We start from the raw sequence: 57,671 nt of genomic DNA on the forward strand, positions 1-57,671 counted from the left end.
AAAACTACCTGCGCGCGTGTTCCCCATGGGCCGGAATATTTTACGGTATGCCGCAGCAGCAGCCATTACCGGTATCATTGCCCTGGGAGGCTGGTACTACCAATCGAAAAACGGAAGCATAAACGGAGCCGATGCCGGCAGCCAGGAAAGCGTAACCCTTCAATTGGAAAAAGAGCTTAACCAGCTGAGCGACGATGCCTTTGCAGATTATTCATTTCTGCCACCAGCTGGCGAAATGCCACCGGCTGCACTGGCCAATAATGATGACGACCTGAACGCCAACGATATTCATTTCCTGCTGGAAGATATCAGCGACAAGTCGCTGCAGGAATTTCTTGCTGATCAGCCTGGTAAAATGGCCTCACCATCGAACAACTAACGCTTTGATATGAAAAGGATATTTACCCTGCTTTTTACCATCTTTTTTCTGATCACTGCTGCAACGGCACAGCAACCCCGGCCGGGTGAAAGGGTTGAAGCATTAAAAATCGCCTACCTTACGAAAAAGCTGAACCTCACTACAGATGAAGCACAGCGATTCTGGCCGGTATACAATGCTTACATGGCTGAATTGAAGAAAGTCAGGATTGAAGGACGCAGCATGGATGAACTGGAAAAAGACGAAAAGGTGCTGGCAGTCCGAAAAAAGTATTACAACGATTTCAGCAAGGCGCTCAACCCGGAAAAAGCCAATCAGTTCTTCCGGTACGAAAAAGAATTTTATGGCTTTGTTGCCAAGGAATTACAGGACCGAAAAGACAATCGCCAGCATAAGCAGCAGGATTAACCGAATACAGGTGTTTTGATATCGTGATAGAACAGGAATTTCCATCCTGCAGCCCGGCCTTCTTCCCACCACTGCTGACGCAATTCCATCGCCTTTTTTCCATCCGCATCATATTTAGCGACAAACTTGCTTTTCATCTGTTGCAGCTGCGGCGCATTGTCTCCACCAAAAAATACAGTTTCTCCTCCATCAACAATTCGAAAGACCTGGTGGTAAGGGCAGTGGCCGCCAACGAGTTCATATTTGATATAGCCGTCAATCACACCATCTCCGTCGAGCCAGTGCACATTGGCAGCATCTTTAAGACATTCGATCTCGTGTGGCATATAAGACGGGAACCCCTTCTCCATCGCAAATGCAAATTCCTGCCGCTGAACATAGTAGGTCGCATCAGGAAACGCCAGTTCATACTTCCGGGCTTGCGGATTCAACCGGCTGATACCGCCTGCATGATCCTTATGAAGGTGACTCATCAGGATTTTTGTAACCTTCCCGGGGTCTATGCCGGCTTCCCGGAGATTCTGAAACAACTGCAGTTCACCGTTCTTTTCGAATCCAAGGCCCGCATCCAGCAGCAACACATCTTCCGGAGTAATGATTACAAAGGGTTGAATCTCGACAAGTAAACTTCCTACCGGACGATCCTGGAGTTCATCTTTCGACGTATCGAAAGGAATAAACAATTTTGTTTTGTCGATGGTGAAAGACCCTTCTGAAAGTGGCAATATAGTCAAGTGAATCAATTATAGGTTGTTAACGTAATACCATCTGCCGGTCGGCGTCAAGCCTGATCATGATAAATAACAGTACGGTAAAGGTAAGCAACGCCGTTCCGCCGTAACTGATAAATGGCAGGGGAATGCCGATCACAGGAGCCAGGCCAACAGTCATACAGATATTGATGGCAATGTGAAAGAACATGACTGATGCAACGCCGTAGGCATAACACCGGCTGAACACACTGCGCTGTCTTTCCGCTATGGTAATGATTCGCATCAGTAACAGGAAATAAATCCCCATCAGCACTGTACTGCCGATAAAGCCGAAGCCCTCCCCTATTGTACAGAAAATAAAGTCAGTTCGTTGCTCGGGTACAAATTCATATCGTGTCTGGGTGCCTTTCAGCAAACCTTTCCCTGACAGGCCACCACTGCCGATGGCGATCTTACTTTGTTTCACGTTGTAATCACCGTCATCCTTCTTTTTGGTGCCGGATGTCTGTTCGATCTCAAGCGCTTCCCGGGCATCTTTTGGAATATAGTCCTTACCAATCGTATCGTAGATCCGTTTTACCTGGTATGGCTGCAATACATTGTCGAAGATGTATGGTACGGCAAAACGCTGGATGCCTACGCACACAAACCAGATACCCATGATGAGGAACAACAGTCTTCGCCTGCGTTTGATCTGCCGCCGCAGCAAATAAATAGCAAGCGCTGCAACGGCAGTCAGGATGATAGCAAGCGTGTTGGGCTCCATCAACAACGTCGCCACAACCAGTACTGCCAGCGAAAATCCGATAATCAAAACTCCGGCAGGAAGACCTTCCCGAAACATGACCAGGAAAAATGAAAAATAAACCAGCGCCAGTCCGGTTTCATGTTGCATGATGGAAATGACCGCCGGTGCCAGGGCGATTGCAGCTGCAATCAGCTGACTGCGCGTTTTGGAAAAATCTGTTTCAACCCTTGACAAATACTTGGCCAGTGCGAGGTTTACAAACACCTTACACAATTCGGCCGGTTGCAGTTGAAATGCCCCGAACCGGATAATGGATTGAGTGCCCTTTACCTGCGTATGAAAAGGGAAAACCAGCAGCAGCAGGATCATCCCGAAGGCATACCACAGGTTTGCAGTAGCGGTGAAGAACTTACTGTCCGTCAGCAGGATGAATACAGCGAGCACACCACCAATTCCGAAGAATAGAAGCTGACGGCTGTAATCTGTTTTAAAAGACAGAAAGGATTGCAGGATCGGATCTCCCTCCCGGTAAGTTGCAGCAAAAATGCTGAGGATGCCGATGGATACCAGGATGATGTACAACCAGACAACCAGCCAGTCGATCCCTTTTGATATTTCGGGTTTCTTTTGCGTCATGGTCAGGTACGGGAGTTTTTGATAGTTGGTCTTTCAGGGATAATGGCGTCCGTATTCAACTTTACAACCGCCGGAACTGGTTTGGCCGGCTTAGGTTTTGCCTTCTTCTCCGGCTCGGGAACATACCGTGGAACGGGGCGCTCCATTAATTTTTTGATGGCAGAACTATCGTTGGTAGACTTGAACCAGTTCCAGGCCCTGATAGAATCAGCCTTGTATTGCTCACGCACCAGCCATCCGGGCATCAGGTTCGCTCCCGATACTCTTTCCACTTCTTTCAGCCTTTCCGTGCGCAGGGTATCATTGAGGTACTTTTCCATGAGCAGCGCTGCGATAGGGCCGGCCCAGGTAGCGCCAAACCCAGCATTCTCCACCACCACGGCAATGGCGATCTTCGGATTTTCTCTCGGCGCAAAACAAACGAACATGGAGTTATCCTTCAGCTTAGTACGTCTGCCGTCAATCATCCGGTAGTTTTCTGCCGTACCTGTTTTGGCACAAACATTAATGCCTGGAATACGCGCAACTCTTGCTGTACCTACGTCTACCACATCCTGCATACCACTGATCACCGTTTCATAATCAGCATCAGAAATATGGGTCAGTACTTCATTCTTTCGGCGGTATTTATTCAGCAAAGTATCTTTTCCCGTTTCACCGTCAATTTTTTCCACGAAGTGAGGGGTATAGAAATAACCTTTATTGGCCACGATGCAAACGGCATTCGCCATCTGCAATGGCGTGGCGAGCAATTTATCCTGGCCAATGCCGATCGTCACCATAGTACAGGAATTCCATGAACCCCTGTATTCCTTGTCATATGCTGCCGTATCGGGAACATTGCCACCATCTTCACTCGGCAGATCGATACCGGTCCGGTGACCCAGATCAAAACGGGAAAGATAGTCATGCCAACGGGTCAGACCTTCTCTTGCATTGCCATACTTGTTGTTGTCGATCGTCAACCGGAAAGCGTTTGAGAAAAAAGAGTTACAGGACCATGCAATGGCCAGCCGCAGGTTGGCGGCATGTCCTGACCAGTGTTCCGTGCATTTTACCGGTCTCCGGCAGCCATAATAAGCGCCATTGCAGCCAATTCCACTCGCCGAAGTGATCACACCTTCATCCAGGGCAACCAGTGCACCTAAGGGCTTATAGGTAGAGCCGGGAGGATACTGCCCCTTAATGGCACGGTTCAATAGCGGGCTGCTGACGTCCAGGAACAGTTTATTGAAGTTCTTTTGCTTGTCCGGGCCGGTAAGCAGGTTGGGATCGAAATGCGGTCCGCTCGTCATGGCAATAATACCGCCTGTTTTCGGTTCGATGGCGACAACGGCACCTACTTTATTGGACATCAGCTTTTCCGCGAGTTGCTGCACTTCCACATCAATATAGGTACGCAAATTCCGACCGGCTATTGCAGCCGTATCGTAAATGCCATTCTCATATTTCCCTACCAGCCGGTTTTTATTGTCTTTGATCATGTATTCCACCCCCCTTTTGCCCATCAGTATCCTTTCATAGTTCTGCTCCAGTCCACTGCGGCCGACAAAGTCACCCAGCCGGTAGAAATTATTGGACCTCTTGATGATGTTGGAATCTGCTTCTCCGATATAGCCCATGATATGCGCTGCGGCCTGGAAGGGATAGGTACGTACCGGTCTTTCCACGAGACTGAATCCGGGGAACTTATAAATGTTCTCCTCCAGCCGGGCATGTACCAGCGGCGGGAGCAGATCTTCGAATATACTTGGACGGTAGCGGCCGTTTTTCAGGATGGATGTAACGATGCGCTTCTTGAACTCGGTGGTATCGATTTCCAGAAGCTGGCAGAGATAGGCTGTATCTACCCCCTTGATCTGGTTAGGCGTCACCTCCAGGTCATACATGATGGTATTATTCAGGATGGCTTTTCCTTTCCTGTCATAGATAATACCACGGTCGGGATATTTAACCTTGGGGTAGACGGCATTGTTCATCGCCAACTCCTTGTATTTGCCGGAAACCAGTTGCAGGTTGATCAGTTGGGCGATGATCACCAAAAATATTCCGGCCATAATCAGCCGGATAACGGTAGAACGGGATTGGTTGAAAACAGACAACGCAAAATGCAATTAGAAGTTAAAACTACACCTGGCAAGCACCGTTTTCAAGAGGGAAACCCCTTGGTTTGAGCCGGATTTTCGCTAAGTGAAAACAGCTACGCAAAAGTAAGGCTATATCCTTTGCCTACGCCGTATTCGTGCGATAACGTTCTTTCCGGTAGAACAGCAGTTCTGTTATCAGGATGAGTAATAAACTGATTGCAGTCATCACGCCGATTTTTCCGATAAAAAACCAGAAATCGTTCCCCAGGGTCAGCCATTCAAGGAAAACAAGATAGGTGTGGTGGAGTATGGTCAACACCAGTACCAGCAGGAAATAGGGCGCCCATCCCATACTATGGATCGAAGGTGAACCGTAACTCTGTTCTGCGCCTTCCTGGCGGATCAGCAGGTTTACCAAAAAAGGCCTTACATAGGCGATCAGCACGCAGGGCGCTGCATGCAGTCCGGGGAAACCCAGGAAGTAATCGAGTGTCAACCCGAAGAAAAAGGAGATGACCATCAGCCATCCCCTGCCAATGTTGAAAGGCAGCCAGATGATATAGAGAAAATAAAGATAGGGAACAACAAACCGGTGCAGCGGCGGGATCTTGTGCAGTACGTAGACCTGAACAAGAATGAACACCATGAATCGGATGATATTTTTTACCAGGTCACTCATTGGTCTTTTTTGTTGCCGACTCCAGTTGCAGTTGTTCTGCAGCCTGGCTGTTCTGCACTACGTACACATATTGCACCACGGAAAAGTTCGTAGCAGACTTCAACCGGAGCGTATAAAAGTTAGAGCTGGGGTCGTTCTGGAAGGTATCCACCACGCCCACCATGATATTCGCGGGGAAGATAGATGACAGCTCACTGGTCAATACACTGTCCCCCCGGGCAATCTTTACATTCTTGGGCACATTTCGCATCTGCACATACTGCGGGCTGATGCCATCCCAGCTGATAGTGCCCCGTTCACCGGAATTTTTAAGCTTTGCATCCACCTTGAACTGGCGGCTGAGCATGGTCATAACGGTGGAAAAATTGGCGCTTACGTTCACCACCCGGCCTACCACACCTGTCGGGCCGATAACGGCCATATCCACCTTTACCCCCTGATCTGCACCCCGGTGGATGGTCATGAAATTGTTCTGGGTTGTGAGGAAATTGCCCACAACCGCCGCATCCATATAATGATATTTCTGGTATTTGAAAAGAGAATCGACGCGGATGGAATCCACCACAATCGTGTGCAGGGTATCCGCAGGCTGGTAGTTACTCCGCAACTTTTCCCGCAGATCGACATTCTCCCGCACCAGTTCCGCATTAGCCTTCTTAAGCTTGAAATATTCGGTTACCGTCTGGTATCTTTCGTTGATCCTGCCCGTTATTTCGCTCGCTACACCCATAAAAGCCGCTTCGTGAAAGCGGTTATACCGGAAGAGAAAATAAAGCGACAATGCCTGCAATGCAAGGAAAAAAAGGAAATTGAAATAACGTCTGATGAACAGAAAGATATTACGCATGTTGTCCCTTTATCAGCGCATCACAAACGGATAGCGATCGTAATTTTTCAAAGCGATCCCTGTTCCGCGAACCACGCTCTTCAGCGGGTCATCCGCTACGTGAACCGGCAGTTTGATTTTCTGGCTGAGCCTTTTGTCAAGCCCTCTCAGCAACGCACCACCACCGGTGATATACAGGCCGCGGCGGTAAATATCCGCCGCAAGCTCCGGAGGCGTCGTTTCGAGCGCTTTAAGAATAGCTTCCTCTATTTTGAAAATACTTTTGTCAAGTGCTTCCGCAATTTCCTGGAAGCTGACCATGATCTGCTTGGGTATACCGGTTACCAGGTCACGTCCGTTTACCGGAATATCGTCAGGCGGGTTTTCGAGATCTTTCATGGCAGCACCAATCTGGATCTTGATCTGCTCCGCGGTCCTTTCACCGATCAGCAGGCTGTGATAGCGACGCAACGCTTCCATGATATCCGCCGTGAACTCATCACCGGCGATCCGGATACTCTGATCGCAGACGATACCGGCAAGTGCGATCACGGTGATACCGGTTGTACCACCGCCGATGTCGATGATCATATTACCGACAGGCTCTTCAACATCTATTCCGATCCCCAGGGCCGCTGCCATAGGTTCATGTATCAGGTAAACTTCCTTTGCTCCGGCTTGCTCTGCACTGTCTCTTACCGCACGTTTCTCTACCTCCGTAATGGAAGACGGGATACAGATCATCATCCGCCAGCTGGGTGGGAAAAGCGGTTTTTTGGGATAGATCATTTTAATCATCTCCCGTATCATCAGTTCAGCTGCGTTGAAGTCGGCAATAACGCCATCCTTCAGGGGTCTGACCGTCCTGATGCTTTCATGGGTCTTCTCATGCATCATCAATGCACGTTTTCCTACAGCCAGTACGTTCTTGGGGTTGTTCCGGTCAAGCGCCACAATCGAAGGCTCATTCACCACAATTTCATCGTTATGTATGATTAGGGTATTGGCAGTACCCAGGTCCATGGCGATTTCCTGGGTCAGAAAATTGAATAATCCCATTTTGTTTGAGGTCTGATTTTTGGTCAGGATATAATGTCAGCAAAATTGATGCAAATAATTCGATTTATCAAAGTACCCTACCTTGATTACCAGTAATTTTTCCACAATTCTCCAACCTTCGGATAACGGGCAAACAACCCTTTGTAGTATTACAAGCCCCCTTTTCCCCCATACAGGCTGATGGGACCATCCAGTTCCAGCGCCAGTACTGACATATAAGTATCTTTTACTGTTTCAGGAACAGATATAAACACCAGTCCTGGTACCGGACTCCAGGAGATCTTTCCCACAACTTTATGCGGGAGCGTTTGCGCAGTTCCGACAACCCTTACTTTTTTTACCGCATTCTTCAACCCCTTGATCATGATGTTCCCGTTAGGCTTTCCTGCAAGGAACAGGTAAAGCGTTGATGAATCCTTTGAATAGGTGGAAGGTCCATAGTAATGTCCGGGTTGCAAACCGCCCACTGTACCAAAGATTGCTTCGCTGTGCTTGCCGCTCCATTCACCCAGTGCTTTCAGCACGGCAACCTCCTGATCCGGAATGGTGCCGTCTTCTCTCGGTCCGATATCCAGCAACAGGTTACCGCCACTGGATATCGCATCTGCAAAAATGGATATGATCTCTGCCGGCGTCTTCCAGTTCTGGTCCTGCGGCTGAAAGCCCCAGTTGTCGTTAATGGTCATACACAGCTCCCACCACTTTCCTTTGGGTCGTACCACGGGTGTATTCTGCTCTGGTGTTTCATAGTCTCCGTAACCCTGCAGGCGCGAATTGATGATCGCCTGGGAATTGCGGGTCAGAATATTCTTGCGGATTCCAGCCGCATCCCATTCGTCAGCCGAGTGTTCCCAATCACCGTCAAACCAGAACAGGTCCGGGTTAAAACGGTCACTGATCTCTTTGATCTGCGCCTGGTTGAAATTGCTGAAACGTTTCCAACGGTTGGGGTCATCGGCCAGTTTATACCGGCTGCTGTCCTTCAGAAATCCCGGATAATCCGGGTAGGACCAGTCGATCAGGGAGAAATAGGCGCCTTTACGTATACCGTTTTTCTCCAATGCCTTAAAAAAAGGCGTCAGCAGGTCCCGCTTTGCAGGCGTGTTCCGGACCACATCGTAATGTTTTTGTGCGGTTGGCCATAAAGCCACACCGTCGTGGTGTTTCGTCGTAATGACGGCATACCGCGCACCCGAAGATTTTATCAGTTCAGCCCATTTTTCAGGATCATACTTTGAAGCTGTAAAGCCCTTCAACTGGGCCATATAGGCCGGCCAGGTAACTTTCTTATTGTGGAAACTCCAGCTTTCGTCAATGCCATTCACAGCATAGATACCATAATGGATGAATATGCCCAGCTTGGCATCTCCGAACCAGCCCATTTTTGCAGTGTCAGCACCTGGTTGCAGGGAGGCATCCCTGCCGGTAACACCGGTTTGGCCGGATACTGCCAGTACAACCAGCAAACAACACGTTAACGCTGCCAAAGGCAGCACATTTGATATTTTCCGCTTCATGATACGAATGTAGCGCCGGAGCATTCAGCTTACCTGTTCGATTTTCCGAAAGACAGCGCTATTATTAACCCAGCAGTATGCAGCCAGTCAGGTTAGATTCCGGAATCCGAGCATTTGTTCGGTTTCCCTGTTCAGCTGAGGAAGCCGGCTGCGTTCAAGGAGAAAACTGGTCAGCCTTGCAATCTCAGCGAAAATGGCATGTTTGTCCAGCGCTCCTTTCAGATAATCCCGGCCCGTACTGCCACCTGTTCCAACCCTGGAACCAATGATCCGGTGCACCATATTCATATGCCGGTACCTCCAGGTGCTGAGTTGTTCATCCACTTCAAGCAATGTATTCAGCAACTGAAATGGCAGCTGCAGCAAAGGGTATCCCCTGTACAACATAATAAAGAGTGCTGCCCGGCTGGCTCTCGGAGAAAGCTGCCGGTTTTCGTCCCCACCGGTTACAAACACGCTTTCCATAGCAACGAGGTTCGATAGCTCGTTTTCGGATAGGCTGGACCGGTAGGCATCGGTATATGTCGACCACCATTGTTCGTCGTTCTGCGGAAAAGGCATCCTTTCTAACCAGGTATTGAGCAACTGGATCAGCGTGGGGCTTGATTCCGCCTTCCTGATCAGTTCCACCTGTTCCAGCCGAAGCTGCGAGAGGTAATATTCCTGCCCGTGCCGTTGCTGATACAGCAGTCCCAGTCTGGCTTCCAGGGTTTTAAACTGCCAGCTTTGAAATCCCGAGGCCGGCCGCAACATATCTCTGAAGTCAAGGAAATCCATGGGGGTCATCGTCTCCATGATATCAATCTGCTGCACCAGCACCTTTAATATGGTAACGCAGCGTTGCAGCCGGTGGACGACTGTTTGCAATTCAGGCGAATTATCATTGAGCGCGGGCTGTTCCATGATGGCAATCACTGACTCCACTTCAAACAATACCTGTTTGAACCAGAGTTCATAGGCCTGGTGGATAATGATGAACAGCATCTCATCATGGGCAGGTTTCCCCAGGCGCTCGCTTTCAGGTTCCTGTGAACCCAGTATCCTGGACAACTGCAAATAATCGGAATAGTGTACAGCTGGCATAAGCAATGTTGTGATTATTCAAACTCGTAGCCTATATCACGGCGGTAATTCATGCCGTCGAAGGTTATCCCTTCAAGAACTTTCTTCGACTGAGAAACTGCTTCCGGGATGGAATTCCCGTATGAAGTAACGCAAAGCACCCGCCCACCGCTGGTAACAACCTTTTCCCCATCTTTCGAGGTACCGGCATGGAACAACAGGCTGCCGGCCGGCAATCTAAGGTCCAGTCCACTGATCGTTTTTCCTTTACTGTAATCGCCGGGATATCCGCCACTGACTGCCATAACAGTGCAGGCTACACGAGGATCGTGTTTGACCTGTTTTGAAGCCAGCGTCTGATTGCCGGTTGCCAGTAACAGGTCTACCAGGTCGCTCGCCAGGCGGGGCATCACCACTTCTGTTTCGGGATCACCCATACGGCAATTGTATTCTATCACATAGGGTTCGTTCTGCACCTTGATAAGGCCGACAAAGATGAACCCCTTATAATCGATATTTTCTTCCTGAATGCCCTTTACCGTGGGTTTTACTACCCGCTCCAGCACCTTGTTCATGAACTGGTCATCTGCAAATGGTACAGGACTTACAGCACCCATGCCACCGGTATTCAGTCCGGTATCGCCTTCGCCTATCCGCTTGTAGTCTTTTGCATCGGGAAGCAACAGGAAATCTTTTCCGTCGGTGAGAACGAAAACACTCATTTCGATGCCATCAAGGAATGCTTCGATCACCACCTTTTTACTGGCATCGCCGAATTTGCTCTGGCGGATCATCTGGGTGAACTCACCAATGGCTTCTTCCCGGTCGTTCAGGATCAGTACGCCCTTTCCGGCTGCAAGGCCATCTGCTTTTAACACGATCGGAAGGGGGTGCTGCCGGATATAGGCTAACCCCGCTTCAAAATTGTCTGCGTCAAATTCACGGTAAGCAGCTGTAGGAATGCCATGCCGCTCCATAAAAGCTTTGGCGAAAGCTTTTGAACCCTCCAGTTGCGCACCATATTGAGAGGGACCAATAACGGGCATGCCGTCAACCGGGTTCGCGTGAAAATAATCGACAATTCCCCTGACCAGCGGCTCCTCCGGTCCAACGACCAACAACCTGATATCCAGATCCAGGCAAGCCTTCCGGATCGCCGGAAAGTCATTCTGTGACAGGGCGAGATTGATGCCAACCTGGGCAGTTCCTGCATTTCCGGGAGCAATATAAACCTGTGAGCAAAGGGGACTTTGTGACATTTTCCAGGCCAGCGCATGTTCCCGGCCCCCGGAACCTAAAAGCAGGATATTCATAATGATTGTTTCAGATATGTTTGATGGCAATCAGCCCGATCAGGACGCGAAAATAGAGAAATGCCGGCAAAGCACGCCCGGACAGCGTCCTTATCGATTTTATCCATTATTTTGCCGATTTCGTGTAAACACCACAACTATGACGAACGCCACTGCCCCTGTTGCGCCGGCTATTCCCGCCCACAAAGGCCACCCGAAAGGCCTGTATGTTTTATTCTTTACTGAAATGTGGGAACGATTCAGCTATTATGGCATGCGGGCAATTCTTCTACTGTTCCTGCTGGATAAAGTAAAAGGCGGAATGGGTTATGCGGAAGGAGAAGCCGGTGCCATCTATGGTCTGTATACTTTCTCCGTTTACCTGCTTTCATTGCCCGGAGGATGGCTGGCAGATAACGTTATCGGTCAGCGCAAGGCTGTCTGGTACGGTGGTATCCTCATCATGATCGGCCACATCATTCTCGCCATTCCCGGCAGTCATATGGTCTTCTTCAGCGGCCTGGCATTCGTTGCACTGGGAACGGGAATGCTGAAACCCAATATCAGTTCGGTTGTCAGTGAGTTGTATCCGGAAGGCGGCGCACGCCGGGATGCTGCCTTTTCCATTTTTTATGTGGGTATAAACCTTGGCGGATTCCTGGGCATGCTGATCGTCGGCTACCTGGGTCAGAAAGTAGGCTGGCACTATGGATTCGGTGCTGCGGCGGTTGCAATGTTTCTTGGATTGATCGGATACCGGTTCCTGGCACCCCGATACCTTGGCGACAAGGGTATGACGCCCAAGGCGAAACTGGATACACACCATGTCAAAACACCACTTTCACCCCTGAGCTGGGCATTGGGTGGCTTGTTGCTTGCTTTCCTGATCGTGATGCAATTAACCGGGAAATTTTCATGGGTAAGCAAACAGAGTACCGCTACTTCAATGGGACTGATCTGCGTGGCTGTGGTAGTGATCTATTTCGCCAATCTACTTTTCGCTTCAAACCTGGACAATGGAGAGCGGAAAAGGGTGGGTATCCTGTTCATCTTATTCTGGGGGGCGGTATTGTTCTGGGCCGGCTTTGAACAACAGGGCTCGTCGTTTCAGATCTTCGCTGACCGTTATTCACAGATGCCTGCCTGGATGCCTTCCAGCTGGTTCCAGACCTTTAATAATATTTATATCCTGATTTTTGCCCCGATCCTGGGAATGTTGTGGATCTACCTGGAAAAAAGGAAACTTAATCCTCCGACCCTCACCAAATTTGCCATCGCGCTTTTCCTCCTGGCGATCGGCTATTACATCATGGTCATTGGTGCAAAAACTGCTGTTACCGGCGTAAAGGCGCCATTCTGGATCCTGACCTGCACGTATTTCTTTCATACACTCGGCGAACTTTGTCTCAGCCCAGTGGGCCTCAGCTCCTTTACCAAACTCGCACCACCAAGATTTCTCAGTCAGCTGATGGGAATCTGGTTCGTCGCTACAGCCCTGGGGAACCTGTTCGCGGGACTGTTTGCCGGTGGATTTAACGAAGAAAACCTACAGCAGATGCCACAGATGTTCATGAGCATCGTCTGGTTCTGCCTGATCGTTGGCGGCGTAATCTTCCTGCTGCAGAAACCTACGCAGAAATGGTTTGGCGGGATAAAATAAAATCGGAAAACATTAATTGTTCTTAAACGGAACAATCATTTCAAAGGCGGGAATATCGACATCGAAAAATCTTTTGGTGTCGATATTTTCCATTTGATAGGACCCTGACATGCGACCCATTTCGGACCGGAGGTTACATCCACTGACATACTGGTAACGGTCACCGGGCTGCAAAACTGGCTGAACGCCTACCACGCCTTCTCCTTCCACCTCGCGGTATTCACCGTTTGAATCAAAAATGTGCCAGTGACGACGATGCAGTTTTACAGAAAAATTATTGTGGTTGTCGATCGTGATCCGGTAGGCGAACATGAACTCACCTGACAACGGATTCGAATAATCGGGCTGGTAATAGGTTTCCACGCTCACCTCAACCCCCTGGGTGGTTGTACTGCTCATTCAGTGGAATTTGTTTAAAGGTATAAAAAAAATGCGACCCTCCACGTACCTTTGCAGCGCTTATCGCATAACACCACCTATCAAGCAAAATTAATACACATGAAAATCGCTGTAGCTAAAGGAGATGGTATCGGCCCCGAGATTATGGATGCAGTATTGTCCATTTTTGATGCCGCTAAAGTGCCCCTTGAATATGAATTTGTTGACATGGGTAAATGGGTATTTGATAAAGGATTTAACAATGGCATGACTCCTGAGGCCAAGGCAACTATTGAGAAACTGGGCATCCTTTTTAAAGGCCCTATGGAAACGCCCAAGGGAAAAGGTGTAAAGAGCATTAACGTTACTGCACGTAAAACGTGGAATACTTATGCCAACAAAAGAACATTTCAAACACTGTACGGCGTTGATACGGTATTCTCAAAGGCAGGGATTCCGATCGACATTACGATTGTCAGAGAGAATATTGAAGACACCTACGGCGGTGTGGAACATCTGCTTACTCACGATGTGGCACTCAGCCGCCGTTTTATCACCCGCCCGGGCTCTCTTCAGGTGATCCGTTACGCCTTTGAAATGGCTAAAAAGAAGCAGGCGAGAAGAATCACCTGTGGCCATAAGGCGAATATCATGAAATTGACCGACGGGCTTTTCCTGGAATGCTTCTATGAAGTAGCAAAAGAATATCCCGAACTGAAAGCGGACGATGTGATCGTAGACGACCTCTGTATGAAGCTCGTTACACGCCCCGACAATTTTGATGTGGTGGTACTGACCAACCTGCAGGGCGATATTGTCAGTGACCTTTGTGCCGGCCTGGTAGGTGGTCTCGGATTCGCACCATCTGCCAACATCGGAGATCACATCTGCATCTTTGAAGCGGTACATGGGACTGCACCGGATATTGCAGGAAAAAATATCGCCAACCCCACTGCCCTCTTGTTAAGCGGATTTGCGCTGCTGCAACATGTGGGACTGCTGGATACGGCTTCCATGATTGAAAATGCTTTGCTATATACCCTTGAAAGTGGTGTTCATACCGGGGACTTCGGTAGCAAAGAAACGCCATCGCTTAACACTACCGCTTTTGCTCAGGCGATCATTTCCAATTTTGGAAAGAAACCGGCGCATAATCCCAAGCCAGCAATGGTGGACATGCCCACTACCTGCACAGTCATCAACCTGGACAAGAACCCGATGCTGGAAAGCGCTGAAGGTGCACAGGAAAGGATCGTTGGAGTGGATTTCTTCCTGGAAAGCAATCTCCAGCCTGAAGAAATAGCTCAGAAAAGCCTGCGTCACGGTGGAGTTAAATTCAAGCTGGTAAATATCAGTAACCGCGGCACCCAGGTCTGGCCCACTGGTTCAAAGTTCACCAACCTGGTGAACCAGTATAACGTAAGGTTTGAAGGCATCGACGAAACGCCACTGAACCAGCAGGACATTATCGGGTTGTATGTAAGCATGACCGGTAACTTCAAAATCGCATCCCTGGAACTGTTGAACCAGTGGGGTGAAAAGAAGGGATTCAGCCAGGCGCAGGGACAGTAATGATTGTTTGGAAGTTTGGAAGTTTATTAGTTTAATTGTTAGCTGCCCCTGCCTCGCAGGGGCACTTTTGTTTGTACAGGCTTACCCTGCTTTTTTCGCCTGGGTATATCCTTTTTTCTGCAACCAGAGCAGTACCTTGTCCCGCTGGTCACCCTGAATGATGATCTCACCATCCTTTACTGCACCGCCGGTTCCGCAAAATTGTTTAACAGCTTTACCCAATGCTTCAAGGTCGGCACCTGTACCTGTAAAATTGGTGATCAGGGTAACCGCCTTCCCTGCACGCTGTTTTTTATCCAGCATCACGCGGAGATTTTGTTTTGCCGGAGGCAGGGTTTCCGCCTCCTCCTGTGCATCCGGTTCATACCTGAAATCGGGATCTGTAGAATAGACAAATCCATGTTTATCGCCGGGTTTCTTTTTCATAAGTCACTTTTTCAAGCTGTTTTCTAACTGAAGCATTATGCTTTCACTGCTTTCAGGCTGAGGTCCAGACTTCTCGCCTGGTGAATCAGGGCGCCTACACTTACATAGTCAACACCTGTATTTGCATAGTCAAGCAGGTTCTGCAGGTTAATGCCGCCGCTGGCTTCTGTTTCAAAGTCGCGGCCGATCAATGGAAGCGCCGTTTCTATTTGAGGAATGGTAAAATTATCGAGCATGATGCGAAAGACTTTTCCTTTACCAATTGCCACCAGTTCTTTGACGTCTTCCAAAGTGCGTGTCTCCACTTCAATTTTCATCCCCGGCTTTTTCGTCTGCACATAGTGCCATGCTTTTTCAACGGCTTTTGTAATACCCCCGCAATAATCAATATGATTGTCTTTCAGCATGATCATATCGTAGAGGGCAAAACGGTGGTTAACGCCGCCACCGATAGCGACCGCCCATTTCTCCAGCAGCCGGAAATTCGGTGTTGTTTTCCGGGTGTCCAGGATCCTGGTGTGATGGCCATTCAGAACCTGCGCATACTGGTGCGTGAGGGTAGCGATCCCGCTCATGCGTTGCATGCAGTTCAAAACAAGGCGTTCTGCCTGGAGGATGGTGTGTACATCTGCTGAAACGATAAAAGCAGTTTCGCCCGGAACCATTGCTTCACCGTCCTGTTTGTGCCGTTCGAATTTGCAGGCAGGTTCCAGGTAACGGAAGATGCGCCCGGCGGCTTCAACACCAGCCAGGATACCGGCCTCCTTTATTTTCAGAACGGCTGTCCCTTTCTCTCCCGGAGGAATTACGCTTAACGTGGAATGATCACCATCGCCTATGTCTTCTGCCAGACCATTTGCGATCAGTTGGTTAAGTTGCTGGTCAAAATCCATCATGGAACAAATCTAGGAAATAAAAAACCCGGCACTGCTGCCAGGTTCTCAGATTCACGGGGAAATGTTGTTGTCTTATTCCTGCTGGAATCGCATTTCCTGAAGTAATTGTTTTTCTCCTTTCTGCTTCATGAACAAAGTGGTGCGGTAACGGCCATTGTTGGTCATTAACAGACCGATCACGAAATTTGCGCCATTGTTCTCACCCCGGTGCTTCAATTCAAAATTCTTTACGCCTCCGTTATTGCTGAAGAAGTCTTTCAGAATCATTTCAGCCTGGCTGCGGCTGTAGTTATCGCTTTTTTCGGGAAGGGCGATATCGATACGGTTGTCAAAGTAGCGGGAAAGCTGGTTGGCATTTCCCGATTTTAACGCAACTACCACTGAATCCATTTCAGCAGCTTCTTTGTTGGCAAACCCCGTCAGCATCACCCCCACGCTCAATAGGATAATTGTTATTAATGCTTTCATACGTCGATGTTTATCGGTTTTTCAGGCGTTTTCAGGGGAATTCGGAATCGGGTAGGTAACCAATTGCTACCCAAAAGTGTGCCAAGTCGCAATTTTTCCCTTACACACGCCCCGCCCTCCCGGATTTTAGCCTAGATTTACGCTCCGGAAATACCATACCGGCAGATTAAGAAGCAACGGAAAAATGAAAAAAGCAATCCTGATCATCATGGACGGATGGGGACTGGGCAAGGTAGCCGCCAGTGACGCCATTCAGCATTCGAATGTTCCCTTTGTAAGCAGTCTCTATCAAAAATACCCACATACCACATTGATAACCTGTGGGGAAGCGGTCGGTCTGCCGGAAGGCCAGATGGGCAATAGTGAAGTGGGCCACCTTAATCTTGGCGCCGGCAGGATCGTTTACCAGGAACTCCAGCGGATCAATGTAGCCATTCGGGACGGAGAATTTCAACAGAATCCGGTTTTGCTCAGGGCTATCCGCCTTGCCAAACAATCCGGCAAAGCACTGCACCTGCTTGGCCTTGTTTCCGATGGCGGGGTCCATTCCCATACCACCCACCTGAAGGCAATCACCAGTGTGTGCAGGCAGGAAGGGCTTTCCAATGTATTTATTCATGCGTTTACCGATGGCCGTGACACAGATCCGAAGAGCGGCCTCGCCTTTCTTACATCTCTTGAAGCACACCTTGATCAGACAACGGGTAAAATAGCGACTGTTAGTGGCCGTTATTACGCGATGGATCGCGACAAGCGCTGGGAAAGGGTAAAACTTGCCTACGATGCCCTGGTGAAAGGCATTGGTGAAAAATCTGACAATGCACTGTCTGCCATTAAGGATTCGTACGACAAGAACATTACAGACGAATTCATCCTGCCAACAGTTATCACCCAGGCAAACGGGAACCCGGTCGCTACTATCCAGAATGGTGATGTTGTGCTCTGTTTCAATTTCCGTACCGACCGCTGCCGTGAAATTACTGAAGTGCTGAGCCAGCAGGATTTTCCTGATTTCGGTATGAAGCACCTGCAACTGGACTATACAACCATGACAGAATATGACAAGACCTTCAGGGGAGTTTCAGTCATATTTGAAAACGACAACCTCAACAACACACTTGGTGAAGTATTGGCTGCCCAGGGAAAAAAACAGATCAGGATCGCCGAAACCGAGAAATACCCCCACGTGACTTTCTTTTTCAGTGGCGGGCGCGAGGTGCCTTTTGAAGGCGAAACCCGGATCCTGAAACCTTCTCCCAAGGTGGCAACCTATGACCTGCAGCCGGAAATGAGTGCTTATGACCTCACCGATGCACTGGTTCCTGAGATCGAAAAGGAATCGGCAGATTTTATCTGTCTGAACTATGCCAATACCGACATGGTGGGCCATACCGGCGTTTTCTCCGCAGCGATCAAGGCTGCAGAAACCGTAGACAAATGCGTGGAAAGGGTGGTAACGGCAGCACTTGCCCATGGTTATACCATCTTTCTGACCGCAGACCATGGCAACGCAGATTACATGATCAATGAGGATGGAAGTCCTAATACCGCCCACACGCTGAACCCCGTTCCGCTTTTCGTTATTGACAACGAATGGAAAGGTGTACTGCACCCCGGAAAACTTGGCGATATCGCCCCTACCATTCTCACATTTATGGGATTACCTATTCCAGCTGAAATGACCGGAAAAATCCTGATTTGATTATGATGCGCAAAATCCTGACCGCCGCTCTTGCCTTATTTGTCATCATTCAGTTCCTGCGTCCAGCCAGGGACAATAATGATGCAAGTGCCCAGGCATCCAACATCAACAACTTTCTTGCTGTGCCGGCTGACATAGATCAGACCCTCAAGACCAGTTGTTATGATTGCCACAGCAATCGCACCAATTACCCCTGGTATTCTGCCGTGCAGCCTTTCGGATGGTGGCTCGATCACCATGTTTACGAAGGAAAGAAAGAACTTAATTTCGATGCCTTTGGCGGATACAGCCTTCGTCGCCAGTTCCACAAACTGGAAGAAGTAGAGGAAATGATCGAAGAAGATGAAATGCCCCTGTCGTCCTATACACTGATCCACAGAGGATCGAAACTCAGTCCCGAACAGAAACGCCAGCTGATTACCTGGTCTGAGAAAGCCCGTGCAGAAATGTCAGCGAAATATCCGGCAGACAGCCTGAAGGCGAAGAAGTAAATTAGTTTAAGGGTTTAGTAGTTTAACGGTTTAGTAGTTCGCTTTACTGTGTGAAATTGTCGCAGGCGCTATTTTCCTGATATTCCTCGTTGGCTACTATTCATATGACCATCAATCACTTACAAACTATCGTTGCGTTTGGATTACTTTTTGCCAGATTACCATAAAACAGGTATGTTTTATCCCGGGCCAGAGAATGCTTAGGGTCTGCTTAGGGTCACCTTAGGGTCACCTTAGGGTCCTTTACTTCAGTCATAAATCCCCGTGCTCGCATGGGCGAACAAAGGTTAAAGCACATCAGGAGCAGCAACAACAAACAAAACCATTTACCACTAACCTCCAGGAAAACTTCCCTTGAAACCCTCCTTTCGTACTTCGTTACAGGCAATCTGTCGTTTCTTCAGCATGCGGAAAGTCAATTTAGATTTGGATGTAAAAAAATCTTAAATTACAAATGCATAAAGTTCTGTATGACAGAAGAAGCGCTGCTCCAGGGATGTCTTCAAAATGATCCGATCGCTCAGAAAGCACTGTACCAACGGTACAGTTCACGCATGCTTTCCGTTTGCTATCGGTTCGCGCACAACCGCGAGGATGCCGAAGACATGTTACAGGAGGGCTTTATCAAGGTTTTTTCACAAATCCACACATTCCGTTCACAGGGCGCATTTGAAGGCTGGGTACGCCGGATAATGGTCCACACCTGCATTAACCATCTCAAGCGCAACAAGAAATTTAATGAGAGTGTAGACATTATTCATGCGTCGGGGCTGCAAACACGCGAGGAGACGATTCCGTCAATTGTTCAGGCCAAGCAGATTGTGGAATGTATCCGGCTGCTGCCTATTGGGTACCGGACGGTGCTGAACCTTTATGCCATTGAAGGCTATTCGCACAAGGAAATTGCTGCCGTGCTGGATATAGAAGAAAGCACGAGCAGGTCTCAATATACCCGAGCCCGGCAGATGCTGGAGGAAATCCTGGTTAAACGAAAAATCATGCAAAAACCCCAGGAGAAATTGCCATTGTTAGCAGCGTTTGGCCGCTAACAGTGCTCTTAGGAATGGGCCTGGATATAGGATTTATATATCCCGAACCGCAAGAAGATGGAGCAACATTATTTTGAGGACGAATTTGAACAGTTTTTAAAAGACCACGCCGATCAACATAGAATGTACCCTTCAGACGGAGTGTGGACGAATATTTATCGTCAATTTCATTCCGGACGGAGGAGAGTCGCTCTTGGCGTGATGCTTTTACTGGTTGCCGGCAGCCTATTCTGGTTGACGCAAACAAGTCCGGATGCTCCCAAATATTCATTTAACGATTCCCCGCAACATACAGGAAAAGGCTATCCGGCTGCCCCGGCTAAACCTGCGGTGACCGTTGACGATATTATTGCCAAATTAAGGGCAAAATCTCTCATGCCACCGCTCAGGATCGATGCACCCGTCAAACTTGCTCCCCTCGCTATGGCCAAGACTTACTTCTCCAGCCTGGCTGATGCAATGCCCGTACTTTATCCTGAGTTACCAGCAGATGTCGATCGTAAAGCTGCTATAGCTGCAGCTAAAACAAATGGCCAGGAACCATTTTATACCTCCAAGGCGATTGGATCTTTCCAGCAACTGCAACAGGCACCAAGGCCTGCTTTGACAGCTCACGTGGATCCCCCCGCCACGGCACTCGAAGAGCCTGATCAGCAACTGGAAACCAGCAGTATTGTCAAGCTGTCACCAACCCGCCGCAAGCGCTGGTCGGTGATGATGTCTTTCGCGCCGGCGATTGGCTACCGGAAATTGTATGATGGTAACCAGAAAAGCAATTTCGGTAACTCACCCGTATTGGTACAGCGGCTGAATGTAAACGAATTTGTAGACCATCAGCCAGCAATCGGCTTTGAATTCGGGGGCGCTTTCCGATATGAAGCAAGCCGTTCCCTTGTACTCAAGACCGGCCTCCAGCTTAATCTGACCCGGTATACCATTGAAGCTTTTGCCCACACACCGGAAAAAGCCACATTAACACTGAATACCGCATATGGCTACCAGAACGATACGCTCGTCGCTACTTCCAACATGCGTAATTTCTCCGGTATCCATCCCGAAAGACTGCAAAACCAGTATTTGCAGATCGCCCTGCCGATCGGTGCCGAACTCAAACTTTTCGGTTACAGCAAATTCCAGGTTAACCTGGCAGGCAGCCTGCAACCCAGTTACCTGCTGAATGCCAACCAATACCTGCTGAGCAGCGATTTCACCAACTATGTTAAAGAACCATCCCTGATCCGTCGCTGGAATGTCGCTACCAGTATCGAAGCATTCTTCTCCTACCAATCAGGAGACCTGCGCTGGCAATTGGGGCCACAGTTCCGGTATAACCTGCTCTCTACCTACAAAAAAGAATATCCCATCAAAGAGAACCTGATGGAATACGGCGTAAAAGTAGGCATCAGCAAAACCATCCGTTAATTAGCACGCTTCAGTACATTTGGGAATGTTTAAAAGCATTTCGAATCGCACCTGGCTGTTGACCATCAGTGCATCATTTTCCGTGATCCTTTACGCCTGCGGCCAGGGCAAATCCTCCCAACCGGCTCCCGACGTTGAATTCGTGCCGATAACTGCCTATATCAGGGAAGAGCTGAAATCAATCGACTCCCTGAAATTACCAACCACCCTTTATTACCAGGACAAAGACCGGAAGGATACATCAGCCATCCCGTTTGCCACCTGTGACAGCCTGGCCCGGGCTGGTTTTCTTGCCGAAGATATTACCCGCGAGCCGCTTAAATCCAGTTATAAGGAGTCCAGCTTTGCCGATCAGTCCATTCCCAATGTCACATTCACTTACCTTACGTCAGATAGCACATTGCCCCTCAAAAGAGCTGATGTGATCCTGAAGCCTGATCCTGCCGGACTGGACAAAGTCAATACTATTTACCTGGAAAAGCTGTATCAATCCGGCGATACCCTGATTCAGGATAAACTTTTCTGGAAGGCCAATCATTATTATCAGATACTTCGTAGCCGCCAGATCGGACAGGGTGAAGCAACAGTCACCCAGTGGAAGGTGGTTTGGGATCCTGTTGAATAACGACTATGACGCCTGAGAATTTTCAGCAAATCGCGCACACAATTCCATTATCACCGGGCATCTATAAATACTTCGATGCCGGCGACCGGCTGCTTTATGTCGGGAAGGCCAAAAGCCTGCGCAAACGGGTAAGCTCCTATTTCAACAAAACTTTCACCAGTTACAAAACACATGAACTGGTTCAGCGGATCCACCGTATCGAGTTTACCCTGGTGGATTCTGAACAGGATGCCTTTCTGCTGGAAAACGCCCTGATCAAACAATATCAGCCTTTTTACAATATCAACCTGAAGGATGACAAGACCTATCCGTACCTGGTAATCAAAAAAGAACCCTTCCCAAGGGTTTTTCTGACCCGTCGCAGGATTAACGACGGATCAGAGTACCTGGGACCATTTACCTCGGTAGGGAAAGTGCGTGAACTCCTTGATTTTATCCGGCAGAACATCGCCCTCCGCACCTGCAAGCTGAACCTGACGGAAGCCAATATCCGCAAGGGAAAATTCAAAGTCTGCCTGGAGTATCATCTCGGCAATTGCAAAGGCCCGTGTGAGGGATTGCAAACAGCAGAAGATTATCACCAGGACCTGATGCAACTGAAGAACCTGATGAAAGGTAACCTGCAGCCCGTCATCAGCCAGTTCCGTCAGGAAATGCAGGAGAAAGCGCAGGCCATGCAGTTTGAAAAGGCGGAGCTGATCAGGAAAAAAATTGAGCACCTGGAACAGTACAGGAGCCGCTCTGTAATCGTCAGCAGCCACCTCACCCACCTTGACGTTTTTTCCATTCTTAAAGACGGAGATATTGCCTACGTCAATTACCTGATGGTACAGCACGGCACGATCGTGCAAACCCACACCATTCAGCTGGAAACCCACCTGGATGAGGAGCCTGACGAAGTATTGTCCTTTGCCGTCGGGCAGATCCGGGAAACTTTTAACAGCCAGGCTGACGAAGTAGTTGTTCCATTTGAGTTGCCGGAGCTACCCGAAGGCATCCAGGTGACTGTACCCAAAGGGGGCGACAAGCGGAAACTACTCGAGTTATCCCAGAAGAATGTGAATTACTTCAAGGAGGAAATCCGGCGGAAAAAGACCCTCAACCTTGAGGGTCGCTCAGCAGAAGAAAAATCAGCAGTATTGCAACAATTACAGGAAGACCTTCACCTTCAGGAACTGCCTGTACATATTGAATGCTTTGACAACTCCAACTTCCAGGGGGCATTCCCGGTTTCCGCCATGGTGGTATTCAGGGATGGCGTTTCCAGCAAGAAAGACTACCGGCATTATAATGTGAAGACCGTAACCGGCATTAACGACTTTGCCACCATGAAAGAAGTTGTTTTCCGGCGCTACAGGCGGCTAAGGGAGGAAGGCGCTGCATTGCCCCAGCTGGTCATTATAGACGGCGGAAAAGGGCAGCTTGGTGCCGCAATGGAAAGCATACGGGAACTGGGTCTCACAGGCAAAATGACTCTGGTGGGACTAGCCAAAAATGAAGAAGAAATTTTCTTTACCGGAGATACCGCTTCCGTTAAACTGCCCTATAACAGCGCTTCGTTAAAACTGATCCGCCAGGTGCGGGACGAAGTGCACCGTTTCGGTATCACATTTCACCGGAACCAACGCAGCAGGGGAACTTTCAAAAACGAACTGGAACAGATCGCCGGCATTGGCAAGGCCACAGCCGACCTGTTACTGAAGACTTTCCGCAGTGTGAAAAATGTACGGGAAAGAAATAGGGAAGAATTGACTGCCGTTGTAGGAAGCAAGAAAGCGGAATTGGTGTTCAGACATTTTCAACCGGAGGATACCGGGGAATAAAAAAGGGGCCAGGATAGACATCCAGCCCCGTTTTTAAAATCCAATATCCTATGAAAAACCGATGTAAAGATACGATGATTTATTGATCCTGCAATACCCCTATCCGGGTATTTTCGGCTATTCGTTAACGTTGCGGAAACTGCTTTATCAGATTGATTTATAATGAAAAACCCCGCCGGTCGGCGGGGTTTTTATGTTGAAACAGGCTGGCTTAGTAAGACCAGAGGTCCTGTTCGTAGTTGAAAATTTTGTCCTTGATATTTTCACCTTCCAGGAGACGCAGGATCGGATCCTTGATGTAGGTCATGATAAATGCATCACTGGGGTTATCAATCGTAGACTTGATGATCCGGCTGGAGAACATTCTGCTTTCGAACAGCTCTTCCCAGCTCATACGGGCACCGAAGTTTTTGCCATTATAAGCTTCATAACGAGCCAGCAGGGGGCGCATGTCGGGATAATAAACCCAGAACAGTGGCGTCACGTCCCTTAAGCTTCCATCAGCATTCTTGATGGTTTTCAGGGGAGCAATACCGAGGATGCGCACGTGCAGACGGGAAGACTCCTTATCGAAAACAACTTCTTCCTTGATCCAGTATTTTTCAATATTCTCAGGGTTGAACTCGTTCACGATAATACTGTCCTTCATGATGCCTTTGGAACCATCCGGGTCTTGTATCCAGTCAGGGATCTGAATGGTCTGGGGTTCACCCACGAGTTGTTTTGCAATCTCACCAATGGTGATGGGAGTGGTAAAACGGTCGTCGATCGGGTTAAAGGCAGTCAGTTCGCCGGACTTCAATGAATTCAGCAGGATGTTGATGAAACGCTGGTTACCATTATCATCGTCTGCCTTGTACATGAAGGGAAGGTTCATCTTTTCGTGGATGTCGATCTCCCTCCACAGACGCTGGCGGTAAACCGCATCGTCCTCACGGATATGTTCATACGTCAACGGAATCCTTTCTTTCACCAGGTTGCGTTCGATCGCATTGTCGTTACGAAGCGATTTACGTACCGGACCGAGGTCGAAAGTTGGTTCTGGCGCTACCAGCGGAACAGTGTCCTGAACAGCCGGGGCCTGTGTTAACGCAGCAGCATTGCCACTTTTGCTTTTATTCGTACTTGTCTTCTTGGCCGTCGTCCTTTTTTTGGCTGTCCGGCTTTTCTTCGCCTGCGCATCGGCAGTGCTGACAAACAGCCCCATAGCGGCGACCACAAGACAGAGTTGGATGATACGGTTTTTCATTTTATGCCAGTTTTATCAATGCTTATTTCAGGTTAAAGAAGATACCGGGCAGTTCGCGCACTTTGCCATCAGGACCTTTTACACGGATCTGATCGAAGAAGATGCTTGAACCGGGTGTAGCCATGCTAATGATCTGTGCTGCACTTCCTGTCCAACGGGCACCATCATTCGGAGCCTGACGGTAAACCTGGAACGCGCCACCATTTGCACCAACTACATAACTCAGTACATCATATTTTGCTTCAAATTCAGAATCAAGTAGTTTAGCCAATACACCACCCATCGCTTTGAATTGTGCAGCTCCCATTGAACCTCCACGGCTGTTTCCTACAGTTGCAGTCGGGTCAGGCAGGTTTTTACAACGCAGCGGGAAGGAGGTTGTTTTGCCGTCAACGGTTACTTTCAGTTCACCGGGGCCCATTTTAGAAGGCTTGATGATATAACGGTCGCCGCCAGCAGGGCTAATGGTACCGTTGGTAAAGGAAACATTCATTTTCTCTTTACCTGCAGAACCTGCAGACACCATTACCGGGTTATCCACTGCCATATACACCACGTTCATTTTCTCCAGGAAAACAGAGGCTCCGGAAGGAACACCTACAGTGTAGGTTACGTCTTTGGTAGTGGTTTTATCTTCACCGGTGTTCGGGTCTTTGTAAGCTACCACAACTTTTACAGTGTGCTCGCCGGCGCCATTTACAGTTGTCTTATAGATGGCAGAACCGTCGGGGTTGGTAGTTACTTTTGCACCATTCACGGTTACGGAAGGAAGCGCTTCAGTTGAGAACGCACCGATTCCGGAAGTGATCACCAGTTCCTGGCCAGGCATCAGGTATTGTGAGTTCTGGGAAGCGAAGGCCTCGAATTTATCGAGCTTGAACTTCACTTTACCGATCTGCTGGTAGAAATGATCTACCACGATCGCTTCAGAATTCTTCACATCATTCTGGAATTTGCTCAGGATGGTCAGGGCAGCAATGGTTGGAGTCATGTGGAAATAAGCAGACTTCCATTCTTTGCTGGTAGTAGAACCAGTCTGAGACTTGGGGATGGAAAGATCAAGCGGCAGTGATTTTTCAATCGCAGCCCTTTGGTCTTCCGGGATCACATTCAGAAGGTTTGTTTTGAAAGCCTTCAGCCTGTTTTCCAGCTCAACACCATCTTTACCTTCCACCAGCATCCGGGTAGCAGCGTCGAGATTGTCTTCGCTGAATTTTTCTTCCGGTGTACCGATGTTTTCGCCTTTAGCTTCTTTCTTCAGGCGGGTTTTCAGGTCGTTAATATAGTTAGAGAGATCATCAGACAGCTTCTGTGCTTCCTGGGCTTTTGGAAACCACTTGTTGGCATTTTCAGCGGTCTTGGGATCACTCAGCGCTTCTTTGAAAGCTTCAAAGATTGAAGCGTTTTTCTTATCAACTACCGCATTGGCGGTAGTGATGCTATTGTTTACGGTTTTGAAAGCGTTCAGGATTTCAGATGACACGTTCAATGCAAGTAGCGCGGTAAGCACCAAATACATCATGTTGATCATCTTCTGCCTGGGCTCTTTAGGTAAGGCCATGGATCTGGGATTTAAATGTTGTCAATCTGTTATTCAATGTTCGTCAAGGTTGGCTGGTAAAAGGTGCGGGATTAAGCGCGACCCTGCATTGCACTCAACATGTTGCCATAAACCTGGTTAAGGTTGCCGAGGTTCTTGGCCAGCAAAGTGATTTGCTCCTTGGTTTTGTTAGCATCTTCAACACTTCCCTGCATGGCCTGTGAAGCCTGGGCGAGGTTGCTGTAGAAGTTGTTCATTGCTTTCAGATGGTTATTCGTATCCTGCAGTTCCAGCTCATAGATAGTGTTCAGTGAACCCAGGTTTTTGGTCAGGGTCTGAACCTGAGAATGGAATTGCTTGGTAGACTCAGATGCATCATTGAAAGACTGCATGGTCGCAGCGCTCTTGGTATATGCGTCTTTCATCTGACCGAGTGCACCGGCAGCTTCTTTCGTTTTAGAAGCGTACTCGTTGGTAGCTGCTACAACGTCAGAAACGTCTTTCATTTGATTTACAGTAGTACCGAGTTTGTTGAAACCTTCGCTGAGTTTTTTCAGGTTGGTCGGAGTGATATCAGCTTCCTGCATCATTTTGTCCAGGCTCTGCAGGGCGGGGTTACCACTGGTACCGCCAGCCATTTTCGGAAGTGCTTCTGCCAGGGCAGCCATTTCCTGGCCGGGAGGCGGGAGCAATGCATAGATCAGGAAGATCGCCGCTTCGGTCAACAGACCAACGGTCAACATGATATCGGCAAACGATTTGTGCAGGATTTTAGCCCAGGCTCCGAAGATTACCACCGCGGCGCCAACGCACACTACAACGTTTACCAGTCTTTCAGTAGATTTAGATGTACCAGCCATAGTTTTAAAGTTTAGATTGCTTTTGTTAAAGGGTTTAGATAATAGTATACCGTTTTGATTATTTCAATCAATTAATTAAATAAGAGTTTGTCCTTTAGAAATTTGCTATAAGCTTATTTTTTGCCTTTGCCCTGCATGGGAGGAAGATCGATCACTGTACGGAAGCCGATGTAAGATTTGGCAGTATCCTGGTACTCATAAGAGCGTGTACCTGTCTGCAGGAAGTAGCCAACATCTTTCCAGCTGCCGCCGCGCAATACTTTACGCTTCATCCGGGGAGGATCTGAATCCTTCGCGTTGTAACGGATGTCGGGGTTCATGTCATGCTGAAAGTTGTAACCGCCTTCGTAGTAGAGTGAAGAAGTCCATTCTGCAACGTTACCTGCCATGTTATACAGACCGAAATCGTTAGGCCAGTAAGCATCGGCACGAACAGTGTAGAATCCGCCATCTTCGGGATAGTTACCACGGCCGGGTTTGAAGTTGGCCAGGAGACATCCTTTCTTATTACGGAGGTAATAGTTACCCCAGGGGAACATTGATTGTGAACGGCCGCCGCGGGCTGCATATTCCCACTCTGCTTCAGTTGGCAGGCGGAAATCGGATTCCTGAGCGCGCTTCTTGCTGGCCAGGAAAGCATTCAGATAATGTGTTCTCCACTCGCAGAAGGCAGTAGCCTGGTTCCAGTTTACACCTACAACAGGGTAGTTGCCAAACGCAGGGTGAGAGAAATAACGCTTCGTCATGGGCTCATTGTAAGAGTAGGCGAAGTCACGGATCCATACCAGGGTATCCGGATAGATACGTACATCTTTCTTTACGATGAACTGGGAACGGGGTTTACCCGCATTTTCCCTTCTGGCAGCATCTTTATTATCGAAAATCTCGGAATGATAGATAAGCTTGGAGGCATCGATCTCTTTCTTGCCGAAAATCCGGTTCTCAGGAGAGAGGATCAGCTGGTCGATTTTCTCAACAGTAGCTTTATCGCCCCATTTAATAGTATTCGCCTTATTCCAGTCCACATAATCAACTCCATCAGCATTCTTCACAAAACCCATCAGCTTTGCTGCTGTAGAATCACGTACCCAGTAAACAAACTGGCGGTATTCGTTGTTGGTGATTTCAGTTGCATCCATCCAGAATCCATTGATAGACACCTGCTTATTCCTTGCTGTAAAGGCAAAGTTGATGTCTTCATCGCTGGGACCCATGTGGAAGGTTCCAGGCGGTACGTAGACCATTCCGGGTGGCTTGGGCATGGAGTATTTGTTGCCGGCAGACACACCGTGCAACTGACCGTCTTGGGGAACTCCGTTTCCTTTGGAGCTCTTCCCCAACTTGCCGCAACTCACCACCAGCGTGGACAAAGCCGCCAATGTGAGTAGTGTGGACAGGTTTTTCATTTTCATAATATTAAAGGGTAGTGGGCAAATATAATATTTTGTCAACATCGACTTCCAAGTTTATAATTTAATGCCTATTCTATCAATCACTTGTGATCCACGTACAATTTTAACGGTTGTTTAGCGGGAATTATTGCGTTTCCCCCTAAAATTATGACTGCCTTACTATAACTGACGCAACATGGCTGTCACCGTCTCCACTGGCTGAAGACAGGAATAGTTCTGGCAAACATAGATCAAACTGGTAGCGGAAGGCTTGTTTCGCAAAAGCGGGTAAGCTAAATTTTCATGGGTGGCCGACTGGAAGATATGATTCGGAATAAAATTAGCTAATATTTCAATCCGCAAAGCATCCACCGCAGGTCCCACTGCAACAATTTCTGCACACCCTTCTACCTCCAACAGCCACCCCGAAGCCCAGGTTCCAAAAGAACCGGGATAACGGGTTACTGCCTTACCCAGACTGGCCACCATCCGGCTGGCATGGCTGATCCATTCCTGCCTGTCCAGAATTTTTCCCAGGTAACGCAGATTCCACTGCATGACCGCATTTCCCGAGGGAACTGCCGCATCATAAATCTCTCTCTTCCTTACTACAACGTCTTTTTGCCCCGCTGAAGTATAGAAAAAGAGATTATTTGTTTCATCCCCAAAATGTTGAAATACCCATTCTGTAAGTTGTCCTGCCTTTTCCAGATACGCCTGATTCCCCGTAATTTCCTGCAGGTAAATCAAAGCCTGTACCAAGTATGCAAAGTCATCCAGGAATCCGGGAAACTTAACGATTCCGCCCTTGTAGGTATGCCGTAATCCCCTTTCCGGGTCCTGAAATACCTGAAGCATCCAGTTCATATTCCTGGTGGCAAGTTCCCGGTAAGCCTCGTTACCCGTCGCAGCAAAAGCTTTGGAACAGGCCGTATTCATCAGTGCATTCCAGGACAGAATCTGCTTGTCATCCAGTGACGGCCTGATCCTGTGTGACCGCCGTTCCATCAGGCGACTACTGATTGTCAATAACTTATGTTCCCATTTTGCTGTCTCCATGCCGTGTTTACGGGCAAAATCATCCTTATCCTGTTTCCGGGTCAGAATGTTGATCCCTTCCCAGTTACCCTCACTGGTTACGCCAAACCAGTCAGCTGCCAGTGCTGCGTCAGCTCCCAGCACTTCCTCCAGTTCCCCCAGTTCCCACACATAATATTTCCCTTCTTCCCCCTCCGAATCTGCATCCAGTGCAGCATAAAACCCTCCCTCAGGTGACAATAGCTCCCGGGTTACAAATTCCATAGTGTGGTCAATGGTTTCCCGGTATAAACTGTGGTGACTTACCTGGCTGGCATCCGCAAGCACCCCAATGAATAAGGCCTGATCATATAACATTTTTTCAAAATGCGGAATCAGCCACTCATTGTCCGTTGCATACCTCGCCAATCCACCGCCCAGCTGATCATAAATGCCGCCCCTGATCATTTTGTCAAGACTAAGAAATGCATGGTCGCGAACAGCAGGAGTCGGATGGAAATAATCGTATTGTAGCAAAAACGCGATGCTCTGTGTCTGCGGAAACTTTGGCGCCCTTCCGAAACCACCATCGGTTCTGTCTGCCGTCTGCATCAGCGCAGCCGACATGTCATGGACCGAAGCCGTGGTAAACATCCCCTCTTCCTGGTTCGTCTGACCAAACAAACTCGACTGTTCCAGGTGCCGGGTCAGGTTTTCCGCCTGGTGCCCGATTTCTTCCCGGCGATTCTCCCAGGCTTCACTGACGCCATTCAAAACATCCGTCCAGCTCGGTCGGTTAAATGCGGCACGGGGTGGGAAATAAGTACCCCCATAAAAAGGCTTTCCTTCCGGTGTCAGAAAAACATTCAGCGGCCAGCCTCCGGATCCTGTCATGGACTGCACTGCATCCATATAAATGTGATCCAGGTCCGGCCTTTCTTCCCGGTCTATCTTGATGTTCACAAAGGATTTATTCATGAGCACAGCCACTTCGCGATCCTCAAAACTTTCCCTTTCCATTACATGACACCAGTGGCAGGCTGCATATCCGATGCTTACCAGTATTGGTTTTTGCTGGTCACGGGCAAGCGCAAGCGCTTCTTCACTCCAGGGATACCAGTCCACCGGATTGTGTACGTGCTGCAGCAGGTAGGGGCTGTTTTCGCCCGAAAGATGATTCATAACTTTTCAGCATTCAACTGCTAAAATAGAAAAAGCATAAAGGTGAACAGAAATTGAAGTTATACGAGGGACGGATTCTGGTTGGTTAGGGAAGATTGCCGGTACATGAAAATGACAACAATCTTGATTTGTTGGGTGACAACCTTTGGTTGTATTTCCGTTGCGCGGGTGCATTTGCCGGAAAACAGTCCAATTTCAGGGTAAACCTACAGCCGACCCCCAGCAAAACAACATCCGTCCCTATGCAAACCCACCCTTTCGCTGTAGGATCGGTGCAGGTCGGCTGTTGGTCGGCTGTTGGTCGGCAGCCAGCCGACCCAATGAAAGAAACCTCTCTGCCACAGGAAAAGCCAACATTTTTGTTTTATCGGGCAACAATCTTAAATTTCTGAACAATGAAGTTAATTACAGCAATCTTGCTCCTGCCCGCACTCGCCTTTGGTCAGCAATTCACCGGCAAAATTGTAACTGTGGATCCGGCCTTTGAGAAACTGGTTCCCGCTACTGCAAAGGTTGAAATTCTCTCCACCGGGTTTCAGTGGTCAGAAGGCCCCGTTTGGGTAAAGGACAGTGGTTACCTGTTGTTCTCTGATGTGAAGCGGAATACGATCTTTCAGTGGAGAGGCGGATCAGGTCTGAGTGAATTCCTCATGCCCTCCGGATATACAGGCAGGCTGCCGTACAGTTCCGAGCCCGGCAGCAACGGCCTGCTGATCAACCAGGCCGGCGAACTGGTCACCTGTGAACATGGCGACCGCCGTATTGCTGCGATGCCATTGTCCGGCGGTGGCAAAAGGACATTGGCAGACAATTACCAGGGAAAAAGACTCAATAGCCCCAATGATATCGTACAGGGGAAAAACGGAGACTATTACTTCACGGATCCTGCTTATGGAATGCCCCCGGGTACAGCACATCAGCCAATGGGATTGTACCGCCTCTCTACGGAAGGCAAGGTTTATCTTATTGATGAGTATTTAGCACCAAACGGTGTTGCCATGTCTCCGGATGGAAAGACACTTTACCTGGCACAATCGCATGATGAAAAGCCCTTTATCATGGCTTATCCGGTTCAACCCGACGGCAGTGTGGGCAAAGCAAAATTATTCTATGATGCTACGCCATTGCTGAAGGCGGGTCTTAAAGGAGCGCCGGATGGGTTGAAAACCGATTTGAAGGGCAACGTATTCAGCTCCGGGCCGGGTGGCATTATCGTTATTTCCCCGGATGGAAAATTATTGGGAAGGATCGAGACCGGACAGCCCACAGCAAATTGTGCCTGGGGTGATGACGGTTCCAGCCTGTTCATCACTGCAAACATGTTGCTGCTGCGCGTACGCACTACTACAAAGGGATTTTAGGTTCCGTTGAAGATCCTGATCTGACCGCGGATGAGTGCGTACTCAGCACTTACCGGATCAGGTGCGGCCATCCCGATGAATTCCATGGCAGCCCTGTACAGTGGTTCCATAATACTCCCCCCCACCAGGGTGATCCGGTCAAACTGGTCATTCCTGATAGCCTTCAGTTCCTCACCGATCAGTAAACCACTTAACCACCAGTAATTGTCCTTTTTATTTTTGCGCTTAAGCACATCATTTGCACGAATCTCAAATGCGAGCGACAATAAGGAATACTCCTGAACGCGCAGGACGGCTTCTTTAAAACTGTCGAGATGATCAAGCAAATCAGTGTCCGCATCAATACTCGCAGCAAGAATGCCGTGTGACTGCAACAGCGAAAAGAATTCTCCCGTCAGGAAAGTCTGGAAACCGGTAAGCACGGAACCTTCAGCAACTGCATGTTTGGAATGCGTGCCAGGAAGGATGAATAACTCCCTCCCTGCTGATAATGTTGCGGCCCCAATGATCTTTGTTTCCTCTCCACGCATGATATCGCTTCCCGTAGTGAGCCCCGACACCAGTAGCACAGTATGCCTGAACGCATCACTCTCTGGATACCGCAAAGTCACGAGATGGGGATGCTCGAGGGAGAATGGCAAAGCGGTATAAGCAAGCTCCTGTATTCCAATAGGTGACGAAGCCATGCCGGAAACGACCAGGGGTAAGCCGGTCAAAGAAAATCCAACTTCAGTTTCAAGTGATTTTATGGCATGCAGCAGGTGATTCCTGTATACCTCGGGCATAAGTCCGTATGGTGCTGAATTAACCGGGGATGGCTGATGTATTAACCTGATGCCGGTGTTGGAAGTGTAGGTCGCCAGGATGGCCTGGTCCGTCCTGTCTGCCAGGTACAACCTGAAATTCGTATTGCCCCAATCACAGCAGAGTATTTTTGTTGTCATGTTCAGGACGTAGGTGTCGTAGCAGGTTCGCGGCATTTTCGGTTACCCTTTGCAGATCCAGGGGGCCTTTTCCAAGCAGGGAAGATCCGATTCCGAATGCCACTGCCCCTGCGTCACTGTATTGCCTTATATTGGAAGCGTCAATGCCGCCGGTTGGCATCAGCGGGATTTTGTCTAATGGCGCCCTGATATCTTTCAGGTATGCCAGTCCGCCTGCTGCCGGAAATAATTTGATGATCTCACCGCCATTTCGGTATGCTGCCACCACTTCAGTGGGCGTGAATGCACCGGGAATGCTCACTGCACCCAGTTCCCTTGATTTTTGAATGATGGAGAGATCAGTGTGGGGGGAGATGATAAATTTCGCTCCGGCCTGAACTGCAGTGGTTACATCTACTGCGTCAAGCACCGTCCCTGCACCTACAAGCAAAGTATCCGGATCAAAATGATCACTGAGCATACTGATGCCCTCGAGGGCCCTTGGGGTATTCAGCGTAATTTCCATGATCCTGACACCGCCTGCTGATAGTGCTTTGGCAACAGGCAGAAAGTCTTCATATGCAAGTCCGCGGACGATCGCAATTACCTGGTGCTGCAGAATATGGGAAAGTGCTGTCACTTCTTCAGTTCGGCTGCGAGGAATTGCTCAAGCGCTGCTACCATAGAAGGTGTTTGTGGTTGCGGGGCCTTGATATCCAACCGAAGGCCTGCTTCTTCAACCGCCCTGGAAGTATTGGAGCCAAATGCCCCGATCCGTGTTCCGTTCTGCTTGTAGCCAGGATAGTTTTCCATCAGACTCTTTACACCGCTGGGCGTAAAAAAACAGATAATATCATATTCATGTTCGCCCAGTATCGTCTTTACATCATTGGAAATAGTGCGGTACATGAATGGTGTGGCAAATTCACACTTGTGCGACTTTAGCCAGTTCACGATATCATTATCCTGCTGATTTTCCGAACACGGATAAAGAAAACGTTCGTTTTCCTTGTGCTTGTTGATAACATCAAACATGCTCTTGTTGGTACCGTCGGCACCATAGAACACTTTGCGTTTACGGTAGAGAATGAATTTCTGGAGATAGAGCGCAACTGCTTCGGTAACGCAGAAATATTTAGTGTCCTGGGATACACTCACCTTCATCTCTTCACAGATCCGGAAAAAATGATCAATCGCATTCCGGCTGGTGAAGATCACTGCTGTGTAAAGGCTGATATCAATTTTCTGCTTACGGAAATCCTTTGCAGGAATTCCCTCCAGGCGGATGAATGGGTGAAAATCGAGTGCCAGGCCATACTTTTTGCCAAGCTCAAAGTATGGTGACTTGTCGCTTTCAGGCCTCGGCTGGGTAATCAGGATCTTTTTGATAGAAGGGGCTACTGAACCCTTCTTAGCCTCGTTCTTTAGCATTTGTCTGAGCTAAAATTTCTTAAAGTTAATTAACTTCTACACGAATTTCAATAACACCTTATAAATCAACAGTAAGGGTGCTACTTCGAAGGCACAAAGGTACAAAAAAAAGTGGAAACGACTCGTCCTGACTTCCCTATTAATATAACCGTAAGAACTAATATATCGGTAAAGAAAGACTCCAATCACCAGTACATAAGAAATTGTCATCGCTATAGTGACCAAGCCCGGTGAGGCGAACGCTGCGACTAAAAGCAAAGGTAATAAAAAGATAGCCAGTACTTTATTACATAAAAAAACAATGAATATGTAGGTATCCGTTGTTTGTTCCATCCGCAGTGTCCAACCCAGCATTTTTAACAAAAAGAATTTTCCCACATATAAAGCTGCAACGGCTGCAACGCTATAGCCATAGAGTAACCAGAAATTAAATTGTCCGGACCGGGTCTCCATACGGTGGTGAAGGATAAATGCGGCATACAGTCCGGCAGTTGCGACAAACAATAAATTCAACAGCAGGGAAGCCAGCGGTGTCTGCAACAGTTGCTCCCTGATCTGCTTTTGTTTCATGGATGCCCGGAAAAAAACTGCAAAAAGGTTCTGGAAATACCTGGCGAAACTGGCACGCACCAACGCCAGAAGCAGGAAAAGTGCCGCAAGGGTGTAGAAGATGCCTTCCTTTTTCGACGCCTGATGTATTTCCACAGTACGAAGCACTGGCTTGCCGTTGAAATTAAACCAGGGATTGCTCCTGATCGCTTTGGTATAAGGAAGACTGTCGTAAACAATGGGAATCCAGGTGTTCGTCAAAGGCAGAGCCGCTTTTGCTGTATCACGCGATTGCCCTGCCGCGGATGGCTGCTGCTTTACCGAATCTGCTGATGATTTTTTCCCCAACGACTGCTGCGCCTGGTGTACGGCAGGAGTAAGAAGAAAGCAGCAGATCAGGAGAATGAATCGGTTCATGAGTCGCTGCAATTTAGAAATAATTCACGTAGCCAAGGTGGATCTTGGTTTGTTTCAGATCAAAGCTGTTCGAATCTGTTTTTCCTGCCGCCAGGGAAAGGTTGAAAAAACCCGCTGTCGTCTCAAATGCCATCCCCACTCCAAGCCCCCAATAGCGACTTTTAATGTCTCCCATTGAACTTTTATTGGCGATAAAGCCAAGGTCACTGAACACAAAGAAATAAGAATTCATATTGACGAGATAACGATACTCGAGTGTATTGACAACATACCCGGATGCATAAATGCTTTCTTCATTGAATCCTCTCAATAATTTATAGCCTCCGATCTGGAATAATTCGTTGCGGTAAAGCGACGGACTTTGCACCCAGCCGCCCGCTAATTTCACCAGGGCAGTGGATTGCCTTCCAAACGGGAAAAACCGGGATACATTGCCTCTGAGCCGGAATTGATAACCGTTTAGTTTCACCGTATCATACAAGCTTGCATAGTCGAATGCGGGATCCTTGATGTCAACAATCAGGTTATTGCGCCGGATGGTTCGTGTGCCTGCTGTAACAAACCCATAAAATTCCCATCCTTTACGGGGGTTCCGACGGTAGTTGGTAGTGATCAGTTCATAATCCACACCGAGGTTAAAAATACTCATGTCCATGTCCGCCGGAAGCTGGTGGGTTATTTTGATTTCTGAAGTGTCTACCGTGAGCAGATTGGTCCTGAACAGCTGCAAAAACACTTTCCCCGTCTGCCTGGCTGAGACCGCGTACTGAAGACCGATAATACCGTTCAGGTTAAGAAAACTGCTATCCTTTTTAAAAAGATCGAACTGGGTAGAAATTCCAAAAGCTGATCCGAAAAGGTATGGTTGCTGGTACAACAAGTTCAGCCGGGGAGATTTGGGCTGCAGTTGTTGCCAGTTGACGCCAATGGTTTCGCCCGCACCCAGGGCATTCTTCAGATTCAGCACAGCCTCTCCCGTCAGTTGGAATTTCGACTTTCCTGTCAGGGGGTCGGTCCCGGGAAGCAGGCCCACCAGCACATTGATCTGGCTGCTTTTCTGTGGTTCGAGATAGAGATCCACAATCGCACCGTTTCCGCCGAACCGGATATCCCATGGCTTTACTTCGCGGAGAAAGGTCAGCTCCCGTAACCGTGGCGATATATTTTGAAATGCTTTAAAGCTGTACTTGCTGCCCTGGGGAATATCCAGGTAACGATGAAGGAAGCGGTCTGAAATCCGGGCAGTCCCTTCCACCCTGATACTATCCACCGTATAGTACATTCCCCGGTCAACCACCAGCTGGCCACCCAGTTTTCCGTCTTTCCATTCCACACTATCAAACTGCACCTGGGCAAACGGATATCCGTTATCAGACAACCATGTAAGTAGTTGGTTTTGAATTTGCTGTAACTGCCTGGCGTGGAAGGGGTCTTTTCCTGGCCGCGGGAGAGAAAGACCGGTTTGCAGCCACTCCTGGCGCGTCATCCCTTCCAGTTTAAAATCGCCCCAGTATAATGAAGTGCCGAGATAAAGTAAAATACTGCCGGAAGCAGAATCCAGTTGAACGGAGTCAACGGAGGCATTAACGAGGCCTTTTTGGGAAAGGTAACCAGGAAGATCGTTCACATACTGGGCGCATGCCTGGCGGTTGGGAAACGCTGTTTTCAGCTGCAGTGAGGCCAGGCTTGTACTATCCCCATCTACCAGCTTGACCTGCAGGGGGTACTGAGCAAAAACCACTTTTCCGGATAGCAGGAAAATGACCAGTGAAAGCCATATCGCAGCGTGGCGTATTTTTGCAGGGTGGCCGGACTCTACCTTCATATTCCCTTCTGCAGAAAAGCTTGTCATTACTGCAATTTCCATTTTTCTACCCGATTGCAAAACAAGAACGTAGTAGTAAACGCTTTATTGACCGAACTGAGCCAGGCTGCCAGAAACTGGGACTTACAACAATTTGAAACAATTTATTATGGCGGCGGAACGCCCTCTTTGCTAAGTGAAGAAGAACTGCAGCGCTTGCAGGCGGCCATTGCAAAAAACTACCGGCTGTCCCCATCCCCGGAGATCACCCTTGAAGCTAACCCTGATGACATCAATCCCGAATCTTTGCAATTCTGGAAAAATGCCGGGATTAACCGGCTCAGCATCGGCGTTCAATCCTTCCGGGAGGAGGATCTGCACTGGATGAACCGCGCGCATACGGCCTCCGAGGCGCTTTCCGCAGTCAGCAAGGCGCGTGACGCTGGTTTTGAGCACTTCAATATCGACCTGATTTATGGCACTCCCGGGCTTTCCCATGATGCCTGGAGGCAAAACATAGAGACTGCCCTGCAGCTGGGAATCACCCACCTTTCCGCCTATGCCCTGACAGTGGAATCCAAAACAGCACTGGATAGCATGATTCGCCGTCACCAGGCCGTGGCGCCGGACCCGGAGCAACAGGCTGAGCAATTCCTGCTATTGTCCGACCGGATGACTGAAGCGGGCTGGGAGCATTATGAGATCTCAAATTTTGCAGTTCCGGGGCATCGAAGCCGGCACAACAGCGCATATTGGAGCGGTGCTCCCTATCTCGGCATTGGCCCGGGCGCGCATTCCTTCAACGGTAAAGAACGCTGGTGGAACATAGCCAATAATGCATTGTACGTAACAGGTATGGAATCCGGAAAACCGGTTACTGAATCCGAGCTGCTGACCACTGAAAATCACTTTAACGAATACCTGATGACTTCTCTCCGCCAGCTGGAAGGCTGTTCGCTGGAGGTTATCCGGTCACGGTTCAATCATTCCTGGTCAGATGAACTGACAAAAGACGCAGCGACTTTTATAGAACGCGGACAGATGGAGTTATTGAAAGACAGGCTGGTTCTGACAAGGGAAGGAAGATTATATGCAGATGGCATAGCGGCAGCGCTTTTCCGGCAATAGGAAATAAAAGTTTGACTGTTTGATAGTTTGGACGTTAGTCTTTCTTGCGCCAGGAATTCTAAGTGATGGGGGGCCAACAATTACTGTTTCCGCTCAGAAGAACTGTGCTGAATGATCCAGTTAACGCAATAAACGATAACCAGGCCGATCAGGCTGGCAACGCCGTATATGGAAAGACTAAGAGGCATAAATGATCGTCGTGGTTACAAGATACGATTCCGGCACTTATTCAGCCACAAAACTGTTGTTAAATCAGGGTTTCTTCAATGTAACGGAAACCTTTTGCCGGTGAAAGGTGCTGCCAGAGTATCCGGAAAATGGTTTCTGCTATTGGCATCTCCGCCTTAACCTCCTGGTTGATCGCATTGATACAGCGACTGGCATTGTATCCTTCAGCCACCATATTCATTTCCAGTTGTGCCGACATCACGGAGTATCCTTTTCCAATCATGTTGCCGAATGTCCGGTTGCGGCTGAACAGTGAATAACAGGTTACCAGCAGGTCACCCAGGTATACAGAAGCGGCATAATTGGCGGCTTTCTGATGGGTTACCGGATGAACGTCCGCATGCACGCCGACTTCCACATGCTGAATGCCTACTTTCTGAAGAAAACCCGCCATTTCATCTGCACAATTGGCGATAAGCACACTCTGGAAATTGTCACCGTATTCCAGGCCATGCGCAATGCCCGCACCCAGCGCATAGATATTCTTCAGCACAGCCGCATATTGCACTCCTATCACATCGCTGTTTACGATGGTATTGATATAGTAAGTTTTAAAACACGCTGCCAGACGCGCCGTCCGCTCGGCATCCAGCCCCGAAAAGGTGAGGTAAGACAATTTTTCGTTGGCTACTTCTTCGGCATGGCAGGGTCCCATGACGGTGAAGTAATCTGACAGGGACACTTTGTACCGGGAAAGCAGCCATTCATTCAGCAGGATATTCTGCTCAGGAAGCATTCCTTTAACAGCAGAAACGACTGACTTGCCCGTAAAAGCATCGGCAGGTATGCCGGCAAATGTCTCTTCGAGATAGGCAGAAGGGACTGCAATGACCAGCATATCACTGGCAGCAATCACACTTTGCAGGTCAGTGGACAGTGTGATCCGCGAAGTATCAAAACTGGCGGAAGACAGGTACTGCGGATTGTGTTTTCGTTGCGAAAGGTGCTGCAGTATGTTGTCACTCCTCACCCACCAATGGATACCATGACCATTGTCCGTAACAATTTTAGCCAGTGCCGTAGCCCAGCTTCCACTACCGATGATTCCCAACCCCATGGTTATTTCTTTTTAGCCTCGAATAGTTCTTCCTTCTTAACCACTTTTACCTTGTCGTTGTTCTTCAGCGATTTTGAAATCAGCGAATAGGGTCCGGTAACTACTTCTTCTCCGGGTTTCAAACCGCCGAGAATTTCGATATAGTTGATATCCTGGATGCCTGTGCGAACTTTTACACGTTTGATGGTCGTTTTGTCCGCCTGCAATACAAATACCACTTCATCAAGGTCGGAACTAAGGGATTTTTTACCTTCTTCTTCTGTATTGTTGTTGTCATCAGCAGGGATAGAGCCCTTGGTTTCGGCAACTGACTTGTCGCTGTCCTTCTCGCGGGTGGTCACTGCATTGATCGGAGCAGCAAGCACATTCTCCCGGCGGCGGGTCTGGATATCGGCTGCTGCACTCATCCCCGGACGGAACGGAAATGCCTTTGGCCTTTTGTCTTTCAGAAGATCTGCATATGATTCCGGCAACAGGCGGATATGCACTTTATAATTGGTGACGTCATTGGTATTGGTAGCTGTCGTCGTTCCCAGGGAGTTGCTGCTGGAAGCAATCTGCGTCACGATCCCCTTGAATTTCCTGCCGTTATAGGCGTCTATTTCAATCAGCGCTGAATCACCCAGGTGTACTTTGGGGATATCATTTTCGCCTACGTCTACCCGCACTTCGATCTTTTTCATGTCGGCGATCCGCATCATTTCCGTACCTGTCATCTGTGCAGTACCAACCACCCTTTCTCCTTTTTTAACCGCAAGCAAAGAAATAATACCATCCATGGGTGCTACGATCGTAGTACGGCCAAGATCCTTGTTCGCCCGCTGGAGGTTGGCCTGCGCACTTTGTACAGCAGCCTGGTTTCCCCTGATACCCTGCAACCCTGCATTATAATTTGCTTTAGCGGTATTGTAGGCGTTCTCGGCAATCTCGAATTCTGAACGGGAGATGACTTTCTCCTCCATCAGCTGCTTCTGCCGGTTGTATTGTGCTTCAGACTGCGTCATTGCTGACTTAAGGGCATCCAGAGATGCCTTGCTATTCTCAGTGATGGCTTCCTGCTGGCGAACCGCCGCTGCTACCTGGTCCCGCTGCGTCAGGTACAGGTCGGCAAAGATCTTTGCTACCACCTGTCCCTTCCTGACGCTATCACCTTCCTCCACATTGAGTTCAATGATCTCACCCGAAATATCCGAGCTGACTTTCACTTCGATCTCAGGATATACACTGCCGCTCGCATTCACAGTTTCGATGATCGTGCGGTTTTCCAGTTTTTCCGTTGTTACCTTAATGCCTTCTTCTTTGCCGATAATACCGGCTTTTTTCATTCCGAACAGGGCGCCAACCAAAACCAGAACGCCGACAAGGATCCAAACTAATTTCTTATTCATATACAGGGGTGATTGCAGTTTATAATTTGATGCCCATTCCTTTGTAAAATTCCAGCACTTTCATACGGAAGACGTAGTCGAACTGGGCGTTGGCCACGTCAATTTTTGCCCTTGTCAGGTTACTCTGGCTGGTGATCAGCTCAAGTGTGGAAAGTAACCCGAGCTCATACCGCCTGCTGGCAAAGTCATAAGAACGCTGGGCAGCGCTCATGCTGGCCTTGCTGGCATTGTATTTCTGCAGCGACGCTACAGCATTGGTATAGGCACTGTAAATATCCTGCTTCAAAGTCTGATTGGCCTGTTCAATTACCAGTTTCTGGTTCTCCAGGTTCAGCTTGGAACGCTTATAGTTGGTTCTTGCCTGGAATCCATTATTAATGGGAACGGAAATGCCGACAGCAATATTCTGACTAAAGTTGTTGGAAAGCTGATCTCCATATCCCTGCCACAATTCACCAAATGATTTCTTGGCTTGTAAAGGCAGATAATTAGGAGACAGTACATTGTAGGGTTTACCATTGGCATCCAGGATACCGACAAAATTGAGCGTGGTATCAATGCCGCGAAACTGATATTCACCGGTAAACTTCTTGTCTGTCGAGGCAAAATTACTTGAAAGGCCACCAGCCGCAAAAATCGAAGGGTATAAGTTTGCCCTTGCAGTCTTGATGGATGCCTCAAGCGATTGTTTCCTCAAATCATTTGCTTTTTGAGCGGGCTGGTTCTTCAAGGCAAGATCATAAACGAGTGCGGGTTGCAATTCGGCAATCGGGTCCACCGGAATGAACTCAACAGGCGGCACCGCTATACTGAATGGCTGAGCTGCATCAAGATTCAACAAGGCTTTCAGGCTAAGCAGGTTTAGCTGAAACGTTGCATCTGACGAGATTACATTTGCACTGTCACGTGCAACCTGAGCTTCCAGGTCAACGGCATTAAGCTCGGGCAGTGTTCCTGCATTTACCCGCTTCCTGGTATCGGCAAGTTGATCCTGGCTCTGCTTCAATTGTACCCTTACAATGTCGACCTGAACTTTTGAAAGTAGCGCAGTTAAGTAGGCAGTCGCAACATTAAGGGCAATATCATTTTTATTTTTCTCCACATCCGCAGCTGAGGCTGCGGCCTCCAGCCTGTTGGCGGTAATATTATGGTTGATCCTGTTCCAATTAAAGATGGTTACATCGGTATTGAACTGAAAGCCCTGATACAGCAACTGTTGATTCGTATAAAGGTTTGTGGTCGGATCAATGGACCGTCCGAACTTTAAACCATTATTTAAAGAAAAGTTCGCATTGGGAATTTTGGCCTGCCTGCTCTGCTCATACATCAGATCGGCTATTCTTTTCTGTACATCTGACTGGCGGACGGATATATTGTTCTGCACGGCATAATCTACACAACGGCGCAGGTCCCACTCCTCTGTACCTGCCGGCACCACCTTTGTGTCCTGGGCAAGTACGCCCAGCACAATCAGTTTGCCGGTCAATAATAGTAAAGAGCATTTACTCAAAAATGTCATGAAAGTTGGTTAAGGGTCTAAAAATAAAGAATTCAGCCGCAACAAGCGATCCGTTGAAATAATTATCGTGAAAACGCCTGTTCCAGGTCGGCGATCAGGTAATCGGGGGATTCCAACCCCACATATAACCGAACCATGCGGTGTTCCGGCTTTGCCGGCCGGAAATGCTCCTCCTTTATCGCGGCGCAGCGCGGTATGATCAGGCTTTCATGGCCGCCCCAACTAACGGCCATCATGATATGTTGGAGGCTCTCACAAAACCGGACGATCTCAGCCCTGGTCGACTCCTTACAGATAATCGTCATCAACCCGCAGGCTTCCTTCATCTGCTTCCTGGCGAGCTCATATTGCGGAAACTCCGGATCAAACGGAAACAATACCCGCTCCACCTTAGGATGATTTTTCAGGTATTCCAGTACTTTATAGGTGGTACGGGTAACCTGTTCCAGCCTGGCAGGCAGCGTACGAAGTCCCCTGATGAGCAACCAGGCATTGAAGGGCTGTATGCCGCTGCCGATGTTATTGTATTCACTGTCAAAGATCCTTTTCATCATTGCCCGGGTTCCCGTGATGACTCCGGCAACTGTGTCAGAATGCCCGCCGATATACTTGGTGGCGGACTGCAGGGAGATATCTATTCCCATCGCAATGGGCTGCTGGTACAACGGGGAGCAATAACTGTTGTCCACAATGGTGACGATTCCCCTGCTCCTGGCGAGGGATGCCACAGCGGCAAGGTCCTGGATGGCATAGCTCCAGCTATTAGGTGATTCCAGGTAGATCAGGGTGGTGGCAGGCGTGATCGCTGCCTCGAAATTGGCGGTATCCGTTCCGTCCACATAAGTAGTGGTTACCCCGAAACGCGGCAGGATCACATCGAACATTCTTTGCGCCCAGGTATAAGGATGATGCACCGAAACAATGTGGTCGCCCGCTTTGACATTGGCCAGCACCGCGGCAAATATTGCCGCTGCCCCGCTGTTGAATACCAGCGCATCTTCCGCCCCATCCAATGCTGCCAGCTTGGTCCTCAGGATATCAACGGTGGGATTGATCCCCCTGCTGTACAGGTACCCTGCCATTTCATCTTCAAACGCCCTGCCCAGGTCATCCACCCGGCGGAAAGCGAAATTGCTGGTTTGCATAATGGGCGGAGCAATGGCATTGTAATAGTCACTCCGTTCTTCACCCAATTCATTGAGTATATAGGAAAGATCCATAGTTGTACATCTTTAGGGTCGACCCGGCTTGCGGATCACGGTGAAATATAACAGCAAAAATGCAGCAAAAACTGCCAGCGCAGTAAGCGCCAGGTCGGGAGTATTGATAAAAATGCTGGTGCCCACAAAAACATAGGCCAGGATAAAGATGACGGGCATCACCGGAAACAGCTTCATGGTATAAATACCGGTGCCATCGAGGTGCCGGGTCCGCTTCCGTAGGATAAATATGGTGGCAGCGCTCGTAGCCATACCGATCGAATCGAGAAATATGGTAAATCCCAGGATCTTATCGAAGGTATTCATGAAAAAAAGTACAATGATGCAAATGGCGGCAAAAACAGTCAGGCTTACTGTCAGCACATCCTTTTCCTCATTTTTTTGCGCAAATGCTTTCGGCAGGATACCGTCTTTACTCATCGCGTACATCACACGGGGATTGCTCAGCAACAGCACATTTACGTAAGCCAGAACCGCCAGAAAGAGAAATACGGTGAAAACAGTTTTACCTGTGGGGCCAAACATCCTTTCCGCTACAACCGCTGCGATTCCACGTGTTTGCTTGAGTTGCTCAAAACCAATGGTATGCACATACGCGAACTGAACCGTCAGGTATAAACCAATTATCGTTAGAATCCCAATGAATATCCCCCTGGGAATAGTCTTACGGGGTTCCCGCACCTCGTCACCAAAATTAATAGACTGCTGGTAACCCCCATAGGTAAACGATACAGCGATCAGCGCGACACCAAAGGAGCGGATCATTTCCTGCATGCTGTAGGTGCCGGGTGCAACTGTGCTTTCCATCACCGGATGACCAGGCAGGAACAACGATCCCACCAAGACCAGCACCATGGTGATCTTGATCACCATCAGCACATTCTGGGTTTTTGAGCTCATCCTCAGGCCAGCCAGGTTCACCCCATAAAAAACCGTCACGGCTCCCATGGCAATCAGCGCCTTGGTAAAATCTCCGGGCGGTTCATGGAACAACAGCTGGGAAATATATTCACTGCCAATCAACGCGACGCCTGCCAGAGAAGCAGCATTGGAGATCAGGATGATGCAGTTGATTGCAAAAGCAACCGACGGATGATAACACTCCGCAAAGATTTTATAGTATCCGCCCGTTACCGGAAACCGTGATCCAATCTCCGCATAGGTAAGTGCACCGCAAAGTGCAACCAGCCCTCCCACCATCCAGGCTGCGAAATAAATTCCGGGTGTCAGCGATGCCTGGGCAGAATCCGTTGCCGTCCGGAATATGCCCATACCGATCACCAGGCCGATCACGATCATGGTGAGATCAAACAGTCCCAGTTGGTTCTTGGTGGTCATGCAATGAAGATACTTACCTTCAATCATGCATTTGAAGAAAGTTTTGATGGCGGGGATCATCCTGTTGAATGCCGGAATTGTTGTTGCCCAGGAGGTACTGGATTCTGTCACAGTGCAGGCTTTTTCGATCCGTGCGGGCCTCCGGGAACTTCCTGCAGCAGTGGGTTTGGTGCGATTGTCAGACTGGCGGGGTTATTCACCGGCAACGATTCTGCCAGCTATAAATGCCCTGCCTGGCGTTCGCATGGAAGAAAGGTCACCAGCAAGCTATCGGTTAGCCATGAGGGGTAGTGCACTTCGTTCGCCCTTTGGCGTCAGGAATATCCGGTTCTACCTGGACGATGTGCCGTTTACGGATCCCGGCGGCAATACCTACCTGAATTGCTTCCCGCTTTCCTTTTTAGGTAATCTTGAATTATTACGCGGTCCAGCCGGCAGCCATTATGGTGCCGGAACCGGCGGCGTAGTACTGGCAGGGAATAACGCGAAAGACACGGTCTGGGGCAACAGCCTTAACCTGCAATATACCACCGGAAGTTACGGCCTTCATCAGGTTGATGTGGCGGCAACAACCGGAAAAAATGGCTGGTCTAACCAGCTACTCTTCCAGCACCAGCAGTCCGATGGCTATCGCAATCAGACAGCCATGAGGAGAGATGCCATCAGTTGGCAATCGGTCGTTCAGCAACGCGAAAAATCAACACTGGCCATCAGAATGCTGTACAGTGATCTTCAGTATGAAACGCCTGGCGGACTGACACTAGCCCAATACAGGGAGGATCCCAAACAGGCCCGGCCGGCTGCCGGTATATTTCCGTCAGCGGAAGCGGCTAAGGCAGCAATCTATCAGCGCCTGTTTTTCGCGGGACTTCACCAGCATTGGGAACCCCTGAAAAATTTAAGCACTGACCTGTCGGTATACGGTGCTTTTGCTGCCGTAGAAAATCCTTCAATACGCAATTATGAAAAAAGGAGTGAACCCCATGCAGGCGCGAGGTTGTCAGCAACAGGGGAGATCCCATTGGGCAATACAACATTGAAATGGAGCGCCGGTGGTGAATACCAGTCGGGCTGGTATAACGTAAATGTATACGGGAACAATGCCGGTCTGCCCGACACATTGCAAACAAGCGATGCCGTAAGGCCAAGGAACGCCTTTCTGTTTACGCAGGCTACCTGGCAATTGCGCGATGGTTGGCAACTGATGGGGGAAGTCAGCTGGAACAACAACCTGGTTGCCATCACCCGGCAATCGATAGTACCCAATATCAAATTCACCTCCAATTACCGCGGTGAATGGGCGCCAAGATTCAGCCTGCTGAAAAAGTGGCGGGGGCTAACAACCTACCTGCTGGCAGCAAAAGGATTTTCCCCTCCGAGTACAGGAGAACTATTGCCTTCCAACAGCATCATCAACAACAACCTGCAGGCCGAATGGGGCTGGAATTATGAAGCAGGGCTGCGTGGGAATGTGATCAGGGGCAAAGGGTGGTTTGAACTGAACTTCTTCTATTTCGCACTGCACGATGCCATCGTCCAGCGGCGTGACGCCAGCGGTGCCGATTATTTTGACAATGCAGGGGATACCAGGCAAAAGGGAATTGAAGCCAGTTTCCGGTACCCTCTGCTCATGAAAAGACAATGGCGGCTGAACTACAGGATGAGCTACACCCTGAGTGATTTCCATTACAAAGATTTTATACAGGTAGATCACGATTACAGCGGCAATGAACTTCCGGGCGTTGCAAAGCAGGTGGTCAACGCCGGGCTCTTTGTAAACACTCTGTACGGTCAGGCGCTCGCTGTCACGTATCAATATTGTGACCCCATCTGGCTGAATGATGCCAATACCGACAAAGCCGCTCCTTTTCATCTGCTGGGTGCCAGGCTCAGTTCCACTATCGGCAAATACCTGGAAGTCTTTGCAGGCGCTGACAATCTCTTTAACACCACCTACAGTCTCGGTAACGATATCAATGCTGCCGCTGGCCGTTATTACAATGCTGCGTATGGAAGAAATTATTACGCCGGCCTCCGCTTTTCATTATCTTCGCGCCGTTATCAGGGTTCCGAGGAAAAATAATTTCCAGGATTAAAAGGGAAGTCCGGTTGAATTCCGGCGCTATCCCCGTAGCTGTAAGTTCAGGATCATGCATCCAGGCGTCAACCCTCCAGCCACTGTCCGCAAAGGACGGGAAGGCCGTTGACAGGAACAAGCCAGAAGACCTGCCTTGAAACATTTTAACCATGCTGGGCTTTCGGGTGAAAAGCGGGCAAATGATGCGAGGCACACTGACCATATCAGCATTGACCAACACTGTTTGGCTTCTTTTCTGGATCACCAGCGGACAAACTGTTGCTGCGCAGGATCGTTTGATTGACACTGCCCGTAAAATCAAAGCGCTCGACAGCGTGATCTATACGGCAAGGGCTACAATGTCCCCCTATCAGGCTGCAGCTCCCCGCCAGGTATTATCAAGGGAGCTTCTGAATACCGTTAGACCAGTTTCTGTTGGCGATGCTTCCCGTTTTTTTGCAGGCGTCCTCGTAAAAGACTATGGGGGACAGGGCGGCCTGAAGACCATCTCCGTCAGAAGCCTTGGCGCCAGCCACACAGCCATGCTGTACGACGGCCTTCCGGTAACGGACATGCAAAACGGCCAGATCGATCTCAGCAAATATTCGACTGCCTTCGTACAAAAAATCCAACTCTCCCAGGCATACCAGGCAACATTTCTGCAACCTGCCCGAACTTATGCTTCTGCCGCCGTACTTTCCGTGGAATCCATTTTCTTCCGGATCGACTCCCTGCGAAAGTTCCGGTGGACGGCGGGGATTGACGGCGGTTCATTCGGTTACTGGAAACCACAGGCCTCCTTTTCCTTTCCGATCGGGAAATCCACTGTAGCAGGCGTTACTGCTGAATATCACCGTTCAGCCGGAGACTATCCCTATACAGTCGAAAATGGCTCACAAAGTAAATCGCTGCGGCGGGAAAATGCAGACCTGGAAAGTTTTCAGGCGGCTTTTCAGCTGATGCACTACTGGAAAAAAGGCGCCACACTCAATACAAGGGCAGCCTGGTACGGATCCGAGCGCGGCCTCCCCGGTGCAATTGTCTTCTTCAATGAAACCGCCAATCAGCGTTTGTGGGACAAGCAATTTAATATCCAGAGCCAATACATTAATCCCCTGTCAGAACGATGGCAGCTGCAGGCGGCGGTGAAATACCAGTACCAATACAACCGTTATGTGGATCCCGATTTTCTGAATGCAGCCGGTTACCTGGAAAACATCTACCGGCAGCAGGAAGCTGATGCAAATGCAGCCCTCTCCTTCAAGGCCACCAGGACCATTACCCTTGGATTCAGTACAGATGCAGCATTCACCACGCTGGATGCCAACCTGCCGCAGTTCTCTTACCCTGAAAGATTCTCTCTCTGGAATGCGCTGACTGGCGCCTGGGAGAAAAACGGGTTCACCGCCAGCGCTATTCTGCTACACAGTTATTTTCATGACAACACCAGTGCCGGCGAGGCAACCCCTGATCACCAGGTATTAACACCCACCTTTGCCGTCAGCTGGTACCCCGGCAACCAGCGCATCTTTCTACTCCGCTCTTTCTACAAGAACTCCTTCCGCATGCCTTCCTTCAATGAGCTGTACTATACACTTTTCGGGAGTCGCAGCCTGAAGCCGGAAAAAGCAAAACAGTTCAACTTCGGTGTTGCGCTGAATCCTGGTTCGTCGAACAAAAAGATCTACACCGGAATCAGCCTGGATGGTTACTACAACAAGGTAACCGACAAAATCATTGCCGTTCCGAACAGAAACCTGTTCGTCTGGTCTATGATGAACGTGGGTGTTGCAGCTATCTATGGCATGGATGTCAATATCGAAGCAGGCGGACAAATCAACAAAGGCTGGTCCTGGAAAGGAAGGATCGCCTATACCCTTCAAAAGGCCACAGATGTTTCCGATCCCGATGCTTCGTCGTACAAGGAAGACCTGCCTTATTCGCCCAGGCACAGTGGCAGCGTTCTGGCACAACTCGCGTGGAATCAATGGACATTGAGCTGGACGGCACTGTTCAGCAGTAATCGTTATGCCCTGGGCGACAATGATCCCGCCAATCTTGTGGATGGCTGGATCACACATGACGCAGCAATCTATAAACCTTTCCGCATCGGTGCAGTTCAATGCAGGGCAGGTTTCCAGGCCAATAACCTTTTCGACGAACAGTACGCTGTGATCAGGTACTATCCCATGCCCGGAAGAAATTTTGGTTTTTCACTTCAATTCGAAAATCTATAAACAGCTATAATATGAATCGTTTAAGTTGGTGTATCGGAGTATTTGCGGGTATCGCAGCCCTCGCTTCCTGTAGTAAAGATGACAACCCGCCTGCGCCTCCCGTTCCCGTTGCCGCGGGGGTCTATGTACTCAGTGAGGGAGTCTGGAACCAGAACAACACGATGTTAACGTACTATGACTTTTCCACGCAAACTGCAGCCACAGACTATTACCGTACCGTTAACAATAGCGGTCTGGGCGATACAGGTAATGATATGTTGATCTACGGCAGTAAATTGTATATCGTGATGAATGTGTCGAGTTATATCGAAGTGGCAGACGCAGCCACAGCAACCTCTCTGAAAAAAGTAGAGATGAAAGATGGCGGAACAGCCCGGTCGCCAAGGTATGCAGTGCCCTATAAAAACAAAATTCTGATCAGTTGTTTTGATGGAACCGTGGCCGTTATGGACACAGCGAGTCTTACCCTGGAAAAATTCATTCCGGTTGGCGCCAACCCGGAGCAATTATTGGTGGACGGCGACAAATTATACGTGGCAAATTCAGGATCATTGAATTTTGTTGAGCCCGATTCAACCATTTCGATAATCGACCTTACCACGATGACGCAAACCAAAAAACTGGTGGTAGGCACAGCTCCTGCCAAACTGGCGATTGGTAAAGGGAAACTCTTTGCCTTGTGCCTGGGCATCTATGGTACTGTGCCAATCAAACTGGTCAGCGTGGACCTGGCAACGCAAACCCTTTCCGATGATCTCGAGATTAATGCCGGCGTAGTTCGTTTCTTTGACAACAAACTGCTGTTGACCAGTGGATATGGTGGCGCACCAAAGATCACTGTTCTGAACCCGGACGACCTGACGACTATCAGTGACAATTTCATCACCGACGGCACTGCAGTTACCACCCCCTATGGCCTCAGCATTAACAGTGAAGCCAACGAGGTTTTCGTTACGGATGCAAAAGATTACACAAGTGGCGGAGCGGTATTCTGCTTTGATAAGGACGGTAAGAAAAAATACTCCTTCTCTGTAAGTCCGGCGATCAGCCCTAACACTGTTGTACCCGTTAAAAAATTGCAGTAATGACAAAAGCAGCTGAAAACAGATTCCTGTACCTCCTTTGTTTCATGGCTGCCGTTGCGCTGCTGAGGATCACCAATGCAGCAGCACTGACGCCCTGGAGCAACTTCACTCCCATCGGCGCAATGGCGCTTTTCGGCGGTGCCAGGGCAACAGGGTGGAAATCCTTTGCCTTCCCGATCACAACGCTGCTGGCAAGTGATATCGTGATCAACACCGTGGTGTATGAAGGCCGGTACGGATTGTTTTACAGTGGCTTTTACTGGATTTATATCGCTGTTGCGACCATCGTGCTGATTGGCAGGTGGTTGCTGCCCACAATAGCAGCCGGCAGGTTATTGCTGGCTGCTATTGTTTCCGGGCTGGCTTTCTGGTTACTCGTAGATTTCGGCGTTTGGTTATCAGGTGAGGGCATTGATATCAGTACCAACCAACCGCTTACCCGTAACATCAGCGGCCTGCTGAAATGCTATGCACAGGGCTGGCCCTATATCCGCAATTTCATGCTCTCCACCCTGCTCTATAGCGGCATACTTTTCGGCATTGATGCCATATTACACAAATACATCATCAGACAAAATAACATTGCTGATGGCGCTTACGCAGATTGAATAACCCGTTGATTCGCAGCGATCACTGGCATTTGTGTGTGTTGGCTGGTTTCCTGACCTTTGCGTCGGATTATGAAAACGATCATCGACGATAAAACCAAACCGGTCGGCTCACTGGGCCTGCTGGAAGATATAGCCCTCCAGATCGGAAAGATCCAGCTGTCCGATGCACCAGAGATCAGGAAACCGCATATCATTGTTTTTGCAGGAGATCATGGCATCGCCGCAACTGGCAAGGTGAATCCCTACCCCCAGGAAATCACAGCGTTAATGGTGGAGAATTTCCTGCGTGGTGGCGCAGCCATCAACGTTTTCTGCAGACAAAATAATATTGGTCTTACAATAGCAGACAGCGGCGTAAATGCTGACCTGAGTGCCTGGAACAATCACCCCCAGTTTATTGCAGCGAAAACAGGTTGGGGTACGAACAACTATGAGGATGGGCCAGCCATGTCTTTCCAGGAAACTGAACAGGCTATTGCGGCGGGCAGGGCAATTATTGACAACATTGCGTCAACAGGCTGCAATACGATCGGTTTCGGAGAGATGGGTATTGGCAACTCTTCCTCCGCTTCCCTGCTCATGGCCGCCATGTTGCACCTGCCACTGGAAAAAACGGTAGGACGCGGCACCGGTGCCAGCGATGAGCAGCTTCGCGTAAAGCTGGATACGCTGAAACAGGTGATGAAGAAACACCAGGGTGTGGTCACTTTACAATCTCCGCTTAAAACACTCCAGTATTTCGGAGGATATGAAATCGCCATGATGACAGGTGCCTACCTGGCCGCAGCAAAAAAAAGAATGGTCATCGTGGTCGACGGTTTTATTGCCACGGCGGCATTACTGGTTGCCAGGGAAATTGACCCGGAGGTAACTGATTGCTGTATTTACGCACATTGTTCTGGCGAACAGGGTCACCACCGCATGTTGCATCATCTTGGTGCCCGGCCATTGTTGAACCTGGGCTTACGCCTCGGCGAAGGAACCGGTTCTGCACTGGCCATGCCGCTGATCGAAAGCGCAGTCCGTTTTGTAAAAGAGATGGCTACTTTAAGTTCACTGGTTGCTAAAACAGGTATTCCAACATGAATGCGGGCCTGTTAACTGGTAAAACTCCTGAAGCCGTAAAACTGGTGGAACAGTTTATCAGCGCATTTCAGCAGCTGGCCCCAGTAAAAGCCCACCCAACAAAGTCGATGATCGGCCTGGGTATCGACAAAAACGTGATCTACATTACTTATGCCGGCCGAAATTTCATTGATGTTGTATTCCCCTTCAATGAAAAATTTCCCGAAACACTTTGTTTCCATAAAATCGCCCAGGTGCCGGGAACAACCCAATACAACCATTACTTCAGGATGTACCATGCAGACGACATCAATGAAGAAGTAAAATCATATATGCTTAAAGCACTGCAGGGATGAGCAGTGCCCTGATCCCCGTCACCCCGCCGTTCAGTTTCGATGAATGCCGGTGGTGGCTGGATAGAAATTATGACGATTGTCTGCATGCTGCAACGACATCGGGAATCGTAAAAGCTTTGCCTTATGCCGGTAGGCAGGTATTGTTCCACCTGTCTTCCCCTTCAACTGACCAACCACCGGCCATTCAGCTGAAGATACTTGCAGGGCCGTCAGACCCGGATGCCGTTAACTATTGTGTTTCGTTTCTGAAAGAGTGGTGGGATCTTGAATCAGACCTGACGCCGTTTTATACGCAACTGAAAGCCCACCCACAACTGAGCTATCTTGGCGAGAAATTCACCGGCCTCAGGCTCATCGGCATTCCCAACCTGTTCGAATCGCTGTGCTGGAGCATCATCGGCCAGCAGATCAACCTGAAATTCGCCTACCAGATGAAACGCAGGCTGGTGGAAGCAACAGGTGAATTCGTTGAATTCAACAGCAATCGTTACTGGATTTTTCCAACACCGGAAAGTGTGCTTCAGCTCGATCCGCAGCAACTGCGTGATATGCAGTTCTCACGGCAGAAGATCGCGTATATCCATGCGGTTGCAGAAGCATTTGTCAACAACAGGATCAGTAAGGAACAGTTGCTTCAGCTCCCGGATGACACCTCCAGGCTCGAAGCACTCCTCGCCTTGAAAGGCATCGGAATATGGACTGCCAACTATGTGCTGATGAAAACATTTCATACACGTTCTGCCATCACCTGGGGAGACGCCGGACTACTGAATGCGCTGATCAGTCATCAACTCATTGCTGATAAACGATCAACAGCAGCCATTGAATCACTGTTCGGAAAATTCAGGGGATGGGAAAGTTACCTGACCCTATACCTCTGGAGAAGCCTGTCTCAGCCTACCGGGTGATCTCTGCATCCGGCAGCATCGCGTGTAATTTTTCCACCACTTCGCTTGCGGCCTCATCTGCCCGGAAAACATTATCACACCAGAAACTCAGCTTCAACTCCAGCGAATCCCTGCCCAGTGCCTTAAACAAAATCTGTGGCTGGGTACCTTCTGCATGGTACTCCGATCCGAGAATAGTTTCGGTAATCGTCCGGGTAGTCTGCTCAATATTCACCTCTCCTTTCATTTTGACGGAAATGGCGATCCGCTGCTGACTGTTGCTGAGGGTCCAGTTGGTGATCTGCTGGGAAAGGATATCACCATTGGGAATGATCACTTCCGCGCCGTCGGAAGTAAGCAGCGTACTGGAACGGAGACCGATCTCACGAACCTTTCCGGCTTTACTGCCAATCTCGATCGAATCGCCGATCTGCAGCGGCCGGTCGAAGATCAGGATGATGCCGGAAACAAAATTGCTCACGATATTTTGCAAACCCAGGCCAATGCCGACACCAAGTGCACCCAGCACGATCGTGATCTTGTCCACCGGCAGGCCGGAAGCTGCAACCGCAAGCAGGTATCCGATACACAGCACAATCAATCTCGCAATCAGCATCCTGGATCGCTGCCGTTTATTCTGCACTTCTTCATCGCCGGTATCACCGAAGAAATAACCGACATATTTCTGTAATAGATGCGCGATCCAGATGATGCCGAAGAACAACAACACGCCACCGATCGTAAAAGCAGCATTGCCAATCTGCCGGGTCGTCCTCATCACATTGGTAAACCCTTCGCTGATCGCAGTGAACAGGTTGAGGTTGGTGAAGAACACAATCAACCAAAGGATCACCACAAGCAATAGCAATGGATTTTTGAATCCGTCCAGCACAGCCTGCGGTGAATATTTTGTTTTGATGCCCTGGCGCGCACGGCTGCCTTCAATCTGCAACAGGATAGACTCTATGCAGATCTTGCCGAATATTGCGAGCCCCACCGCCTGTGTAAAGGAAAAAATCGCCGCATTCCCCAGGATCTGTGCGAGCGACAATCTCCCGGTAACATTACAGAGAATGGCCAGCGCATTCATCACGTTATGCAACAGGATCACAAACCGAAGAAATCCCGAGAAAGGCAACTGCTTCTGCATTTGGCGGAGGAACAGGTAACCAAAAGTGATGGACAGCACATTCAGGCAGATCAGCCAGAACCGCTGCACAATACCCGGCAACACAGTATGATGGGTAAATGAAAATGCAATGAAAAGAAATACGATTACCAGCCAATAGTAGAACAGCCTTCGCGGGTGTTGCTTCCAGGCCAGGTAGGTGAGCGCCAGGATCAGGAAAAATTCCATCGATTCAATATACACCGCCGGTGCGTGGAGATCGAATAAGGGCGCCAGCACAAATGTCACCACCAGCGAACTGGCAATATAGTACGGATACAGGTACCTGACAGAAAGGTCTTCCAGGATATCCATTCGTCCCGCTTTTTTCAGGCTTCTCAGGTTTCGGAAAGTCCAGATCAGGAAAATCAGGCCGATGAGCAATAGCAGCAGCCGGCTGTTCAGGGCATTTTTAAAATAATAGCGGGTTGCCTTTCTTTCACCATCATAGATCGTGCGGTAAGCAGCACGCATGTTTTTAAGTTCCTTGTTGGAACGGAAATTCCAGATATAGTTGCGCTCGGGTGTGAATATGCGGGAAAGTGAATTATTGAGGAGGTCATCCACCTTGTGAATCAGGGAAGCAATCACAATAGCGTTTTTGGAATTGTGGGTTTGCAACAGGTTAATGGTCGCAAGACTTTCCTTAAGCTGTTTTGTACCAGCCCGCCAGGTCGTGCGCATTTCCTTCAGCTGGGGGGAAAACGATTTTCTTATGACGGTGTCACGGTACAACTCCCTGAGCACGGTGTCTTCTATCATCACACGCATGCTGCTGCGCAGCCTGCCAAGATCCACATCGGCACTATCCAGCCGCACTTTCTGTTCATCGGTTTTTTCCCGCATGTCATATAGCAGCGTCCTGTACAACTCCAGGTTACGAAGATTCAGAAAAGAACCGTTATTGGAGATATTGTCTTTCAGAATGGAGAGAGAGGAATCGGCATCTGCCAGGCGGACCTCGATCCGCGAGATATCGTCACCCAGTACACTTTCTTCCTGGATCATGGTGAGCGTCGCAAATGCCCTTTCTATAGCAGCCTGGTAATCACTGGTGCCGAGCTTCGCAGAATCTGCAAATAATGACGCAAACCCACGTCCTCTTCTTGCAGTATCAGATCCCCTTCCGGTAGTATCCCGGAAGCGACCGGTAGAATCGCGTGCCTGAAAGGTACTGTCGGAAAAAAACCTCCGGCCCGTTCGCCTTCCGGCAGAATCCTGTGCACGCAGATCAAAATGATGTAAACATAAAACTGTCAGGATAATAGAAAGGATACCATATTTCATACCGGATACTGGTTGATTCAGCAGGGAAATTAAATATTTCCTGTCATTCGGTTACCAGGTACGTTGCGCCATCATGGCATCGAGTTCCGCAGCGGTCATCTTTCCCAATTCGGGATGTTTTTCCAGCCATTGTAAAAAGGCTTTCTTAATATCATCGCTCCATTGGCTGTCGATCTGGCCTGTACTGTATTTTCCGCTCCGCACCATTTCAAATCCGAACTTGTCTTTACGGATAACAAACTCCGCTGTACTGATCACTTTTTCGGCAAGATGCGCAGGAATAAACAACACCCCTTCGCGTTGTCCGATCACCAGGTCGCCGGGTAACACCACCGCCTGACCGATACGAATGGGCGTGTTCAACCCCATCAGCACCATCTGCTCAAGAAAAGAGGGATGGAAATCCCGTACGAAGGCATTAAACCCTTTTATCCGCTGCATTTCCTGCAAGTCACGCGCCGAACCATTGAACACAACACCATTTCCGGATTTACTGAATATGGCTGTTGCCAGCGTTGACCCCATAAGCGTCCCCCCTGCAATTTTGCCGGAGCCATCCGCCACATAACAATCTCCCTGTTGCAGCACCTCAATCGGCCATGAATTGGTATTGCCTTTTCTGCCCTGTTCCCGAATACCCCTTTCTTTGATCGATTTTTCCAGGTCCGGCCTGGCCGGCAGGAACATCGCTGTAACTGCCCGACCCACTACCGGAACAGAATCATTTACCATTTTCCAGCCACCTTCAAACTGGTTTACATACCCTTCATTTTTCAATACCGTCCACGCGTCATCAATATAGATATGCCTTGCCCGCTCGAGCAGTCCGTCGGAAATGCGCGGCCGTCCGTCGGGGAACCGCTCTCCTTTCCATTCAGCAGTAAGAAAAACCAGCTCTTCCCTGCTGATCTGCTGCGCCTTTAATGACAAACCTGACAATACCAATACAACGATGAAAATCACTTTGTACATAATGAACAATTAATGTCCTTCTTTGGAAAGATAGTTTTCGATCTCTGCTTTGCTTACAGCAAGTTCCCGCGGATACTTCGCCACCCATGCCCGGAATTCATTTTTGATCTTTTCCGACCAGTCACCATGTACCTCACCAGACGGATATTTCCCCTGTTGCAACAGGTACCGCTCAAACTCGTCGCGCAGCGATACAAGTTCTGCATCCTTCACCAGTCCTTCCGCCAGGTGTGCCGGAATAAATGCTACTCCAAACTCATTTGCAAATACGATATCGCCGGGCAATACAGTCACTTCACCAATGCGAACAGGCGCATTGATTGCAGTAGGTGTCATATCGCGGATATAAGAAGGGTGCTGTCCTTTCACCCAGGCATTAAATCCCGGCGTTTCTTTCAGCTCCTGC

General features: G+C 49.1%; 50 protein-coding genes and 1 riboswitch (2 of these 51 running past the window's edge). Of the genes, 19 read left to right on the plus strand and 31 right to left on the minus strand.

Translation table 11 applies throughout. The annotated features are described in order from the left end of the window. Together FPE01S_RS21145 and FPE01S_RS25185 are read left to right on the plus strand one after the other, a co-directional pair. Positions 1–379, plus strand: the final stretch of a protein-coding gene (locus FPE01S_RS21145; RefSeq protein ID WP_157474119.1) for a hypothetical protein. It extends 392 nt beyond the left edge of the window; the window shows 379 of its 771 coding nt (coding positions 393–771); its start codon lies off the left edge, out of view; the stop codon is at positions 377–379. A gap of 9 nt (positions 380–388) precedes the next feature. After that, on the plus strand, positions 389–787 hold the full coding sequence (locus tag FPE01S_RS25185; RefSeq protein ID WP_052956074.1) for a hypothetical protein: 399 nt from the start codon (positions 389–391) through the stop codon (positions 785–787). On the opposite strand, the gene FPE01S_RS21155 is transcribed toward FPE01S_RS25185, so the two are convergent. From FPE01S_RS21155 to purD, 9 genes are all read right to left on the minus strand, one after another. Next, positions 784–1,521, minus strand: a complete 738-nt coding sequence (locus tag FPE01S_RS21155; protein ID WP_046371071.1) for an MBL fold metallo-hydrolase — start codon at positions 1,519–1,521, stop codon at positions 784–786. The genes FPE01S_RS25185 and FPE01S_RS21155 overlap by 4 nt on opposite strands. Before the next feature lie 19 nt (positions 1,522–1,540). Then, positions 1,541–2,884, minus strand: coding sequence for a rod shape-determining protein RodA (gene rodA, locus FPE01S_RS21160; protein WP_046371072.1), 1,344 nt, complete (start codon positions 2,882–2,884; stop codon positions 1,541–1,543). 2 nt (positions 2,885–2,886) lie between these two features. Continuing rightward, complete coding sequence (gene mrdA / locus FPE01S_RS21165; protein ID WP_369403735.1) at positions 2,887–4,998, minus strand: penicillin-binding protein 2; 2,112 nt, start codon at positions 4,996–4,998, stop codon at positions 2,887–2,889. Positions 4,999–5,113: 115 nt separating this feature from the next. Further along, on the minus strand, positions 5,114–5,650 hold the full coding sequence (locus FPE01S_RS21170) for a hypothetical protein (protein ID WP_046371074.1): 537 nt from the start codon (positions 5,648–5,650) through the stop codon (positions 5,114–5,116). Then, complete coding sequence (mreC, locus tag FPE01S_RS21175) at positions 5,643–6,497, minus strand: rod shape-determining protein MreC (RefSeq protein WP_046371075.1); 855 nt, start codon at positions 6,495–6,497, stop codon at positions 5,643–5,645. The genes FPE01S_RS21170 and mreC overlap by 8 nt, the downstream gene beginning before the upstream one ends. A gap of 12 nt (positions 6,498–6,509) precedes the next feature. Continuing rightward, positions 6,510–7,535 (minus strand): rod shape-determining protein, encoded by a 1,026-nt coding sequence (locus tag FPE01S_RS21180; RefSeq protein WP_039139756.1) that lies wholly within the window; start codon positions 7,533–7,535, stop codon positions 6,510–6,512. Between the two features lie 149 nt (positions 7,536–7,684). Further along, positions 7,685–9,052, minus strand: coding sequence for an alpha-L-fucosidase (locus FPE01S_RS21185; RefSeq protein ID WP_046371076.1), 1,368 nt, complete (start codon positions 9,050–9,052; stop codon positions 7,685–7,687). Between the two features lie 87 nt (positions 9,053–9,139). Continuing rightward, a complete protein-coding gene (locus tag FPE01S_RS21190) occupies positions 9,140–10,135 on the minus strand; it encodes a tryptophan 2,3-dioxygenase (protein WP_046371077.1) in 996 nt (331 codons plus the stop codon). Positions 10,136–10,149: 14 nt separating this feature from the next. Beyond that, entirely contained in the window at positions 10,150–11,427 is a 1,278-nt protein-coding gene (gene purD, locus FPE01S_RS21195) for a phosphoribosylamine--glycine ligase (RefSeq protein WP_046371290.1), read from the minus strand. Positions 11,428–11,566: 139 nt separating this feature from the next. On the opposite strand from purD, the gene FPE01S_RS21200 reads away from it, so the two are divergent. Beyond that, positions 11,567–13,066 (plus strand): peptide MFS transporter, encoded by a 1,500-nt coding sequence (locus FPE01S_RS21200; RefSeq protein WP_046371078.1) that lies wholly within the window; start codon positions 11,567–11,569, stop codon positions 13,064–13,066. A 12-nt stretch (positions 13,067–13,078) separates the two neighbouring features. Here the strand turns inward: FPE01S_RS21200 and apaG are convergent, their stop codons facing one another. Further along, positions 13,079–13,465, minus strand: coding sequence for a Co2+/Mg2+ efflux facilitator ApaG/CorD (apaG, locus tag FPE01S_RS21205; protein WP_046371079.1), 387 nt, complete (start codon positions 13,463–13,465; stop codon positions 13,079–13,081). Between the two features lie 99 nt (positions 13,466–13,564). On the opposite strand from apaG, the gene FPE01S_RS21210 reads away from it, so the two are divergent. Beyond that, positions 13,565–15,016 carry an isocitrate/isopropylmalate family dehydrogenase gene (locus FPE01S_RS21210; protein WP_046371080.1) on the plus strand — a complete coding sequence of 484 codons (1,452 nt, stop codon included), beginning with the start codon at positions 13,565–13,567 and terminating at the stop codon, positions 15,014–15,016. Between the two features lie 81 nt (positions 15,017–15,097). Here the strand turns inward: FPE01S_RS21210 and FPE01S_RS21215 are convergent, their stop codons facing one another. From FPE01S_RS21215 to FPE01S_RS21225, 3 genes are all read right to left on the minus strand, one after another. Continuing rightward, complete coding sequence (locus tag FPE01S_RS21215) at positions 15,098–15,442, minus strand: translation initiation factor (protein ID WP_046371081.1); 345 nt, start codon at positions 15,440–15,442, stop codon at positions 15,098–15,100. Positions 15,443–15,477: 35 nt separating this feature from the next. Beyond that, positions 15,478–16,338, minus strand: coding sequence for a carboxylating nicotinate-nucleotide diphosphorylase (gene nadC / locus FPE01S_RS21220; RefSeq protein WP_046371082.1), 861 nt, complete (start codon positions 16,336–16,338; stop codon positions 15,478–15,480). Between the two features lie 72 nt (positions 16,339–16,410). Further along, positions 16,411–16,806: a DUF4783 domain-containing protein gene (locus tag FPE01S_RS21225; protein ID WP_083990378.1), complete on the minus strand. Its 396-nt coding sequence runs from the start codon at positions 16,804–16,806 to the stop codon at positions 16,411–16,413. A gap of 184 nt (positions 16,807–16,990) precedes the next feature. Here FPE01S_RS21225 and gpmI point away from each other — a divergent pair, with 184 nt between their 5' ends. The 6 genes from gpmI (at position 16,991) to uvrC (ending at position 23,918) form a co-directional block, all read left to right on the plus strand. Then, positions 16,991–18,508 (plus strand): 2,3-bisphosphoglycerate-independent phosphoglycerate mutase, encoded by a 1,518-nt coding sequence (gpmI, locus tag FPE01S_RS21230; RefSeq protein WP_046371084.1) that lies wholly within the window; start codon positions 16,991–16,993, stop codon positions 18,506–18,508. A 2-nt stretch (positions 18,509–18,510) separates the two neighbouring features. Further along, entirely contained in the window at positions 18,511–18,999 is a 489-nt protein-coding gene (locus FPE01S_RS21235) for a heme-binding domain-containing protein (protein WP_046371085.1), read from the plus strand. A 470-nt stretch (positions 19,000–19,469) separates the two neighbouring features. Continuing rightward, positions 19,470–20,048, plus strand: a complete 579-nt coding sequence (locus FPE01S_RS21240; RefSeq protein ID WP_046371086.1) for an RNA polymerase sigma factor — start codon at positions 19,470–19,472, stop codon at positions 20,046–20,048. A gap of 57 nt (positions 20,049–20,105) precedes the next feature. Continuing rightward, positions 20,106–21,470, plus strand: coding sequence for a porin family protein (locus FPE01S_RS21245; RefSeq protein WP_157474120.1), 1,365 nt, complete (start codon positions 20,106–20,108; stop codon positions 21,468–21,470). A gap of 25 nt (positions 21,471–21,495) precedes the next feature. Then, complete coding sequence (locus FPE01S_RS21250) at positions 21,496–22,095, plus strand: hypothetical protein (RefSeq protein ID WP_046371088.1); 600 nt, start codon at positions 21,496–21,498, stop codon at positions 22,093–22,095. Between the two features lie 5 nt (positions 22,096–22,100). Next, positions 22,101–23,918: an excinuclease ABC subunit UvrC gene (gene uvrC / locus FPE01S_RS21255; RefSeq protein WP_046371089.1), complete on the plus strand. Its 1,818-nt coding sequence runs from the start codon at positions 22,101–22,103 to the stop codon at positions 23,916–23,918. A 211-nt stretch (positions 23,919–24,129) separates the two neighbouring features. On the opposite strand, the gene porN is transcribed toward uvrC, so the two are convergent. The 5 genes from porN to FPE01S_RS21280 form a co-directional block, all read right to left on the minus strand. Then, positions 24,130–25,167, minus strand: a complete 1,038-nt coding sequence (gene porN, locus FPE01S_RS21260) for a type IX secretion system ring subunit PorN/GldN (RefSeq protein WP_046371090.1) — start codon at positions 25,165–25,167, stop codon at positions 24,130–24,132. Positions 25,168–25,189: 22 nt separating this feature from the next. Then, positions 25,190–26,728: a type IX secretion system motor protein PorM/GldM gene (gene porM, locus FPE01S_RS21265; RefSeq protein WP_046371091.1), complete on the minus strand. Its 1,539-nt coding sequence runs from the start codon at positions 26,726–26,728 to the stop codon at positions 25,190–25,192. Positions 26,729–26,799: 71 nt separating this feature from the next. Continuing rightward, positions 26,800–27,567: a type IX secretion system motor protein PorL/GldL gene (gene porL / locus FPE01S_RS21270; protein WP_046371092.1), complete on the minus strand. Its 768-nt coding sequence runs from the start codon at positions 27,565–27,567 to the stop codon at positions 26,800–26,802. Between the two features lie 113 nt (positions 27,568–27,680). Continuing rightward, the gene (gene porK, locus FPE01S_RS21275; RefSeq protein ID WP_046371291.1) at positions 27,681–28,973 is read right to left on the minus strand and encodes a T9SS ring complex lipoprotein PorK/GldK; all 1,293 of its coding nucleotides are present in this window, start codon (positions 28,971–28,973) and stop codon (positions 27,681–27,683) included. A 165-nt stretch (positions 28,974–29,138) separates the two neighbouring features. Continuing rightward, positions 29,139–31,157: a thioredoxin domain-containing protein gene (locus FPE01S_RS21280; protein WP_046371093.1), complete on the minus strand. Its 2,019-nt coding sequence runs from the start codon at positions 31,155–31,157 to the stop codon at positions 29,139–29,141. A 395-nt stretch (positions 31,158–31,552) separates the two neighbouring features. Here FPE01S_RS21280 and FPE01S_RS21285 point away from each other — a divergent pair, with 395 nt between their 5' ends. Further along, a complete protein-coding gene (locus FPE01S_RS21285; protein WP_046371094.1) occupies positions 31,553–32,518 on the plus strand; it encodes an SMP-30/gluconolactonase/LRE family protein in 966 nt (321 codons plus the stop codon). Here FPE01S_RS21285 and FPE01S_RS21290 read toward each other — a convergent pair. From FPE01S_RS21290 to FPE01S_RS21310, 5 genes are read right to left on the minus strand one after another with little or no spacing between them, the layout of a single operon-like run. Further along, positions 32,515–33,462 carry a 2-dehydro-3-deoxygalactonokinase gene (locus FPE01S_RS21290; RefSeq protein ID WP_046371095.1) on the minus strand — a complete coding sequence of 316 codons (948 nt, stop codon included), beginning with the start codon at positions 33,460–33,462 and terminating at the stop codon, positions 32,515–32,517. The genes FPE01S_RS21285 and FPE01S_RS21290 overlap by 4 nt on opposite strands. Next, positions 33,437–34,081: a bifunctional 4-hydroxy-2-oxoglutarate aldolase/2-dehydro-3-deoxy-phosphogluconate aldolase gene (locus FPE01S_RS21295; RefSeq protein WP_046371096.1), complete on the minus strand. Its 645-nt coding sequence runs from the start codon at positions 34,079–34,081 to the stop codon at positions 33,437–33,439. Before FPE01S_RS21295 ends, FPE01S_RS21290 begins: the two co-directional genes overlap by 26 nt. Next, on the minus strand, positions 34,078–34,872 hold the full coding sequence (locus tag FPE01S_RS21300; RefSeq protein WP_046371097.1) for a uroporphyrinogen-III synthase: 795 nt from the start codon (positions 34,870–34,872) through the stop codon (positions 34,078–34,080). The genes FPE01S_RS21295 and FPE01S_RS21300 overlap by 4 nt, the downstream gene beginning before the upstream one ends. Positions 34,873–34,908: 36 nt before the next feature. Beyond that, the gene (locus FPE01S_RS21305; protein ID WP_046371098.1) at positions 34,909–35,838 is read right to left on the minus strand and encodes a DUF4271 domain-containing protein; all 930 of its coding nucleotides are present in this window, start codon (positions 35,836–35,838) and stop codon (positions 34,909–34,911) included. 13 nt (positions 35,839–35,851) lie between these two features. Next, complete coding sequence (locus FPE01S_RS21310; RefSeq protein WP_157474121.1) at positions 35,852–37,690, minus strand: ShlB/FhaC/HecB family hemolysin secretion/activation protein; 1,839 nt, start codon at positions 37,688–37,690, stop codon at positions 35,852–35,854. On the opposite strand from FPE01S_RS21310, the gene hemW reads away from it, so the two are divergent. Further along, positions 37,643–38,770 carry a radical SAM family heme chaperone HemW gene (gene hemW / locus FPE01S_RS21315; RefSeq protein ID WP_072054029.1) on the plus strand — a complete coding sequence of 376 codons (1,128 nt, stop codon included), beginning with the start codon at positions 37,643–37,645 and terminating at the stop codon, positions 38,768–38,770. The two genes, FPE01S_RS21310 and hemW, sit on opposite strands and share 48 nt — an antisense overlap. A gap of 247 nt (positions 38,771–39,017) precedes the next feature. Here the strand turns inward: hemW and FPE01S_RS21320 are convergent, their stop codons facing one another. The 5 genes from FPE01S_RS21320 to FPE01S_RS21340 form a co-directional block, all read right to left on the minus strand. Continuing rightward, on the minus strand, positions 39,018–40,055 hold the full coding sequence (locus FPE01S_RS21320) for an NAD(P)H-dependent glycerol-3-phosphate dehydrogenase (RefSeq protein WP_046371101.1): 1,038 nt from the start codon (positions 40,053–40,055) through the stop codon (positions 39,018–39,020). 2 nt (positions 40,056–40,057) lie between these two features. Beyond that, positions 40,058–41,443: an efflux RND transporter periplasmic adaptor subunit gene (locus FPE01S_RS21325; RefSeq protein WP_046371102.1), complete on the minus strand. Its 1,386-nt coding sequence runs from the start codon at positions 41,441–41,443 to the stop codon at positions 40,058–40,060. A 19-nt stretch (positions 41,444–41,462) separates the two neighbouring features. After that, positions 41,463–42,962: a TolC family protein gene (locus FPE01S_RS21330; protein ID WP_083990382.1), complete on the minus strand. Its 1,500-nt coding sequence runs from the start codon at positions 42,960–42,962 to the stop codon at positions 41,463–41,465. A 62-nt stretch (positions 42,963–43,024) separates the two neighbouring features. Then, the gene (locus tag FPE01S_RS21335; RefSeq protein ID WP_046371103.1) at positions 43,025–44,182 is read right to left on the minus strand and encodes a trans-sulfuration enzyme family protein; all 1,158 of its coding nucleotides are present in this window, start codon (positions 44,180–44,182) and stop codon (positions 43,025–43,027) included. 12 nt (positions 44,183–44,194) lie between these two features. Continuing rightward, positions 44,195–45,520 carry an APC family permease gene (locus tag FPE01S_RS21340; protein WP_046371104.1) on the minus strand — a complete coding sequence of 442 codons (1,326 nt, stop codon included), beginning with the start codon at positions 45,518–45,520 and terminating at the stop codon, positions 44,195–44,197. A gap of 25 nt (positions 45,521–45,545) precedes the next feature. Between FPE01S_RS21340 and FPE01S_RS25980 the strand changes: the two genes are divergently transcribed. The 7 genes from FPE01S_RS25980 (at position 45,546) to FPE01S_RS21375 (ending at position 53,859) form a co-directional block, all read left to right on the plus strand. Continuing rightward, positions 45,546–47,603: a TonB-dependent receptor family protein gene (locus FPE01S_RS25980; RefSeq protein ID WP_052956076.1), complete on the plus strand. Its 2,058-nt coding sequence runs from the start codon at positions 45,546–45,548 to the stop codon at positions 47,601–47,603. Then, a riboswitch (cobalamin riboswitch) is annotated at positions 47,568–47,768 on the plus strand. It overlaps the preceding gene by 36 nt. Before the next feature lie 29 nt (positions 47,769–47,797). Continuing rightward, on the plus strand, positions 47,798–49,834 hold the full coding sequence (locus FPE01S_RS21350; RefSeq protein ID WP_169749202.1) for a TonB-dependent receptor: 2,037 nt from the start codon (positions 47,798–47,800) through the stop codon (positions 49,832–49,834). An 11-nt stretch (positions 49,835–49,845) separates the two neighbouring features. Further along, a complete protein-coding gene (locus FPE01S_RS21355) occupies positions 49,846–50,919 on the plus strand; it encodes a YncE family protein (RefSeq protein ID WP_052956077.1) in 1,074 nt (357 codons plus the stop codon). Next, positions 50,919–51,527: a DUF6580 family putative transport protein gene (locus FPE01S_RS21360; RefSeq protein ID WP_072054030.1), complete on the plus strand. Its 609-nt coding sequence runs from the start codon at positions 50,919–50,921 to the stop codon at positions 51,525–51,527. Before FPE01S_RS21355 ends, FPE01S_RS21360 begins: the two co-directional genes overlap by 1 nt. A gap of 72 nt (positions 51,528–51,599) precedes the next feature. Then, positions 51,600–52,616, plus strand: coding sequence for a nicotinate-nucleotide--dimethylbenzimidazole phosphoribosyltransferase (cobT, locus tag FPE01S_RS21365; RefSeq protein WP_046371106.1), 1,017 nt, complete (start codon positions 51,600–51,602; stop codon positions 52,614–52,616). Next, a complete protein-coding gene (locus tag FPE01S_RS21370) occupies positions 52,613–52,951 on the plus strand; it encodes a hypothetical protein (protein WP_046371107.1) in 339 nt (112 codons plus the stop codon). Before cobT ends, FPE01S_RS21370 begins: the two co-directional genes overlap by 4 nt. Next, the gene (locus FPE01S_RS21375; protein ID WP_046371108.1) at positions 52,948–53,859 is read left to right on the plus strand and encodes a DNA-3-methyladenine glycosylase family protein; all 912 of its coding nucleotides are present in this window, start codon (positions 52,948–52,950) and stop codon (positions 53,857–53,859) included. The genes FPE01S_RS21370 and FPE01S_RS21375 overlap by 4 nt, the downstream gene beginning before the upstream one ends. On the opposite strand, the gene FPE01S_RS21380 is transcribed toward FPE01S_RS21375, so the two are convergent. The 3 genes in view from FPE01S_RS21380 to FPE01S_RS21390 are tightly spaced (at most 51 nt apart) and all read right to left on the minus strand, a layout consistent with a single transcriptional unit that may run on beyond the window. Then, the gene (locus FPE01S_RS21380; protein WP_052956078.1) at positions 53,849–56,293 is read right to left on the minus strand and encodes a mechanosensitive ion channel family protein; all 2,445 of its coding nucleotides are present in this window, start codon (positions 56,291–56,293) and stop codon (positions 53,849–53,851) included. The two genes, FPE01S_RS21375 and FPE01S_RS21380, sit on opposite strands and share 11 nt — an antisense overlap. Before the next feature lie 51 nt (positions 56,294–56,344). Then, on the minus strand, positions 56,345–57,265 hold the full coding sequence (locus FPE01S_RS21385) for an RraA family protein (protein WP_046371109.1): 921 nt from the start codon (positions 57,263–57,265) through the stop codon (positions 56,345–56,347). Between the two features lie 9 nt (positions 57,266–57,274). Continuing rightward, positions 57,275–57,671, minus strand: partial view of an RraA family protein gene (locus FPE01S_RS21390; RefSeq protein WP_046371297.1) — the 3' end only. Its footprint extends 536 nt past the window's final position; the window shows 397 of its 933 coding nt (coding positions 537–933); the start codon falls outside the window, past its right edge; the stop codon is at positions 57,275–57,277.

Source organism: Flavihumibacter petaseus NBRC 106054, from assembly GCF_000974785.1.
In the GTDB taxonomy this organism is placed as follows: Bacteria; Bacteroidota; Bacteroidia; order Chitinophagales; family Chitinophagaceae; genus Flavihumibacter; species Flavihumibacter petaseus.

Bases quoted from the DNA above. Each gene is read 5' to 3' on its own strand.
- FPE01S_RS25185 (WP_052956074.1), top strand. From the start codon at position 389: ATGAAAAGGATATTTACCCTGCTTTTTACCATCTTTTTTCTGATCACT.
- rodA (WP_046371072.1), bottom strand. From the start codon at position 2,884: ATGACGCAAAAGAAACCCGAAATATCAAAAGGGATCGACTGGCTGGTT.
- FPE01S_RS21170 (WP_046371074.1), bottom strand. From the start codon at position 5,650: ATGAGTGACCTGGTAAAAAATATCATCCGATTCATGGTGTTCATTCTT.
- mreC (WP_046371075.1), bottom strand. From the start codon at position 6,497: ATGCGTAATATCTTTCTGTTCATCAGACGTTATTTCAATTTCCTTTTT.
- FPE01S_RS21180 (WP_039139756.1), bottom strand. From the start codon at position 7,535: ATGGGATTATTCAATTTTCTGACCCAGGAAATCGCCATGGACCTGGGT.
- FPE01S_RS21185 (WP_046371076.1), bottom strand. From the start codon at position 9,052: ATGAAGCGGAAAATATCAAATGTGCTGCCTTTGGCAGCGTTAACGTGT.
- FPE01S_RS21190 (WP_046371077.1), bottom strand. From the start codon at position 10,135: ATGCCAGCTGTACACTATTCCGATTATTTGCAGTTGTCCAGGATACTG.
- purD (WP_046371290.1), bottom strand. From the start codon at position 11,427: ATGAATATCCTGCTTTTAGGTTCCGGGGGCCGGGAACATGCGCTGGCC.
- FPE01S_RS21200 (WP_046371078.1), top strand. From the start codon at position 11,567: ATGACGAACGCCACTGCCCCTGTTGCGCCGGCTATTCCCGCCCACAAA.
- apaG (WP_046371079.1), bottom strand. From the start codon at position 13,465: ATGAGCAGTACAACCACCCAGGGGGTTGAGGTGAGCGTGGAAACCTAT.
- FPE01S_RS21210 (WP_046371080.1), top strand. From the start codon at position 13,565: ATGAAAATCGCTGTAGCTAAAGGAGATGGTATCGGCCCCGAGATTATG.
- FPE01S_RS21215 (WP_046371081.1), bottom strand. From the start codon at position 15,442: ATGAAAAAGAAACCCGGCGATAAACATGGATTTGTCTATTCTACAGAT.
- nadC (WP_046371082.1), bottom strand. From the start codon at position 16,338: ATGATGGATTTTGACCAGCAACTTAACCAACTGATCGCAAATGGTCTG.
- FPE01S_RS21225 (WP_083990378.1), bottom strand. From the start codon at position 16,806: ATGAAAGCATTAATAACAATTATCCTATTGAGCGTGGGGGTGATGCTG.
- gpmI (WP_046371084.1), top strand. From the start codon at position 16,991: ATGAAAAAAGCAATCCTGATCATCATGGACGGATGGGGACTGGGCAAG.
- FPE01S_RS21235 (WP_046371085.1), top strand. From the start codon at position 18,511: ATGATGCGCAAAATCCTGACCGCCGCTCTTGCCTTATTTGTCATCATT.
- FPE01S_RS21240 (WP_046371086.1), top strand. From the start codon at position 19,470: ATGACAGAAGAAGCGCTGCTCCAGGGATGTCTTCAAAATGATCCGATC.
- FPE01S_RS21245 (WP_157474120.1), top strand. From the start codon at position 20,106: ATGGAGCAACATTATTTTGAGGACGAATTTGAACAGTTTTTAAAAGAC.
- FPE01S_RS21250 (WP_046371088.1), top strand. From the start codon at position 21,496: ATGTTTAAAAGCATTTCGAATCGCACCTGGCTGTTGACCATCAGTGCA.
- uvrC (WP_046371089.1), top strand. From the start codon at position 22,101: ATGACGCCTGAGAATTTTCAGCAAATCGCGCACACAATTCCATTATCA.
- porN (WP_046371090.1), bottom strand. From the start codon at position 25,167: ATGAAAAACCGTATCATCCAACTCTGTCTTGTGGTCGCCGCTATGGGG.
- porM (WP_046371091.1), bottom strand. From the start codon at position 26,728: ATGGCCTTACCTAAAGAGCCCAGGCAGAAGATGATCAACATGATGTAT.
- porL (WP_046371092.1), bottom strand. From the start codon at position 27,567: ATGGCTGGTACATCTAAATCTACTGAAAGACTGGTAAACGTTGTAGTG.
- porK (WP_046371291.1), bottom strand. From the start codon at position 28,973: ATGAAAAACCTGTCCACACTACTCACATTGGCGGCTTTGTCCACGCTG.
- FPE01S_RS21280 (WP_046371093.1), bottom strand. From the start codon at position 31,157: ATGAATCATCTTTCGGGCGAAAACAGCCCCTACCTGCTGCAGCACGTA.
- FPE01S_RS21285 (WP_046371094.1), top strand. From the start codon at position 31,553: ATGAAGTTAATTACAGCAATCTTGCTCCTGCCCGCACTCGCCTTTGGT.
- FPE01S_RS21290 (WP_046371095.1), bottom strand. From the start codon at position 33,462: ATGACAACAAAAATACTCTGCTGTGATTGGGGCAATACGAATTTCAGG.
- FPE01S_RS21300 (WP_046371097.1), bottom strand. From the start codon at position 34,872: ATGCTAAAGAACGAGGCTAAGAAGGGTTCAGTAGCCCCTTCTATCAAA.
- FPE01S_RS21305 (WP_046371098.1), bottom strand. From the start codon at position 35,838: ATGAACCGATTCATTCTCCTGATCTGCTGCTTTCTTCTTACTCCTGCC.
- FPE01S_RS21310 (WP_157474121.1), bottom strand. From the start codon at position 37,690: ATGACAAGCTTTTCTGCAGAAGGGAATATGAAGGTAGAGTCCGGCCAC.
- FPE01S_RS21320 (WP_046371101.1), bottom strand. From the start codon at position 40,055: ATGGGGTTGGGAATCATCGGTAGTGGAAGCTGGGCTACGGCACTGGCT.
- FPE01S_RS21325 (WP_046371102.1), bottom strand. From the start codon at position 41,443: ATGAATAAGAAATTAGTTTGGATCCTTGTCGGCGTTCTGGTTTTGGTT.
- FPE01S_RS21330 (WP_083990382.1), bottom strand. From the start codon at position 42,962: ATGACATTTTTGAGTAAATGCTCTTTACTATTATTGACCGGCAAACTG.
- FPE01S_RS21335 (WP_046371103.1), bottom strand. From the start codon at position 44,182: ATGGATCTTTCCTATATACTCAATGAATTGGGTGAAGAACGGAGTGAC.
- FPE01S_RS21340 (WP_046371104.1), bottom strand. From the start codon at position 45,520: ATGACCACCAAGAACCAACTGGGACTGTTTGATCTCACCATGATCGTG.
- FPE01S_RS25980 (WP_052956076.1), top strand. From the start codon at position 45,546: ATGCATTTGAAGAAAGTTTTGATGGCGGGGATCATCCTGTTGAATGCC.
- FPE01S_RS21350 (WP_169749202.1), top strand. From the start codon at position 47,798: ATGATGCGAGGCACACTGACCATATCAGCATTGACCAACACTGTTTGG.
- FPE01S_RS21355 (WP_052956077.1), top strand. From the start codon at position 49,846: ATGAATCGTTTAAGTTGGTGTATCGGAGTATTTGCGGGTATCGCAGCC.
- FPE01S_RS21360 (WP_072054030.1), top strand. From the start codon at position 50,919: ATGACAAAAGCAGCTGAAAACAGATTCCTGTACCTCCTTTGTTTCATG.
- cobT (WP_046371106.1), top strand. From the start codon at position 51,600: ATGAAAACGATCATCGACGATAAAACCAAACCGGTCGGCTCACTGGGC.
- FPE01S_RS21370 (WP_046371107.1), top strand. From the start codon at position 52,613: ATGAATGCGGGCCTGTTAACTGGTAAAACTCCTGAAGCCGTAAAACTG.
- FPE01S_RS21375 (WP_046371108.1), top strand. From the start codon at position 52,948: ATGAGCAGTGCCCTGATCCCCGTCACCCCGCCGTTCAGTTTCGATGAA.
- FPE01S_RS21380 (WP_052956078.1), bottom strand. From the start codon at position 56,293: ATGAAATATGGTATCCTTTCTATTATCCTGACAGTTTTATGTTTACAT.
- FPE01S_RS21385 (WP_046371109.1), bottom strand. From the start codon at position 57,265: ATGTACAAAGTGATTTTCATCGTTGTATTGGTATTGTCAGGTTTGTCA.